Annotated in this window: 52 protein-coding genes, 1 other RNA gene and 1 pseudogene (2 of these 54 only partly in view); 41 read left to right on the plus strand and 13 right to left on the minus strand. The window is 63.3% G+C overall.

From position 1 onward, the window contains the following. Positions 1–160, minus strand: partial view of a CaiB/BaiF CoA transferase family protein gene (locus AC0L16_RS02755; RefSeq protein ID WP_473618865.1) — the 5' portion only. It extends 1,016 nt beyond the left edge of the window; only the first 160 of its 1,176 coding nucleotides appear in the window; the start codon lies at positions 158–160; its stop codon lies off the left edge, out of view. 82 nt (positions 161–242) lie between these two features. Then, positions 243–1,178: an alpha/beta fold hydrolase gene (locus AC0L16_RS02760; protein WP_473618866.1), complete on the minus strand. Its 936-nt coding sequence runs from the start codon at positions 1,176–1,178 to the stop codon at positions 243–245. A 195-nt stretch (positions 1,179–1,373) separates the two neighbouring features. Between AC0L16_RS02760 and AC0L16_RS02765 the strand changes: the two genes are divergently transcribed. From AC0L16_RS02765 to AC0L16_RS02795, 7 genes and pseudogenes are all read left to right on the plus strand, one after another. Beyond that, positions 1,374–2,390, plus strand: coding sequence for a ribonuclease T2 family protein (locus AC0L16_RS02765; RefSeq protein ID WP_473618868.1), 1,017 nt, complete (start codon positions 1,374–1,376; stop codon positions 2,388–2,390). 217 nt (positions 2,391–2,607) lie between these two features. Then, on the plus strand, positions 2,608–4,257 hold the full coding sequence (gene ettA / locus AC0L16_RS02770; protein ID WP_473618869.1) for an energy-dependent translational throttle protein EttA: 1,650 nt from the start codon (positions 2,608–2,610) through the stop codon (positions 4,255–4,257). Positions 4,258–4,315: 58 nt separating this feature from the next. After that, complete coding sequence (gene relB, locus AC0L16_RS02775; protein ID WP_473618870.1) at positions 4,316–4,552, plus strand: type II toxin-antitoxin system RelB family antitoxin; 237 nt, start codon at positions 4,316–4,318, stop codon at positions 4,550–4,552. Positions 4,553–4,554: 2 nt separating this feature from the next. After that, positions 4,555–4,818 (plus strand): type II toxin-antitoxin system RelE family toxin, encoded by a 264-nt coding sequence (locus AC0L16_RS02780; RefSeq protein WP_473619135.1) that lies wholly within the window; start codon positions 4,555–4,557, stop codon positions 4,816–4,818. Continuing rightward, the gene (gene tam / locus AC0L16_RS02785; RefSeq protein ID WP_473618872.1) at positions 4,815–5,606 is read left to right on the plus strand and encodes a trans-aconitate 2-methyltransferase; all 792 of its coding nucleotides are present in this window, start codon (positions 4,815–4,817) and stop codon (positions 5,604–5,606) included. The genes AC0L16_RS02780 and tam overlap by 4 nt, the downstream gene beginning before the upstream one ends. Positions 5,607–5,814: 208 nt before the next feature. Next, positions 5,815–6,936, plus strand: coding sequence for a beta-ketoacyl-ACP synthase III (locus AC0L16_RS02790; protein ID WP_473618873.1), 1,122 nt, complete (start codon positions 5,815–5,817; stop codon positions 6,934–6,936). 133 nt (positions 6,937–7,069) lie between these two features. Then, a pseudogene (locus AC0L16_RS02795) lies at positions 7,070–7,701 on the plus strand (MOSC domain-containing protein). Positions 7,702–7,713: 12 nt separating this feature from the next. Here the strand turns inward: AC0L16_RS02795 and AC0L16_RS02800 are convergent. The 3 genes from AC0L16_RS02800 to tsaA form a co-directional block, all read right to left on the minus strand. Continuing rightward, positions 7,714–8,673: an aminotransferase class IV gene (locus AC0L16_RS02800; protein WP_473618874.1), complete on the minus strand. Its 960-nt coding sequence runs from the start codon at positions 8,671–8,673 to the stop codon at positions 7,714–7,716. Between the two features lie 102 nt (positions 8,674–8,775). Further along, entirely contained in the window at positions 8,776–9,087 is a 312-nt protein-coding gene (locus AC0L16_RS02805; protein WP_095492245.1) for a DUF2293 domain-containing protein, read from the minus strand. After that, positions 9,084–9,605 (minus strand): tRNA (N6-threonylcarbamoyladenosine(37)-N6)-methyltransferase TrmO, encoded by a 522-nt coding sequence (tsaA, locus tag AC0L16_RS02810; protein WP_473618875.1) that lies wholly within the window; start codon positions 9,603–9,605, stop codon positions 9,084–9,086. Before tsaA ends, AC0L16_RS02805 begins: the two co-directional genes overlap by 4 nt. Before the next feature lie 144 nt (positions 9,606–9,749). Between tsaA and AC0L16_RS02815 the strand changes: the two genes are divergently transcribed. Continuing rightward, on the plus strand, positions 9,750–10,772 hold the full coding sequence (locus AC0L16_RS02815; RefSeq protein WP_473618876.1) for an ArsR/SmtB family transcription factor: 1,023 nt from the start codon (positions 9,750–9,752) through the stop codon (positions 10,770–10,772). Continuing rightward, positions 10,772–11,689 carry a methylenetetrahydrofolate reductase [NAD(P)H] gene (metF, locus tag AC0L16_RS02820; protein ID WP_473618877.1) on the plus strand — a complete coding sequence of 306 codons (918 nt, stop codon included), beginning with the start codon at positions 10,772–10,774 and terminating at the stop codon, positions 11,687–11,689. Before AC0L16_RS02815 ends, metF begins: the two co-directional genes overlap by 1 nt. Before the next feature lie 485 nt (positions 11,690–12,174). On the opposite strand, the gene AC0L16_RS02825 is transcribed toward metF, so the two are convergent. After that, the gene (locus AC0L16_RS02825) at positions 12,175–13,092 is read right to left on the minus strand and encodes a DMT family transporter (protein WP_473618878.1); all 918 of its coding nucleotides are present in this window, start codon (positions 13,090–13,092) and stop codon (positions 12,175–12,177) included. A gap of 218 nt (positions 13,093–13,310) precedes the next feature. On the opposite strand from AC0L16_RS02825, the gene AC0L16_RS02830 reads away from it, so the two are divergent. Then, a complete protein-coding gene (locus tag AC0L16_RS02830; protein ID WP_473618880.1) occupies positions 13,311–14,531 on the plus strand; it encodes an alanine racemase in 1,221 nt (406 codons plus the stop codon). Between the two features lie 116 nt (positions 14,532–14,647). Here the strand turns inward: AC0L16_RS02830 and AC0L16_RS02835 are convergent, their stop codons facing one another. After that, entirely contained in the window at positions 14,648–15,379 is a 732-nt protein-coding gene (locus tag AC0L16_RS02835) for an SDR family oxidoreductase (RefSeq protein WP_473618881.1), read from the minus strand. Positions 15,380–15,510: 131 nt separating this feature from the next. Between AC0L16_RS02835 and AC0L16_RS02840 the strand changes: the two genes are divergently transcribed. Beyond that, a complete protein-coding gene (locus AC0L16_RS02840; RefSeq protein ID WP_473618882.1) occupies positions 15,511–16,404 on the plus strand; it encodes a LysR family transcriptional regulator in 894 nt (297 codons plus the stop codon). 115 nt (positions 16,405–16,519) lie between these two features. On the opposite strand, the gene AC0L16_RS02845 is transcribed toward AC0L16_RS02840, so the two are convergent. Continuing rightward, positions 16,520–17,725 (minus strand): lytic murein transglycosylase, encoded by a 1,206-nt coding sequence (locus tag AC0L16_RS02845; protein WP_473618884.1) that lies wholly within the window; start codon positions 17,723–17,725, stop codon positions 16,520–16,522. An 80-nt stretch (positions 17,726–17,805) separates the two neighbouring features. After that, positions 17,806–18,597 carry a glycoside hydrolase family 25 protein gene (locus AC0L16_RS02850; protein WP_473618885.1) on the minus strand — a complete coding sequence of 264 codons (792 nt, stop codon included), beginning with the start codon at positions 18,595–18,597 and terminating at the stop codon, positions 17,806–17,808. A gap of 306 nt (positions 18,598–18,903) precedes the next feature. Here AC0L16_RS02850 and AC0L16_RS02855 point away from each other — a divergent pair, with 306 nt between their 5' ends. Continuing rightward, a complete protein-coding gene (locus AC0L16_RS02855; RefSeq protein ID WP_473618886.1) occupies positions 18,904–20,283 on the plus strand; it encodes a serine hydrolase domain-containing protein in 1,380 nt (459 codons plus the stop codon). Between the two features lie 542 nt (positions 20,284–20,825). Here AC0L16_RS02855 and AC0L16_RS02860 read toward each other — a convergent pair. The 3 genes from AC0L16_RS02860 to AC0L16_RS02870 form a co-directional block, all read right to left on the minus strand. After that, positions 20,826–21,512, minus strand: coding sequence for a class I SAM-dependent methyltransferase (locus tag AC0L16_RS02860; RefSeq protein WP_473618888.1), 687 nt, complete (start codon positions 21,510–21,512; stop codon positions 20,826–20,828). Further along, complete coding sequence (locus tag AC0L16_RS02865; protein ID WP_473618889.1) at positions 21,509–22,756, minus strand: BtaA family protein; 1,248 nt, start codon at positions 22,754–22,756, stop codon at positions 21,509–21,511. The genes AC0L16_RS02860 and AC0L16_RS02865 overlap by 4 nt, the downstream gene beginning before the upstream one ends. Before the next feature lie 311 nt (positions 22,757–23,067). Beyond that, the gene (locus AC0L16_RS02870) at positions 23,068–27,054 is read right to left on the minus strand and encodes a hydantoinase B/oxoprolinase family protein (RefSeq protein ID WP_473618890.1); all 3,987 of its coding nucleotides are present in this window, start codon (positions 27,052–27,054) and stop codon (positions 23,068–23,070) included. 200 nt (positions 27,055–27,254) lie between these two features. On the opposite strand from AC0L16_RS02870, the gene AC0L16_RS02875 reads away from it, so the two are divergent. The 9 genes from AC0L16_RS02875 (at position 27,255) to AC0L16_RS02915 (ending at position 32,027) form a co-directional block, all read left to right on the plus strand. Continuing rightward, positions 27,255–27,452, plus strand: a complete 198-nt coding sequence (locus AC0L16_RS02875; RefSeq protein WP_202366999.1) for a hypothetical protein — start codon at positions 27,255–27,257, stop codon at positions 27,450–27,452. A gap of 308 nt (positions 27,453–27,760) precedes the next feature. Beyond that, positions 27,761–28,480 carry a TerB family tellurite resistance protein gene (locus AC0L16_RS02880; protein WP_473618891.1) on the plus strand — a complete coding sequence of 240 codons (720 nt, stop codon included), beginning with the start codon at positions 27,761–27,763 and terminating at the stop codon, positions 28,478–28,480. Next, entirely contained in the window at positions 28,477–29,238 is a 762-nt protein-coding gene (locus tag AC0L16_RS02885) for an N-acetylmuramoyl-L-alanine amidase (RefSeq protein ID WP_473618892.1), read from the plus strand. The genes AC0L16_RS02880 and AC0L16_RS02885 overlap by 4 nt, the downstream gene beginning before the upstream one ends. A 183-nt stretch (positions 29,239–29,421) precedes the next feature. Continuing rightward, positions 29,422–30,213, plus strand: coding sequence for a lytic transglycosylase domain-containing protein (locus AC0L16_RS02890; RefSeq protein ID WP_473618894.1), 792 nt, complete (start codon positions 29,422–29,424; stop codon positions 30,211–30,213). A 59-nt stretch (positions 30,214–30,272) separates the two neighbouring features. After that, positions 30,273–30,670, plus strand: an RNA gene (gene rnpB / locus AC0L16_RS02895) — RNase P RNA component class A. 184 nt (positions 30,671–30,854) lie between these two features. Beyond that, complete coding sequence (locus tag AC0L16_RS02900; protein ID WP_473618895.1) at positions 30,855–31,130, plus strand: type II toxin-antitoxin system ParD family antitoxin; 276 nt, start codon at positions 30,855–30,857, stop codon at positions 31,128–31,130. After that, entirely contained in the window at positions 31,127–31,270 is a 144-nt protein-coding gene (locus AC0L16_RS02905) for a type II toxin-antitoxin system RelE/ParE family toxin (protein WP_473618897.1), read from the plus strand. Before AC0L16_RS02900 ends, AC0L16_RS02905 begins: the two co-directional genes overlap by 4 nt. Positions 31,271–31,452: 182 nt before the next feature. Beyond that, the gene (locus AC0L16_RS02910; protein WP_027153799.1) at positions 31,453–31,737 is read left to right on the plus strand and encodes a type II toxin-antitoxin system ParD family antitoxin; all 285 of its coding nucleotides are present in this window, start codon (positions 31,453–31,455) and stop codon (positions 31,735–31,737) included. Next, positions 31,734–32,027, plus strand: coding sequence for a type II toxin-antitoxin system RelE/ParE family toxin (locus tag AC0L16_RS02915; protein ID WP_473618898.1), 294 nt, complete (start codon positions 31,734–31,736; stop codon positions 32,025–32,027). Before AC0L16_RS02910 ends, AC0L16_RS02915 begins: the two co-directional genes overlap by 4 nt. A 9-nt stretch (positions 32,028–32,036) precedes the next feature. On the opposite strand, the gene AC0L16_RS02920 is transcribed toward AC0L16_RS02915, so the two are convergent. Then, positions 32,037–33,152 (minus strand): cystathionine gamma-lyase, encoded by a 1,116-nt coding sequence (locus tag AC0L16_RS02920; protein WP_473618899.1) that lies wholly within the window; start codon positions 33,150–33,152, stop codon positions 32,037–32,039. 427 nt (positions 33,153–33,579) lie between these two features. Between AC0L16_RS02920 and mraZ the strand changes: the two genes are divergently transcribed. The 20 genes from mraZ to ligA all read left to right on the plus strand — a co-directional run. Then, the gene (gene mraZ, locus AC0L16_RS02925) at positions 33,580–34,038 is read left to right on the plus strand and encodes a division/cell wall cluster transcriptional repressor MraZ (RefSeq protein ID WP_023798730.1); all 459 of its coding nucleotides are present in this window, start codon (positions 33,580–33,582) and stop codon (positions 34,036–34,038) included. Beyond that, positions 34,035–35,066, plus strand: a complete 1,032-nt coding sequence (rsmH, locus tag AC0L16_RS02930) for a 16S rRNA (cytosine(1402)-N(4))-methyltransferase RsmH (protein WP_473618900.1) — start codon at positions 34,035–34,037, stop codon at positions 35,064–35,066. The genes mraZ and rsmH overlap by 4 nt, the downstream gene beginning before the upstream one ends. 4 nt (positions 35,067–35,070) lie before the next feature. Next, on the plus strand, positions 35,071–35,463 hold the full coding sequence (gene ftsL / locus AC0L16_RS02935) for a cell division protein FtsL (RefSeq protein ID WP_473618901.1): 393 nt from the start codon (positions 35,071–35,073) through the stop codon (positions 35,461–35,463). Beyond that, on the plus strand, positions 35,460–37,223 hold the full coding sequence (locus AC0L16_RS02940; RefSeq protein WP_473618903.1) for a peptidoglycan D,D-transpeptidase FtsI family protein: 1,764 nt from the start codon (positions 35,460–35,462) through the stop codon (positions 37,221–37,223). Before ftsL ends, AC0L16_RS02940 begins: the two co-directional genes overlap by 4 nt. A 54-nt stretch (positions 37,224–37,277) precedes the next feature. Beyond that, positions 37,278–38,732, plus strand: a complete 1,455-nt coding sequence (locus AC0L16_RS02945; protein WP_473618904.1) for a UDP-N-acetylmuramoyl-L-alanyl-D-glutamate--2,6-diaminopimelate ligase — start codon at positions 37,278–37,280, stop codon at positions 38,730–38,732. Further along, entirely contained in the window at positions 38,729–40,162 is a 1,434-nt protein-coding gene (locus AC0L16_RS02950) for a UDP-N-acetylmuramoylalanyl-D-glutamyl-2,6-diaminopimelate--D-alanyl-D-alanine ligase (RefSeq protein WP_473618906.1), read from the plus strand. The genes AC0L16_RS02945 and AC0L16_RS02950 overlap by 4 nt, the downstream gene beginning before the upstream one ends. A gap of 24 nt (positions 40,163–40,186) precedes the next feature. Next, on the plus strand, positions 40,187–41,269 hold the full coding sequence (gene mraY, locus AC0L16_RS02955) for a phospho-N-acetylmuramoyl-pentapeptide-transferase (RefSeq protein WP_023798736.1): 1,083 nt from the start codon (positions 40,187–40,189) through the stop codon (positions 41,267–41,269). Positions 41,270–41,277: 8 nt separating this feature from the next. Beyond that, the gene (gene murD / locus AC0L16_RS02960; RefSeq protein WP_287121361.1) at positions 41,278–42,681 is read left to right on the plus strand and encodes a UDP-N-acetylmuramoyl-L-alanine--D-glutamate ligase; all 1,404 of its coding nucleotides are present in this window, start codon (positions 41,278–41,280) and stop codon (positions 42,679–42,681) included. Beyond that, entirely contained in the window at positions 42,681–43,832 is a 1,152-nt protein-coding gene (gene ftsW / locus AC0L16_RS02965; protein ID WP_473618907.1) for a putative lipid II flippase FtsW, read from the plus strand. Before murD ends, ftsW begins: the two co-directional genes overlap by 1 nt. Position 43,833: 1 nt before the next feature. Then, positions 43,834–44,961 (plus strand): undecaprenyldiphospho-muramoylpentapeptide beta-N-acetylglucosaminyltransferase, encoded by a 1,128-nt coding sequence (gene murG, locus AC0L16_RS02970; RefSeq protein WP_473618908.1) that lies wholly within the window; start codon positions 43,834–43,836, stop codon positions 44,959–44,961. Continuing rightward, positions 44,958–46,364, plus strand: a complete 1,407-nt coding sequence (gene murC / locus AC0L16_RS02975) for a UDP-N-acetylmuramate--L-alanine ligase (protein WP_473618910.1) — start codon at positions 44,958–44,960, stop codon at positions 46,362–46,364. The genes murG and murC overlap by 4 nt, the downstream gene beginning before the upstream one ends. Then, the gene (gene murB, locus AC0L16_RS02980) at positions 46,361–47,326 is read left to right on the plus strand and encodes a UDP-N-acetylmuramate dehydrogenase (RefSeq protein WP_473618911.1); all 966 of its coding nucleotides are present in this window, start codon (positions 46,361–46,363) and stop codon (positions 47,324–47,326) included. Before murC ends, murB begins: the two co-directional genes overlap by 4 nt. 303 nt (positions 47,327–47,629) lie before the next feature. Next, positions 47,630–48,556: a D-alanine--D-alanine ligase gene (locus AC0L16_RS02985; RefSeq protein ID WP_473618912.1), complete on the plus strand. Its 927-nt coding sequence runs from the start codon at positions 47,630–47,632 to the stop codon at positions 48,554–48,556. Continuing rightward, the gene (locus AC0L16_RS02990; protein ID WP_473618913.1) at positions 48,544–49,485 is read left to right on the plus strand and encodes a cell division protein FtsQ/DivIB; all 942 of its coding nucleotides are present in this window, start codon (positions 48,544–48,546) and stop codon (positions 49,483–49,485) included. Before AC0L16_RS02985 ends, AC0L16_RS02990 begins: the two co-directional genes overlap by 13 nt. Further along, positions 49,482–50,789, plus strand: a complete 1,308-nt coding sequence (gene ftsA, locus AC0L16_RS02995) for a cell division protein FtsA (RefSeq protein ID WP_473618915.1) — start codon at positions 49,482–49,484, stop codon at positions 50,787–50,789. The genes AC0L16_RS02990 and ftsA overlap by 4 nt, the downstream gene beginning before the upstream one ends. Positions 50,790–50,856: 67 nt before the next feature. Next, the gene (gene ftsZ, locus AC0L16_RS03000; RefSeq protein WP_473618916.1) at positions 50,857–52,515 is read left to right on the plus strand and encodes a cell division protein FtsZ; all 1,659 of its coding nucleotides are present in this window, start codon (positions 50,857–50,859) and stop codon (positions 52,513–52,515) included. A gap of 270 nt (positions 52,516–52,785) precedes the next feature. Then, on the plus strand, positions 52,786–53,733 hold the full coding sequence (lpxC, locus tag AC0L16_RS03005) for a UDP-3-O-acyl-N-acetylglucosamine deacetylase (protein WP_077383199.1): 948 nt from the start codon (positions 52,786–52,788) through the stop codon (positions 53,731–53,733). Positions 53,734–53,947: 214 nt separating this feature from the next. Continuing rightward, on the plus strand, positions 53,948–54,817 hold the full coding sequence (locus AC0L16_RS03010) for an outer membrane protein assembly factor BamD (RefSeq protein WP_077383532.1): 870 nt from the start codon (positions 53,948–53,950) through the stop codon (positions 54,815–54,817). A gap of 13 nt (positions 54,818–54,830) precedes the next feature. After that, positions 54,831–56,501, plus strand: a complete 1,671-nt coding sequence (gene recN, locus AC0L16_RS03015) for a DNA repair protein RecN (RefSeq protein ID WP_473618917.1) — start codon at positions 54,831–54,833, stop codon at positions 56,499–56,501. A 118-nt stretch (positions 56,502–56,619) separates the two neighbouring features. Beyond that, positions 56,620–57,240, plus strand: partial view of an NAD-dependent DNA ligase LigA gene (gene ligA / locus AC0L16_RS03020; protein ID WP_473618919.1) — the beginning only. It continues 1,584 nt past the right edge of the window; only the first 621 of its 2,205 coding nucleotides appear in the window; it begins with the start codon at positions 56,620–56,622; the stop codon falls past the right edge of the window.

A 57,240-nucleotide genomic window follows, 5' to 3' on the forward strand; every position in this document is an offset into this window, starting at 1 on the left:
CGAAGGGCGGACCCCATTTGCGGGTGTCGTCGCCGCCATCAGGGCTCTCGACCTTGATCACGTCGGCGCCGAGATCGGCAAGCAACTGCCCGGCCCACGGTCCGGCCAGGATGCGGGCGAGCTCGATTACGCGGATGCCTTTCAGCGGAGGCTCGGTCATGGATCACCGTGATTGATCGGAAACCCAGCCTGTATCAATCCCGCGTGCCGAAGTCACGGCTCTTGCAATGGGCCAATCTCGATCAGGCTTGTTTCAGCACGCTGTCGGCCCATGCGGCGAAATCGTCCATGATGATATTTCGATTCACCTCGTTCAGGCTTTCGTGGCGGGTCTCGGCGTAAACCTTTGAAACGAGATTCGAGAAGCCCATCCTGTGCAGGCGGCCAGCGAGCTGGCTGACCGCCTTGCCGCCGCCGGTGGCGGGGTCATTTTCTCCGCCGACCAGGCATATCGGCAGGGTCGTGCGGACGCCGGAAAAATTGGCGTCGTCGGCGCCGTCGAAGACAAAGCCGAACAGGTCGCGCCACATCGACACCGAGGCATCCCAGCCGCACAGCGGATCGGCGATGTATTTGTCGACTTCGGCCGCGTCGCGTGACAGCCAGTCGAACGGCGTGCGGTGATCGGGGACGGCTTTGCCCCAGGCCTGGAAGGTCAGTCTCGGCAGCATGCGCGACGGCATGTCGGAGCCGAGCCGGAATTTTTCCCAGGCCAGGATGATCTGCGCCGCACGGCCGGCCAGCCCGGCGGAAAAATTGGCGTTCCAGATGCCGGCGGCGTGCAGCCGGTTCGAATGATGAAGCATGAAATTCAGCGCGACGAGGCCGCCCATGGAATGGCCGAAGACGATGACCGGCAGGCCGGGATGGTCGCCGGCGATCAGGTCATGCACGGCGGCGACATCGGCGATGACCTTGGCGCCGCCATCCGCTTTGGCGAATGTGCCGAGCGGAGCGTCTGGCGCCTTGGTTGCGCCATGGCCGCGATGGTCATGGGCATAGACATGGAAGCCGCACTCACCCAGAAAGGTGGCGAAGCGGACATAGCGCGCCGCGTGTTCGGCCAGTCCGTGATTGATCTGGACGACCGCGCGCGGGCGGCCCTCGGCGCGTTTCACGTAAAGGTTGAGCGCCGCACCGGTCGGCGATCGCAGCACGCGCTGCTGGCTGAATGACATTGTCGCTTCGTCTCCAACGCGTCTTTAGCACCTGCGAACGTTTGTGTGCGCCGACGCCGGTTTTGCGTCAATCCGTGTTTGCGCAGCGCAGTTCTTGCCCGCAACGCGGAGCATCGCAATTCTGACATGGAGAATTTGCTACCGAGAGAGGGGCGGCAGTCTGTTGCCGCAGCATTCTTCAACCGGAGAGTACCCATGCGTACGCTGACAGGTGTTGTTTTCGGATCGGCGCTTGCCGCCGTGCTGACGGGTGCTGCGCGGGCCGAGGTCAAGATGAGCGGCTCTTTCGTCGCCGACGCCACCTGTCAAGCGACCCAGGCCATCAAGAGCGGCAAGAACCCCGGCAATATCGCGACCGATGCGGGACAGAGCTATCAGCTTCTGGCTGGCAACAAGGATGCTCCCACGCACTACCTGATCCGCGTGCCGGGGGCCGATCCGGAGCGCCGCTGGGTGAAGGTCGATTGCGGCCATGTTTCGGGCGCGTCAACGATGCCGACAGCACCCGTGCCGGCCGACCGAGAGAAGCCTGCTGCGCCGGCTTCGGGAAAGCCCGAATATGTCCTCGCGCTGAGCTGGCAGCCGGCGTTTTGCGAAACCAGGCCCGGCAAGACCGAATGCAAGGCGCAGACCGCGGCCGGTTTTGAGGCGACGCATTTCACCTTGCACGGGCTGTGGCCGCAGCCGAACGGAAATTTCTATTGCCAGGTGGCGGCGGCCGACAAGGCGAACGACAATCCGGCGCAATGGCAGGACCTGCCGCCGGTCGAGCTCGAGCCGAACACGCGCTCGGAGCTCGACCGGGTGATGCCGGGCACCGCATCCGCTCTCGACAGGCATGAGTGGATCAAGCATGGAACCTGTTACGGCAAGAGCCAGCAGGCATATTTTTCCGATGCGCTGAATTTAACACGCGCCGTGAACGCTTCACCAGTGCGCAATGTTTTCACGCAGAGCATTGGTCAGGAGCTGACGTCGGACCAGATCCGCAGCGCCTTCGACCGAGCCTTCGGTCCCGGCGCCGGCGAGCGGGTTCGCGTCTCCTGCGTGAAGGATCCTTCGAGCGGTCGGCGGCTGATCGGCGAGCTGACGCTCGGCTTGGCCGGCCCGATCGGCCCGAACTCCTCACTCGGTGAGCTGTTGCTGGCCTCAGTGCCGACGAACAATGCCGGCTGCCCGAAAGGCATCATCGATCCGATCGCATTCCAGTGACACGCCGAGCCCTGCGGGAGCTTATGCGCCAGCGTACCCGAAAGTACGCTCCGTTCCGGTTCTCGCGATCCACCATTCTCGACGCGATCGCGCCCGTCTCGGCCCGAAGGCCGCTTTGAAATGCCAAAACAGTTTGCCGTTCGGCGCGGCATCGCCTACATAGCGCGCAACTTCCATTCAATCCGACATTCCAGTCGACTTTTCAGGGAAAGCGCGCGTGGCACGCCAGTTCATCTATCACATGGCCGGCCTCAACAAGGCCTATGGCACCAAGAAGGTGCTCGAGAATATCCACCTCTCCTTCTACCCGGACGCCAAGATCGGCATCCTCGGGCCGAACGGCGCCGGCAAGTCGACCATCCTCAAGATCATGGCCGGCATCGACAAGGAGTGGAGCGGCGAGGCGTGGCTGGCCGAAGGCGCCACCGTCGGTTACCTGGCGCAGGAGCCGGCGCTCGATGCGAGCAAGACCGTGTTCGAGAACGTCATGGAAGGCGTCGCCGCCAAGACCGCGATCATCGAACGCTACAACGAATTGATGATGAACTATTCCGACGAGACGGCCGACGAGTCGGCCAAGCTCCAGGACGAGATGGACCGGCTCAACCTGTGGGATCTCGAACAGCAGGTCGAGATGGCAATGGAAGCGCTGGGCTGTCCGCCCAAGGAAGCCGACGTCACCAAGCTGTCGGGCGGCGAGCGCCGCCGCGTGGCACTGTGCCAGCTGCTGCTGCGCCAGCCGGACCTCCTGCTGCTCGACGAGCCGACCAACCATCTCGACGCCGAGACGACGGCGTGGCTGGAAAAGCATCTGCGCGCCTATCCCGGCGCGGTGATGATCATCACCCACGATCGCTACTTCCTCGACAATGTCACCGGCTGGATCCTCGAGCTCGACCGCGGCCGCGGCATTCCCTATGAGGGCAACTACACCAAATATCTCGAAGCCAAGGCCAAGCGGCTCAAGCAGGAAGGCCGCGAGGACGACGCGCGCCAGCGGGCGATCGGCCGCGAGCGCGAGTGGATCCAGTCCAGCCCCAAGGCACGGCAGACCAAGTCGAAAGCGCGCATCCAGGCGTTCCAGGATCTGCTGGATGCAGCCGACAAGCGGCGTCCGAGCGACACCCAGATCGTCATTCCGCATGGCGAGCGGCTCGGCAATGTGGTGATCGAGGTCGACAGCCTGTCGAAGGGTTTTGGCGACACGCTGCTGATCGACGATCTCGAATTCAAGCTGCCGCCCGGCGGCATCGTCGGCGTCATCGGCCCGAACGGCGCCGGCAAGACGACGCTGTTTCGCATGATCACCGGCCAGGAAAAGCCGGATGCCGGCACGATCCGCGTCGGCGAGACGGTCAAGCTCGGCTACGTCGACCAGAGCCGCGATGCACTCGACCCGACCAAGACCGTGTGGGAAGAAATCTCGGGCGGCGCCGAAGTGGTCAAGCTCGGCAAGTTCGAGGCCAACACCCGCGCCTATTGCGCGTCGTTCAATTTCCGCGGCGGCGATCAGCAGCAGAAGGTCGGCAACCTGTCCGGCGGCCAGCGCAACCGCGTCCATCTGGCCAAGATGCTGAAGATCGGCGGCAATGTGCTGCTGCTCGACGAACCGACCAACGATCTCGACACCGAAACGCTGGCGGCGCTCGAAGACGCGCTGGAAAACTTCGCCGGCTGCGCCGTCATCATCTCGCACGACCGCATGTTCCTTGACCGTCTGGCGACGCACATCCTTGCCTTCGAAGGCGACAGCCATGTCGAGTGGTTCGAGGGCAATTTCGAGGATTACGAGCAGGACAAGATCCGCCGTCTCGGCCCCGACGCCGTCAATCCGCACCGCATGACGTATAAGCGGCTGACGCGGTAGCAACGGATTGGTTGCAAGCCTCCCAGGCTGCTCGTAGAATTACCGGAAGGAGACAGACATGCTTAATGTGGAGCTTCCTACCGCGCTGGAAAAGCGCCTTGAGATCGTGGCAAGGAAAACTGGCCGGACAAAACACGACGTGGTCGTTGCCGCCATTATCGAGCAAATTCAGGATTTGGAGGACGGACTGATCGCCCTCGAACGCCTTAACGACGATAAAGGTGACTGGCTTTCTCTGGCCGAAGTCAAGGAACGACTGGGATTGGACGATGCAAGCGCCGGCAGTGACGGTTGAACGTGTGGATAATTCGTGTCGAGAAGCGTGCGCTGAAGGATATCTCCCGATTGCAAAGGTCCGATCAGCGTCGGATTGTCGACTTCCTGGAAAACAGGCTCGCCCGGCGCGACAATCCACGCGAACTTGGCGAAGCGCTAACAGGACCGCTTGCAGGTCTCTGGAAATATCGTGTGGGTTCATTCCGAATACTGACAAGGATCGACGATAGCGCGCTCGCAATTTGGGTGGTTCAAGTCGGCGACCGTCGCGAGGTCTATCGGTGAATACAGTCGCAAAAGCCAAAACCGACTGGTCCGCCGCCCAATATCTCAAATTCGAGCACGAGCGCACGCGGCCGGCGCGCGATCTCGTCGCGCAGGTGCCGGTGGCGGCGCCGCGCCGGGTGGTCGACATCGGCTGCGGGCCGGGCAATTCGACGCAATTGCTGGTCGAGCGCTGGCCGAGCGCGCAGGTCAGCGGTTTGGACACCTCGCCTGACATGATCGAGAAGGCGAGGGCGCGTCTGCCGGAAGTGGCCTTCGAACTGGCGGATGCGGCGGCGTGGCAGCCCGAAGAGCCGGTCGACGTGATCTTCGCCAATGCGGTGTTCCAGTGGCTGCCGGAGCATCCGGCGATCTTCCAGCGGCTGATGGGATTTTTGGCGCCCGGCGGCGCGCTTGCCGTGCAGATGCCCGACAATATGGGCGAGCCGTCGCACCGGCTGATGCGCGACACGGCGGCCGAAATGCCGTTTGCCGAAAAGCTCGAGGGTGCTGTACGCGGGCCGCTGCCGCCGGTGGCGTTCTATTACGATCTTTTGTCGCCGTTCTCCGACCGGCTCGACATCTGGCACACCGCCTACAATCATCCGCTGGCCGATGCCGGGGCAATCGTCGAATGGCTGAAGTCGACCGGGCTGAAGCCGTTCCTCGATCCGCTCGACGAGGACGAGCGGCGGCTTTTCCTCAAACGCTACACTGCCAGAATAACCGAAGCCTATTCGAAGACGGCAAACGGCAAGGTGCTGCTGCGTTTCCCGCGCCTGTTCATCGTCGCGCGGCGCGCTGCCTAGAAACGATTGGCCACACCGAGACGCACTGCCTGGCTGCGCTTGATTCGGTTTCGTCACAATGCGCATTTCAGCCACGCAAGCTTGTGGTCTTTTGCCTCAGGCCCTTGATTTAAGCCGGCATAAACTAGCTTGATGCGAATAATGTTGCGCCGAACTCTCGCCGCGCCCACATCAAGCCGCAGCGCCTGCGCATGGGGACGAACTGAAAATGCATCGCGTCATCATCAGCGGCATCGGCGTTGAAATCCCCGAGCCTTCGATCACCAACGAGGAATTGGTCGACAGCTTCAATGCCTGGGTCGAGATGGAGAATGTCCGCCGCCAGGCTTCGGGCGAGACGCTGCTGCAGAAATCCGACAGCGCCTTCATCGTTCATGCTTCGGGCGTGCAGACGCGCCATGTGATCGAGCGGGAAGGCATTCTCGACCCGACCCGCATGGCGCCGCGCATTCCGGCGCGGCCGGACGACGCGCTGTCGCTGGAAGCCGAGTTCGGCATCGCATCGGCCAGGAAAGCGCTCGACCATGCCGGCCTGGAGCCGTCAGACATCGACCTGGTGATCTGCTCGGCCTCGCATCACCAGCGGCCCTATCCGGCGATCGCCATAGAGATGCAGCAGGCGATGGGCACGAAGGGCGCCGGTTTCGACATGGGCCTTGGCTGCTCGTCGGCGGCGGCGGCATTGCATATCGCGGTCAATCTGGTGCGGGCGGGCGCACACAGGCGCGTGCTGGTGACGACGCCCGAGATCATCACCGGCCATCTCAACTTCCGCGACCGGCAGACGCATTTCATCTTCGGCGATGCTTCGGTCTCGATGATCGTCGAGGGGCTCGCCCAGGGCGACAAACGGCCGGGACGTTTCGAGGTGCTCGACACCCGGACCTGGACGCAGATGTCCAACAACATCCGCACCAATCTCGGCTATTACACGCGCACCGCCCAGGACGATCCGTATATGATCAACCTGGAGGGCAACCTGATCAAGCAGGTCGGCAACAAGGTGTTCAAGGAAGTCACCGTCGCCGGGCATAAATTCATCGTCGAGTTCCTGGCCGAGCATGGGCTGACGCCGCAAGCGATCCGGCGCTTCTGGCTGCATCAGGCCAATGCCCGTATGAACGCCATGATCCTGAAACTGTCGTTTGGCCACGAGGTCGACCATGACCGCGCGCCGATGGTGCTGGAGCGCCTCGGCAACACCGCCGGCGCCGGTGCGGTCGTCGCCTTGGCGGAAAACCACGCCGACATGAACGCCGGCGACTATGGCCTGCTCTGCGCCTTCGGCGCCGGCTATTCGATCGGCGGGGCGCTGTTGCGCATGCTCTGATCGATCTTGGCGCGAACGGCCCTGCATTGGAGGGCGCCGGTGTAATCGCATCAGTCTGCTTGATTGGAGCATCAGTGCTTTCGACTGGACCTGATGAGCAGACTGCGGCTAATTGCGGCTAATTGCGCGCATCATGCAAGGAATGAAGCCCACGCCGGATCTCTTCCCCGAGGTCGAAAACCCGGTCGAAATCATCTCGGCGCGGAAGCTTGCCGCGCGGGTGGCCGCGCTTTACGTCGCGCCATCAGATCATTTCGAGACACGCGCGGATGAATTGCGGCTTGGCTTCGACGGCATCGACGGCGATTTCCACGCCGGCGCGACGCGGCGCTCCGGCGGGCGCGAGCCCTGGTATCCACGCAGTACCGAGATACGCAGCGAGCGGCAATTGTCTGTTGTGGCCGCGGACGAACGGGCGATCGTGGCAGGGCGGATGGCCATCGCCGAGATCAAGCCGGAATGGATCGGCGCCAATCTGTTGATCGAAGGCCTGCCGCATCTCTCGATGCTGCCGTCCGGCACGCTGCTGTTCTTCAAAGGCGGCGTCACCGTCAAGGTCGACGCGCAGAACGGACCTTGCCGCATCGCCGGGCGATCGGTCGCCGAAAATGCCGGAATGGCCGACCACGAAGCCGGCGCGCTGTTGTTTCCGAAGGCGGCAAAGCGGCTGCGGGGCCTTGTCGCCTGGGTGGAAAAACCAGGCCGCATCACGACCGGTGAGGAGATTCGGTGCGTGTCCCCGAGCAGTGGATTTGCCGGGCCTGAGGCCAGGAATGGTCAGGGATAGCGCACCGGGCTCGACCAGCCCGGGTCTTCGTGCTTTTGCCAATAGATCGCCATCAGGCGCCTGGTAATCGCGCCGACCTTGCCGTCCGCGACCGGAATACCGTCGATCATCGTCACCGGCATGATGCCGCCGGCGGTCGAGGTGATGAAGACCTCGTCGGACTGACGCAGCGCAGCGACGCTGACATCGGCCGCTGCAACGGCAAGCCCTGCCTCCGCGCAGAGATCGAAGACGGTGCGACGGGTGATGCCGGGCAGCACGCCGGCAGCCGGCGTCGACAGTTTACCGTCATCCACGCAAAAGACGTTGAAGCCGGGGCCTTCCGCGACATTGCCGTTGAAATCGAGGAGCAGCGCGGTCTCGGCGCCGCGGTCATAGGCGTCGTAGAGGCCTCGCACCAGGTCGAGCCAGTGGTAGTTCTTGATTGTTGGGTCGATCGAGGCCGGTGGGATGCGCACCTTGTCGCTGATCGCCACATGCAGGCCGCGCTGCAATTGCTCGGCATTGGCGACCGAGCCGAATGGAACGGCGAACGCAATGAAGCGGTTGACCGCGTCGCGCGGGTCGCGGCTGAAGGTCGGCGAAGCGCCGCGCGTGCACAGCATCTCGACATAAGCGGCGCGATGACCCGACAGCGCCACGCAATTTTCGAGGATCCCGGCGACGCCATCGCGGTCGAACGGCATCGTCATGCGCAGCTTTTCCAGCCCGCCGAAGAAGCGATCGAGATGCAAGTCGAGGCGGAAGAAGCGACCGCCCCAGACATGCACCGTGTCGTAGGTGGCGTCGGAATGCAGGAAGCCCCAATCCAGCACCGAGATCTTGGCTTGCGACATCGGCAGATATTGACCGTCCAGGAAGGCAACGCCGTCCGGATAGGAGTGCGGGTCTATGTGATGGACGGAGAGCGAGGGCAGTGGTTTGGCATGCGGATCGATCGAGTTGCTCATCACGTCCTCCGTCAGGTCGTCTCCGTCCAGACGCGATAGAGCGCTACGGCGGGTGGCACAAGACACAGGCCGGGGTTGCGGATGAGCCATCGAGAGACGTTGTCATTCCTCATCGTTATCCTCGAGCAGACGTGTGGCGCGCCAGCGGGTCAGCACGATGTTGGTCTGTTCCATGACGAAGAAGCGCGCCGAGTCGCGGTCGTAGCCTTCGGCCAGCAGCTTTTCGTAGTCGGTGTGCACGTGACGGATATGGGCGATAGTCGCCAGCCACACCGCGATCGTCGGCGGCAAGCTCTTCATATGCACCGCGCCGGCGTCGGCGCGGATCTTTTCCATGTCGGCATAGGGCGCCAGCGGCAAAAGCGCTGTCAGCGCCTTGGCGATGGCGCGGCGGCGGCCGGTCGGCGCGCTCATTGCCCATCCCGTCCGGGCTCGTCCCGTCCGGCAATGGTCGCGTCGGCAAAGGCATCGGTCGAAGCGAAATAAGGCTTGATGTCGATGAACGACGTGCCGTCGAGCACGTCGATGGCATCGATATCGATACGGCCCGTTTCGATATCGAGGGCGACGAGTTTTGCGATGTGCAATCCGACCGGGTTCGGCCGGGCCGGGGAGCGCAGCGAAAAAACGCCTTTCGGTTCAGCCGCATGGCGGGGTTTCTGGACAATCAGGGTCCGCGGTGCGTGGTGCAACCAGGACAGGACGATGACGTGGCTGGCGCGTTCAAGCCCGAGCAGGCCCTCGCGATAGGGCAGGTCGATCGTGAGAACTGCCGGCTGTCCGGTTTCCCGCGCGGCTTTCATGTTCTTGGGGCAAGTTTCTCGCGTGGTCCAGGGCGAGGCGATGCGGCCGATGAAGACGACATGGCCGTCCGGCGGCATATTGGCGGGATCAGTTTCCAGAAGCTTTTCGCCGCTGCGCGTTTCGAACATGGTTTTCCACCCCGATCATGCATCCGGCTGTTGGCGATCCGCCACGCATGCGTCATTTTCTTGTCCGGGAGCGACATTGCGCTTGCAAGCCAACCAAAATCGACATAAACATATGTTTATATCTTTTTCAAAGAGAATGCTCGCATGCATGTCGCGCTCGACACCATGGTAGATACATTGAAGGCGGCGGCCGAATCCAGCCGGTTGCGCATCCTGGCGTTGCTGTCGCGCGGCGACCTCACCGTTTCCGATCTCACCGAAATTCTCGGCCAGTCGCAGCCGCGCGTCTCGCGCCACCTGAAGCTTTTGCTGGAGGCGGGGCTGATCGGCCGCTACCAGGAGGGCTCATGGGCTTTCTTCCGGCTGTCGGATACGGATGCGGCGCGGGATTTCGTGCTCAGGCTGGTCTCCGGTATCCGGGGTGCCGATCCGCAGGTCGAGCGTGACCTCGAGCGGTTGGCGGCGGTCAAGCGCAAGCGGCAGGATCGCGCCGCCGAATATTTCTCCGTAAATGCCGCAAGCTGGGACCACATCCGCTCGTTGCATGTGCCGGACCGCGCCGTGGAGGCAGCGCTGCTCAAGCTCGTCGGCAAGCGGCCGTTCCAGTCGATGCTCGACCTTGGCACCGGCACCGGGCGGCTGCTCGAGATCTTTTCGCCGCTCTACCGGCGCGGCATCGGCATCGACATGTCGCGCGAGATGCTGACGGTGGCGCGCGCCAATCTCGACAAGGCCGGCATTTCGAACGCGCAGGTGCGCCAGGGCGACATTTTTGCGCCGCCGGTCGAGCGCGACGCCTTCGATCTCGTCACCATCCACCAGGTGCTGCACTATCTCGACGATCCTGCTCGCGCCATCCGCGAGGCAGCAAGGCTGCTGCGTCCGGCAGGCCGGCTGGTGATCGTGGATTTCGCTCCGCATTCGCTGGAATTCCTGCGCGACGTCCACGCGCATGTGCGGCTCGGCTTTTCCGACCGGCAGATCACCGAGTGGTTTTCGGAGGCCGGGCTCGACCTCGAGGAGAGCCAGGAATTCGAGCCGCGCGCCGGCAACGAGCCCAGTCTCACCGTAAAACTGTGGCTCGGCCGTGACCAGCGCATGCTGATCGCCGATCCGTCCAACCACGCACAACCGGCCAATGCCTTTCCGATAGGGGAAACCGCCTGATGAACCAGTTCCGCTTTTCCCGCCGCCCTGACATTGGCGACAAGATCAGGGTTTCGTTCGAGTTCTTCCCGCCGAAGAGCGACGAGATGGAAGCAAGGCTGTGGGACACAGTTACCCGGCTGCAGCCGCTCAAGCCGAAATTCGTCTCCGTCACCTATGGCGCTGGCGGCTCGACCCGCGAGCGCACGGCGCGCACGGTCAAACGCATCCTCAACGAAACGGCGCTGACGCCGGCGGCGCACATGACGTGCGTCAATGCGGCGCGTCATGAGGTCGATGAAGTCATTCAGGAATTCGCCGACATGGGTGTCACCCGCTTCGTCGCCCTGCGCGGCGATCCGGCCGAGGGCGTCGGCGCCGCCTACCGTCCGCATCCGGACGGCTATGCCAATGGCGCCGAACTGGTGGGGGCGCTGAAAGGTGTCGGCGATTTCGACATCTCGGTCTCCGCCTATCCGGAAAAGCATCCGGAGAGCCCGGACTTCGCCACCGATATCGACATGCTGAAGCGCAAGGTCGACAATGGCGCGACGCGGGCGATCACCCAGTTCTTCTTCGACAATGACCTCTACGAGCGCTATGTCGAGCGGGCGCGGCGGGCCGGCATCTACATACCGATCGTCCCGGGCATATTGCCGGTCCACAATTTTACCCAGGTCGCCAATTTCTCGGCGCGTTGCGGCGCGCTGGTGCCGGCGTGGATGGCCGAGCGCTTCGAGGGGCTGCAGACGGACCCGCAGACGCATGCGCTGGTGGCGTCCGCGGTGGCGGCCGAGCAGGTGCTGGACCTTGTCGAGCGCGGCGTCGGCGATTTTCATTTCTACACCATGAACCGCGCCGATCTGGTCTTCGCCGTCTGCCACATGATCGGCATCCGCTCGCATGAGGCTGAAGCCGCGGGGTCCGCCGCGGCGTAAGTCCCTGTCAGATCTGGGATGCAAAAAAGGCCGGGTAAAAACCCGGCCTTTTTCAATGACTTGGACTATTTTGTGCTGATCTTCCGTTGCTTGGCGGGTCTATGGAAGAAAGCCCATAATCAGCGCCCCGATGAAAGCAAATGCAGCACAAATCATCAATGCGTTGATTGGCCTCGTGAGTCCCATGTCATAGCCTCCTCTTAAAGAGCTATGGCCAGAGTCTAGGGGCATTTCTGCCACAGGCAAGCGGAAACTATGCTGCAATGCGACGACATTGTGGAATTTACGACAGACCATTTGCCGTTAGGCATTGAAACTCTTCGGCAAAATCCCGCTTCCGCCCTGTGTAAAAAATGTGACGAAGCTGGGGCAAGGATAGATATGGCAGCGCTACCGTTGCCAAGAGTCGGAATCGATTTTCGGGTCGATGCCAAGATTCCACGAATTGGCGCGTCGTTTGCGCCTTTGATTGGATGCGCGCCACTTTACCGTCGGCCGAACAGGCGGCCGTCGATGGTGACGAGGCCGAGCGCGATCAGCGCCATGCCGCCGAGCTCGAACAATTCGAGCCGTTCGCCCAGGAACAGAAAGCCGAGCAGGATGGCGCTGGCCGGCACGATGAGCGTGACCAGCGAGGCGTTGGTGGCGCCGGCCGAGGCGACGAGGTTGAAGTAGAGGATGTAGGCGAAGGCGGTGGACAAAAGGGCCAGCGCCAACACCGCGGCCCAGACCGGCGGCGAGGCCGAAAACAGATTGGCAGTGCCGTGGCCAAGCAGCACGATCGGGATCATGATGATGGTCGAGGCGGTCAATTGTCCAGTGGCGATGACCGGTGACGGCACACCCTTGAAGCGGCGGGCGACCATCAGGGCCACCGCATAGGACAGCGAGGCGCCGACCAGCGCGAATTTCGCCCAGACCGGCCCGCCCAGCCCGGCAAGCAGGCCCGGACCGATCATCACCGCCGTGCCGATGATGCCGAGCGCGATCCCGGCAAGCTTGTTCCAGGAGAGTTTTTCGTCTGATGTCAGCGCGTTGGCGAGGATCAACGTCCAGAACGGCGTCGTCGAATTGAGCACCGAGGCGACACCGGCGCCAAGCTCGGTCTGGCCGGCGAAGATCAGCGAGAACGGAATGACGTTGTTGACGAGCGCCAGCAGAAAGAACAGGCCGGCTTGCGGCAAGGCGAGGCGGAAGGACAGACCGCACAGGCCGAGATAGAGATGCAGCGCCAGCGCCGCGATGGCGACGCGAAACAGCACCAGCACCAGCGGCGCAATCTCGGCAACCGCAATGCGGGCAAAGAAGAACGAGCCACCCCAGATCGCACCGAGCAGCAGAAGCTGTGCCCAGTCTTTCAGGGCCATGGGTCCGCGCATTGCCGTCGTCGTTGTGATCGCCATAGATGGTCCTCCCAAGCTGGCTCTGAATGCCAAGTCGATCAGGCGTCTGTTCAGGCCATATTCCGTTTTATGGCAAGGGCCACCCGAAACCAGATCAGTGGACTAGCATTCCATCGTCTGCCGTAGCGCCGCAGCGCCAGGGGTGCGAGACACAGAATTGTTTTCATTCCCGCATAGGTTGGATTAATTGTGCGCAGTCTAAGCCGAGGGATTCGTCCATGCAGCAATTCGAAAATGCGCGCGAAGCGGCGCTGGCGCTTCGCCCGGACGATCCGATCTATTGCTTCCGCCCGCAGGTGCTGAAGGCGGACGCCAGGCAGTTCATGGGCATGTTTCCCGGCAAGACCGCCTATGCGGTCAAGACCAACGGCGAGCAGATCGTGCTGAAGGCGCTGGTCGAGGCCGGCGTCGGCGCTTTCGACGTGGCCTCGCCCGGTGAGTTCGCCGCCGTGCGCGCGGTCGCGCCCGACGCCGAGATGCTCTACATGCATCCGGTCAAGGCACAGTCGGACATCAAGTTGGCGCTGGAGAAATATGGCATCCGGGTCATCTCGCTCGACCACGAGGACGAGATCACCAAGCTGACCCGCGTGGTGCGGGCGCACGATATCGATCCGGGTGCGATCACCGTGTTCGTGCGCATCCAGACGAAAGGATCGGCCGCCTACGAACTGTCGAAGAAGTTTGGTGCCGGGCCGGCCAACGCAGTCGATCTGGCCGAACGGCTGAACCGGACGGGCTACAAGGTCGGGCTGTGCTTTCATGTCGGCAGCCAGATCGAGGATCCCGACACCTATGAGCGGGCGCTGGCCTCGGCCGACTGGGTGCGCAACCGCGTCAGCTTCGACATTGCCGGGCTCGACGTCGGCGGCGGTTTTCCCGCCGAATACGGCCATGATCCCAACCGCAAGCAGATCGAGATGCCGTCGCTCGGCCAGATCATGTCGCGGCTGTCGGGCGATCTGAAGGAATACCAGTTCGACCAGATGCCGCTGGTGGCGGAGCCGGGCCGGGTGATCGTGGCGCGCTGCCTGTCGCTGATTGTGCGCGTGCTGCTGCGCAAGGGCAAGCGGCTCTACATCAATGACGGCATCTGGGCGTCGCTGTCGGATTCATGGACCGGCAAGATCACGCTGCCGGCGCGCTTCATTCCAGACCCGGCGATCCGCTCGCGCAATGGCGAGGAGAAGACCATCGTGCCGTTCAAGGTGTGCGGCGCAACCTGCGATTCCGTCGACATCCTGTCGCGGCCCTTTTGGCTGCCGGAAACGGTCGATACCGGCGACTGGATCGAGATCGGCCATATCGGCGCCTATTCGCTGTCGCTGAGGACACGGTTCAACGGCTTCTACCCCGACACCTTCGTCGAGGTAACGACGCCGTTCGACGAAGGCGACGCGCCGCAGGGGTTCGCCAGCCTGGAGACGATGGCGGATTGAATGGTGAGTAGTGAGTAGTCAGTAATAAACAGTGACTACCTAATTCCACTGCCACTACAACCATTCACTACTCACTACTCACTACTCACTACTCACTACTCACTACTCACTACTCACTAAGCCACGCCGCCGCCGGCCTGAATGTTTTCGCCAGTCAGCCAGCGGGCCTCGTTGGAGGCGAGGAAAACCGCGACATCGGCGACGTCGCGCGGCGCTCCGATCCTGCCGAAGGGCGACATGCCGGCGGCCACGGCCCTGTCTCGCTCTGGGAGCAGTTCGGTGTCGGTAAAGCCCGGCGAAAGCGCATTCACGGTGACGCCGCGCGGTCCGAGCTCGCGCGAGAGGACGCGGACGAACTGCTCGACGGCTCCTTTGCTGCCGAGATAAAGGGCGGTCTGGGTAAAGAACATCTTGGTTCCACCGGTGGAGACGGCGATGATGCGGCCACTGTCGCGCACGCGGCGCGCCGCTTCCTGAAGCGTGATGAAGGTGCCTTTGGCATTGGCGCCGAAGACGTGGTCGAAGTCGGCTTCGGTGGCCTCGACGAACGGCTTTATGACGGCGATGCCGACATTGGCGACAACGATGTCAATCGCCCCCATCTGCTTCTCGGTTTCTTCGAACAGCCGGCGAATGTCGGAAACGCTGGAGATATCAGCCTGAATGGCGAAGGCCTTGCCGCCATTCTCGCGGATGGCAGCCACGGCTTCCTGGGCGGCTTTCTCGTTGCCGACATAGTTGACGACCACGGCCGCCCCGTTTGTCGCGAGCCCCTCGGCGATGGCGCGGCCGATGCCGCGCGAACTGCCGGTCACGAGCGCGATTTTGCCTTTAAGCGAATGATACATAGCTGCTGTCCCTTTTTCGTCCGGCTACGGCCGTTCCAAATCGAGCGTCGGTTCCATGTCGAAGTTAAGGGCATGCTATTGCTCAAATAATAGCCTATTATCGAACAGGCTTGTTAAGTCTGGGGTACATAATGCGAGGGACCGAATTTTCCGAGCTAAAGGCGTTCGCGACGATCGTCGAGGAAGGCAGCTTTGTTCGCGCCGCGGCCAGGCTCAGGATTTCGCCGCCGGCGCTTAGCCAGACGATACGCGGGCTGGAGGAGCGTGTCGGTGTCCGGCTGCTCAACCGCACGACCCGCAGCGTGTCGCCGACCGCTGCAGGCGAAACGCTGTTTGCCCGCCTCGCTCCGACATTCAGCGAACTCGAAGGGGCCGTCGCCGACGCGCATGCATCACGCGATCGACCGGCAGGCTCGCTGCGCATCAATGTTCCACGCATCGCCGCCATGCGTTTCATCGTGCCCATGCTCGGCGATTTCCGCCGCGCCTATCCCGATATTGACCTCACCATCATCGTCGACGACATGCTGACCGATATTGTCGAGGGACGATTCGATGCCGGAATCAGGCTTGGTGAGCGGCTGCATAAGGACATGGTGGCGGTGAAACTCAGCGGGGAGCTGGAGATGGCCGCAGTGGCGGCGCCCAGCTACCTCAAGGATCACCCCATGCCCCGACATCCCGCCGACCTGCACCATCACCAATGCATCAATTTCCAGTGGCCCGGCGCCGGCAACATCTATCGATGGGAGTTCGCGCGAGGCCAGCGCGCTTTCGAAATAGCCGTGAACGGCGGTCTTACTGTCAACGACACGGAACTGATGATCAGGGCGGCCCTGGATGGGATCGGCGTGGCTTATATGCTGGATTACCAGGTTCGCCGGTGGATCGAAACCGGCAAGCTCATCCGTTTTCTCGAAGCCTGGTCGCCCAGATTTCCAGGCTTTTACCTATACCATACAAGCTCCCGGCAGGTTCCGCCGGCGTTGCGTGTGTTCATCGACTTCCTGCTTGCTGGGCGGTGAAGTGGGAATAGTGAATAGTGAATAGTGAATAGTGAATAGTCAGTAGTCAGTATTCAATAGTCAGTATCTAGTTCCATTCACCATCCATCATTCACCATTCACCATTCACTACTCACTACTCACTACTCACTACTCCACTAACCTCCAGTTTCGCCAAAAGCTCCGGCGTCGGCCAGCCGTCGACCGGCAGCCCTAGCCGCATCTGCTCCTTGCGTATCGCCTCGCGGGTGTTGGTGCCCAGGATGCCGTCGACCGATCCCACGTCATAGCCTCTGGCCTCGAGCTTTGTCTGCAATGCCCTCATCTGGTCGCCGTTGAGGCCGGGTTCGGGATTGCGTGGATCGAATCGCGGCGCACCCGTCAGCCGCGCGGCGAGATTTGCCGCGGTCAGCGCATAGGTGAAGGACTGGTTCCATTCGAGGTAGACGTCGAAATTGTCGTAGACCAGGAAGGCCGGCCCGTTGCGGCCCATAGGCAGTGCGAGGCCTGCCTTCAGGCCGTTGTCGACAAGCGGCGTGCCGTTCGGGTTGGTGACACCCCACTGAGCCCATTGCGTCAGCGGCAGCTTGTTGGTGCGGCCGGTCTGGTCCCATGGCAAGTCGTCGGGAACGCGGACTTCCTCGATCCAGGGCTGGTCGCGTTTCCAGCCGCGCGACATGATCTTGTTGGCCGTGGTCATGATCACATCAGGCGCGTTGCCGCGCAGGTCGATCACTTCGTCGCCGTCGCCGTCGACGCCGCGGCCGAGATAATCGGAAGGCAGCATCTGCGTCTGGCCGATTTCGCCCGCCCAGGCGCCGGTGACATCGGCCGGGATCACGCCGCGGTCGATCAGCGTCAACAATGGCACGATCTGGGGCCGGAAGAGCTGCGGGCGACGACAGTCGTGTGAGAGCGTGACCAATGCGTTTAGCGTCTGGAAATCGCCCTGCACGACGCCGAAATCGGTTTCCAGCGCCCAGAAGGCGGCAATGACCGAGGCCTGAACGCCGAATTCGCGATCGGCGCGGGCAAAGACGTCGGCATATTTCTTCAAGATGACCGCGCCCTGCTTCAGCCGATAGGCCGATATCATGCGGTTCGAAAACTCGATGAAGGTCTGGGTAAAGACGCCTTGGGCGCGATCGCGCGCCAGCACCTTTCCATCGAGAGCGGCGGTTTCCAGCGCCTCAAGTCCGGCAGTGCCGACGCCGGCATTCTTCGCCTCGGCCGCAACGCCCTGCTTCCATGCCTCGAAATCGCCGCCGCATTGCTGTGCCACCACCGGCGCCGCCGTGCCGGCCAGAAACAGCGCCGCGAGAATTTCCAAGCGCAATCGCATCGCCATCCTCCCGAGAAGATTACCGGCGGTTGCAGGCGTCCTTCATTGGCTGTGTCGAAAAGCAGGCTGCAGGCCCGCTGTCAACGGGTGTTCTGCCGCAGCCATTTGTTCCAGGCGGCTTCCGAGCCGTTGAACAGGTTGATATCGGCCTTTCCGGAGATGCCCGGCACAATACCGGTTCCGGTGTACTGCCAGAAGGTGAACGGGTGGCTGCCGTATCTCTTGCGCGGGTGGCCGGCCACCGAACGCAGCCAGTAGGGATAGCCGCGGAAGGCCGACAGGCCGTTGTCGTCGAAGAAATCGATCGAGGTGTAGATGATCGGCTTCTTGCCATAGTGCTTTTCGACGATTTCGAGGAAAGTGCTCATCTCGCTGCGCACCGTGGCCGCATTGGGGCGCAGCTTGCAGGTCGGCGATTGCGGGTTCCATTCCATGTCGAGAACCGGCGGCATTGCCGAGCGGTCTCTGGGCACGTTCTGGATGAACCAGCGCGCCTGCGTCGCGGCCGGTGTGCAAAAATAGTAGAAATGATATGCGGCGCGCGGGATTCCGGCGGCTTTCGTGCGGCTCCAATGCTCGTTGAAATACGCGTCGAAGCGATCGCCACCTTCCGTCGCCTTGATGAAAACGAAGGAAATGCCGCTGGCCCTGGCCGCCGGCCAATCGACCGAGGTCTGGTATTTGGAGACGTCGGTGCCATGAACGGCATAGCTCCACGGTGCGCCGCTGTCCCACTCATGCGGGTCGGAGTCGTCAAAACGGGGCGCACGCACCGCAACGGTCGGCGCGCTCGATGAGGGAGGCGCAAGATCGTCGACGGTCGAGCAGGCGCCCAGCAGCGTCAGCAAGATGAAAGCCGCGAAACGGCGCATCGCTACTCCTGAACCGGTTTCAGCCGGCCGCTGATGGGTTGTTGCTGCAGGTGGTCCCTCGACCGTGCCCCCAAGCGATCGCCCCACAGGACCGCTCTCCTATCCCCAAAGCGCGCCGCTTCGGCGCGCCTTAGTCTTTGCTTTTATGCATGTCGTTATCCCAAAACCGCTGCGCACTTTTGGGCGACATGCATCAGTACATCGCTGATCATGGTTGATATTCCGTTGACAGCGCTCGACCAGAACCGCGATTTTGCCGAAGCAATGACGGCAAATCGATGGCATGCGTCCGGGGGGAGTCGGAAAATGCAGGTTGCTCTGAGGCTGATGAAGTGGCTGCTCGGGCTGGCCGTACTGGCCCTCGCCGCACTCGCCGCCTGGCTTTCCATCGCGCCGCCGGAACTGATCCGCGTCGGCTCGGGCTATACGGCCAAGATCGTCTGCTCGAATGTCTTTATCGCCGGACGCGATGCCGATCAGGTGCTCGCCGTCGACGTGCAGGCGCCGGGCCACCCGCTGCTGCGGCTGATGCGGGTGTCGGTCGACTGGGAGCAGAGGACGGTTTCGGCCGGGCTGTTCGGTGTGTTCGGCAAGAGCGTCGCGGTCGTTCGGGACGGGCTTGGCTGTGCTTCGGTTCCGGATTTCGACATCGCCAGGGCCAAAGCAGTCGCCAGGCCGGCGCTGACACCGGCGCCGCCGCTCGCCGCACTCTGGCCGGAGGGCGACAAGGTCGATGCCTCGCAAAACCCCGAAATCGCGAAAATCCTCGACGATCCTGCAATGACCGGCGCCGGTATGCGGGCGGTGGTGGTGGTCAAAAACGGCCGCATCGTCGCCGAGCGTTATGGCGCAGGCTTTACCGAAAAGACGCCGCTGCTTGGCTGGTCGATGACCAAAACGGTCAATGCCGCGATCGTCGGCACGGTGGTGAAGGACGGCAAGATGGTGATGACGAACCAGGGCCTGTTCGGACCCTGGAAAGCGGACGGCCGCGCCGCCATCAGCCTCGCCGACATGATGGCGATGTCGAGCGGGCTCGAGTTCAACGAGGATTATGGCGACGTCACCGACGTGACGCGGATGCTCTATCTCGAGCCCGATATGGCGGGCTTTGCCGGATCCAAGCCGCTGACCGGCCAGGTGGGCAAGGTATTTTCCTATTCAAGCGGCACGGCAGCGATGCTGTCGCGGCTTTGGCAGGATGCGATCGGCGACAAGAACAAGGCGCTGGCGTGGCCAAGGATTGCACTGTTCGACCCGCTCGGCATGCGGAGCGCGGTGCTGGAGACCGACGAGCACGGCACTTTCGTCGGCTCGTCCTATCTCTACGCCACCGCCCGCGACTGGGCGCGCTTCGGCCAGTTCCTGCTGCAGGATGGTGTCTGGAACGGCCAGGAGGTCCTGCCCGCCGGCTTCGTCGCCTGGATGCGGGAAGCCGCACCCGCTTCGAAAGTCTACGGCAGGGGCCAGGTGTGGATCGAGGGGCCGGGCGACGAGGAGAGCCCCGGCGCCGGCATCGCAGCGGGCCTGCCAAGCGATAGCTATTGGATGGAAGGCCATGATGGGCAGACGGTCGCCATCATCCCCTCGGAGCAGTTGGTGGTGGTGCGGCTCGGCCTGACGCCGGCCAAACTCGGCTACCGGCCGCAGATCATGCTGGCAGCGCTGGTGAAGGCGCTGCATTAGAGGAATGCGGCGGTCGCTCGCCGCAGGCTCTATGCAGCCGTCGCCAAAGGCCTTGCACGATCAACACGCGCCCGCTCGTCGGGCGAGGAGCGAAGCGATGCGGCGCAGACCCTCGGATTCCGTGACCTTGGAGCGCTGCTGCGGTGCAGAACCTTGACGGCGGTGCGAGGCGCCCCCCTCTGTCCTGCCGGACATCTCCCCCACAGGGAGGGAGATTGGCAGCTCGCGCGCCTCACCCTTCTTTCAACGTTGATGATTGGCGAAACCGGACGCGACATCTGATCTCCTCCCAAGTGGGGGAGATGTCCGGCAGGACAGAGGGGGGCGCGAAGGATCACTGCTGTTTTCATTCTGAGCCGCTGCATCCTTCGGCTGATGTCACGGAATGGATCCCAGTCGCTTCGCTCCTTGCTCGCTCTGGGATGACGAAGGCGTGGTGGGATTTGGCTAATCGCAGACGTTGGAGATTGGCAGCTGCAGGCCGGTCGCCAGCGACCGTCCACAGGGCTCAGCCAAAGAACCAAATCCTCTGTGCCGAGGAGCTAGACGGCGGTCTTGATCACGGCCAGCCAAGTGTAACCGCGATAAAGCGTTCTAAACCGAAGGGTTGCGCCGGTACGTGCAGATTCCGTTTCCAGGACGTCCCGCAGGGCCCCACGCGGCTCGACGTGGAATTTTCTCAGCCAGCCGCGAAGCAACGTGCGGAACCAGCGGGGCAGGGCCTCCTGCTGGCCAAAATCGACGACGTGCAGCGAGCCGCCGGGTGACAGAGCCGCAAGTGCCGCGGAAATCGTCTTCTCCCAGCCGGGGATCATCGACAGCGAATAGGAGACAAAAATGCGGTCGAAACGTTCGACGGAAAATAGCGCCTTCGCGTCGAAATCGGTGGCGTCGCCGCGCGCCAGCTTGACGCGGCCGGACAGGCCTTCGCGGGCCATGGCAGCAGTGGCCGTTTCCAGCATTTCGGCTGAAATATCGAGACCGAAGAAGCGGGCGTCGGGATACAGGCGGGCGGCGAGGACGATGTTGCGGCCGGTGCCGCAGCCAAGCTCGAGCACGGTGCCGCGCGCCGGCACTTCCAGCCCTGATATCAGCCGGTCGCGGCCGAGCAGGTAATATTTGCGGGTCAGGTCGTAGATGTGGCGCTGCCAGCGGTAGACGCCGTCCATCAGTTCGCCGTGGTCGGCCGGCGCTTCGGCGTGCCTGGCCGGCAGTTCGGTCGCGCTCATGCGGGCTGCTTCACATAGAGGTGGAAGCCGCCATAGATGGCCGAACGGTCGCGGGCCGAGAATTCGCGCGAGGCCTCGTCCGCATAGCTCCACTGGTCGAGCAGCGAATTCGAGACACGGCCGGGCAACAGGCTGGGTTCGGCGGCGGTGCGGAAGATGACGCGGGCATGAGTGGACGCGGTGCGGGTGATCTCGGCCCACAGCGCATTGAGCTGGTCGTCGGTCATCCAGTCCTGTGCGTCGAGCAGGACGAAGCGGTCGACGGAACCGGCATCCTTGCCGGCAAGCAATTCGACCAGATTGGCATGGTGGATGGCGACGCGGCCGACATTGTTGCGGATCGCCTGATAGTTGCGTTTTTCGAGATAGGCAGGCAGCGCCGCCTCGCCGGGATTGGGGTAGCGGCGGGCAAAAGCCTGCCAGGCGAAATAGTTGTTCTCTAGCGGAAAATCGCAGGCGAGCTTTTCCAGCCGGGCCTTCAGCACGCTGGCCATGGTGCCGTCGCCCGAGGTGATCAGCGAATCGTACTGTGCCGGGGGAATGCCGAGGCCGAACAGCGAGGCTTTTCGCGATGTTGCCCATTTCAGCAGCGGCTTTTCGAAGACCGGCGCCAGCTCGTCGTCGAAGAAGCGGCGCTGGTCGGCGAGGCTTTTGGCTTCCATGATGCGGGCCGGATCGACGCCGAATAATTTGGCGGTGCGATGGCCCATGGCAATGAACAGGCCGAGCAGGCCGGTCTGGTAGAAATTGCCGTCGAAGACGGCGATGCGGCGACGCCGGCGCCAGTTGCGATGTTCCCAGTAATGGCGGCTGACCGGGTCGAGATGCGGCGCGATGAAGCGGTCGTAGGCTTGCGAATTGTGACGGGTCTCGGCAGCGCCGAAGAAACGGAACAGGTCGCCCTGCGACGGCAGATGGCGCACCGCTTCGAGCTTCATGCGGTTCAGCGCGATATGGGCGGCGTTGAGATCGACGGCGTCGATCCGTTCGGGTGACCGGGTGAGATAGGCAAGGATGTTGCAGCCGCCCGAGGCGATGGTGACGACGCGGTGGCCCTGGCCAAGCTGCATTGCCTCCATGTCGACGTCGGGGTCTTCCCAGATTTGCGGATAGACGAGGCCGGAAAACAGCAAGGCGAAGAGCCGCTCGGAGAGGCCAGCCTTGGACAGCGGGCGATTCTGGTAGACGGCCTTGCCAACTTGCTTGCCGCGGCGAAAAACCAGTTCTCCGGAAACATCCGTCATGACAAGGCGATTCCCCGTTTGCTCTGGCGCAAGCGGGTAGCGCAGGTGGATGACAGGCCGGTGACAGTCGGAGGCATCGATAATTCTACTCCGGCGGTCATCTGATGCGGTTTTCTGTGCTACTACAGCGCCGCGCGTCCCCAAGGACGCGCAAAGGACGCTGTAGCATTTTGATTTTGCGCATGATCCTTTCCGAAAATCGTTCCGATTTTCGGGGTCATGCGCGATGCTCACGGACCCAAATGTCCGCTCCGCTTCGGTTCTCGAAAACCACCCCACCTGACTCGCCGGAGCGAATTCTGGATGCCTCCTTAGCGGCGGCCGAATCCGCCCGGCGTCGGCGTCGTCACGATGACGGCTTCGCCGGCCTCGAGCAGCGTCTGGTCGCAAGCCTTCAGGACTTCGATGCGGCCATCCTTGCGGCGGACCTTGGTCGAGCCGACCTCGCCATCGCCGCCGCCGTCCAGGCCTTGCGGCGGGCGGTTGCGATGTGAGGACAGGATCGCGCATTCCATCTTTTCGAGGAAACGGATGGTGCGCTCGGTGCCGTCGCCGGCACTCCATTTGCCTTTGCCGCCGGAGCCTTCGCGGATGTGGAAATCCTCGAGCAGGACGGGGAACCGCAACTCCAGCACTTCCGGGTCGGTCAGGCGCGAATTGGTCATGTGGGTGTGGACGCCGGAGGTGCCGGCAAAGCCGCGACCGTTGTTCATCCGGCCTGCCGGCGAGCCGGAACAGATCGTCTCGTAATACTGGTACTTTTTGTTGCCGAAGGTGAGGTTGTTCATCGTGCCTTGCGCATTGGCCATCGCGCCCATGGCGCCGAACAGCGCATTGGTGACATGCTGCGAGGTTTCGACATTGCCGGCGACGACCGCGGCAGGGTAGGTCGGCTTCAGCATGCAACCCTCGGGAATGATGATGTGGATCGGTCTCAGACAGCCGGCATTCATCGGGATCATGTCCTCGACCATGACGCGAAAGGCATAGAGCACGGCTGCGCGGGCGACCGGCTCGGGGGCGTTGAAGTTGTTCTTCATGACCGGCGACGTGCCGGTGAAGTCGACGGTCGCCTCACGCTTTTGCCGGTCGATCGATATCTTCACCTTGATGATTTGGCCGGTGTCGGTCGGATACTCGTATGCGGAGCTGTCGGGCAACCGCTCCAGCACGCGGCGCACGCTTTCGGCGGCATTGTCCTGGACATGGCCCATATAGGCCTCGACGACGCCAAGGCCGAAATGCGCGACCATCTGGCGCAGCTCGGCAACACCCTTTTCATTGGCGGCAATCTGCGCCTTGAGGTCGGCGATGTTCTGGTGCGGATTGCGTGCCGGATAGGGGTGGTCGGTGAGCAGCGTCTCCAGCTCCTTCTCGCGGAACCGGCCGCGATCGACGATGCGGAAATTGTCGAACAGCACGCCTTCCTCGTCGACGGTGGTGGCGAGCGGCGTCATCGAGCCGGGCGCCGTGCCGCCGATATCGGCATGATGGCCGCGCGAGGCGACGTAGAAGAGGATCTCCTCCCCCCTTGAGGGGGAGGTGCCGCCGAAGGCGGCGGTGGGGGTCTCCCCAGAAGGCACCGCCAGAGCGTCGAACCCAGTCGAGCCGACCCCACCCGGCCGCGGAGCCTGTCCTCGGGCTTGCCGGAGGCAAGACCCGTGGGCGGCCACCCTCCCCTCAAGGGGGAGGGAAAAGACAGGCGTCACCACCGTAATGTCAGGCAGATGCGTGCCGCCATTATAAGGCGCATTCAGAGCAAAGACGTCGCCGGGGTGAATGTCTCCGGAATTGAGCCGGATGATGGTTTCCACCGAACGGTCCATGGAACCGAGATGCACCGGCATGTGCGGCGCATTGGCGACCAGCGCGCCATTGCGGTCGAAGACGGCGCAGGAGAAATCCAGCCGTTCCTTGATGTTGACCGAATAGGCGGTGTTTTGCAGCGTCACGCCCATCTGTTCGGCGATCGACATGAACAGGTTGTTGAACACCTCCAGCATGACCGGATCGGCCTCGGTGCCGAGTGCCGCCAGCCGGCGCTTTTTCTCGATGCGGCGCAGGAGCACGTGGTTCTTGGCGGTGATTTCGGCCTGCCAGCCCGGCTCGACGACGATGGTCTGGTTCGGTTCGATGACCAGGGCAGGGCCGCCAAGCTTGTGCCCGGGTTTGAGCGGCTCGCGGCGGAAGATGCCGGCGTCTCGCCATGTGCCGTCGACGAAGATTTTTCGATTTTCCGAAGGGCTTGCGGCGATGTCCTCAAGGATTGAATCACTTTCCTCGCGGACGGCGCCGCCGCTGTCGATGCCTTCGACGCCGACCGATTCCACGATCATCGGCTTGTCGTCATAGACGAAGCCGAACTGCGCCTTGTGGGCGGCTTCGAAATCCGCCTTGGCGCGTGCGATCAAGCCGTGCTCGAAATTCACCGGCAGCGCGGTGTCGGTGCCGTCGTAGCGGATCTGCAGCACCGGTTTGGAGGCGACGGCGTCCTCGGCAATGCCTTGCGCGGCAAGCTCGTCGATGACGGCTTTGCGCAACGTTGCGATGAGCTCGTCGATCGCCGGCCTGGACACTTCCGCCAGCGGTTTCAGCAGCGCCTGCTGGCGCGAGGAAAAAATCGAGGACAACCCAATGCCATAAGCCGACAGCAGGCCGGAGAACGGATGGATCAGCACCGCCTCCATGCCGAGTGCATCGGCAACGAGGCAGGCGTGCTGGCCGCCGGCACCGCCAAAACAATTCAGGAGATATTCGGTGACGTCGTAGCCGCGCTGCACGGAAATCTTCTTGATGGCGTTGGCCATGTTTTCGACGGCGATGGTGACGAACCCTTCGGCGACCGCCTCCGGCGTCCGGCCGTCGCCGATTTCGGCGGCGAGCGCTGCGAATTTCTCGCGCACGGTTTGCACGTCGAGCGGCTCGTTCTGGCCGGGCCCAAAAATGGCCGGAAAGAAATCGGGCTGCAGCTTGCCCAGCATGACATTGGCGTCGGTGACGGCCAGCGGGCCGCCGCGCCGGTACGCGGCCGGGCCGGGATTGGCGCCGGCCGAATCCGGCCCGGCGCGAAAACGGCCGGCCTCGTAGTGCAGGATCGAGCCGCCGCCGGCGGCGACGGTGTGGATGCGCATCATCGGCGCGCGGATGCGCACGCCGGCAACCTCGGTGTCGAAGGCGCGCTCATAGCCGCCGTCATAATGGGCGACGTCGGTCGAGGTGCCGCCCATGTCGAAGCCGATGACCTTGTCGAAACCGGCGAGCTTTGCAGTCTCGACCATGCCGACGACGCCGCCGGCCGGACCGGACAGCAACGCGTCCTTGCCCTGGAACATATCGGCGGCGGTAAGGCCGCCGGACGACATCATGAACATCAGGCGGGGAGATTCCCTCCCCCTTGAGGGGAGGGTGGCGGCGAAGCCGCCGGGTGGGGGCGCCTCGACTGGGTTCGACGCTCTGGCGGTGCCTTCTGAGATGACCCCCTCTGGCTGCTGCGCAGCCCGCCCTTCGCTATGGCTCCGGGCGTTCGTCGCTGAAAAAGCCAAATCGTTGGCTTTTTCTCGGCCTTTGGCCGATCGCTCCTCACCCCCCTCGAGGGGGGAGAGGACGCCCAGCTCTTCCGCCACCTTCTGCACATACCTTGTCAGAATCGGCGACAAATAAGCGTCGACCACGGTCGTGTCGCCGCGGCCGACCAGCTTGATGAGCGGCGACACCTCATGACTGACCGAGATCTGCGAAAACCCCAGTTTGCTGCAGACTTTTGCAACCGCCTTTTCGTGGTCGGGATATTTCCAGGCATGCATGAACACGATCGCCACCGCGTCGATGCCGTCGGCCCTGGCTTGTTCGATGGCCGGGCGCATGGCGGCGATGTCGAGCAGCCTTTCGACGCTGCCGTCGGCGCGCACGCGCTCATCGACCTCGATGACGCGCTCATTGAGCTGTTCGGGAAGGATAATCTGCTTGGCGAAGATATCGGGCCGCGCCTGATAGGCGATCCTCAGCGCGTCGCGAAACCCCCTGGTGATGAGCAGCAGTACACGGTCGCCCTTGCGCTCCAGAAGCGCGTTGGTGGCAACGGTGGTGCCCATCTTGATGTCGCCGATCAGGCCGGATGGGATCGGCGCGCCGGATTTTAGTCCGAGCAGATCGCGAATGCCCTGGATCGCGGCGTCGGCATAGGCCTCGGGATTCTCGGACAGCAGCTTGCGCGGGTGCAGCCCGCCTTGCGGGTCCCGGCCGATGACATCGGTGAAGGTGCCGCCGCGGTCGATCCAGAAATCCCATTTGGCGGTCACGGCAGCTCTCCCGGGCATTTTATTGATTCAAATGTGCTAATTCGCCGTGGATTGGTGTTAATTCGCCATGGCTTCGCCGGCAACGCAAGAGCAGATGATGTTACATATGGAAACGCAATGTTATGAAACCCATGGGGCACTTGGTGCATTCTGTCCTCGATCGTCACCGGTAGCGGGGGCGTGATTAGAGGAGAGATGTCATGAAGAAACTCATTCTTGCGTCGGTTTCGGCGCTTGCCCTGCTTGGCGTTGCGGCTTGCAGCGACAGCGGCACGGGCGGGGACGCCACCACCACGCAGAGCACCAATCCGCCGGCCAACGAACAGCCGATGCAGCCGGCTCCTGACGCGACCAAGCCGGCCGAGCCGGCTCCGGCACAGCCTGCGCCGGCGCAGTAATTCTTATGTGATGAACAGAAGGCCGGCATCGTGCCGGCCTTCTGACTTCAGGACAGTCTTCTTGCGGCCGCCGCCGCAAGCTTGGTGGCCTGTCACTTTTTGCCCAGCAGACGGGGCCGAAATGGCAAGGTGACGAAGGCTTGCAGTTTCGCGCGCTATGGCGGCTCCTGCCTGCTGATTTCCATGATCGACGGTTGCGCAAGCTGCTCAGGCGGCCGCGAAACCGGCTGGGCCGGCCCTGCGGCATCGTCTTCAGCTTGATAGCGGTGGGCTTGATAGCGGTGGCCAGTTAGCCCTAATAGGTGCCCATGTCGATTTGGGACCGCCTCGGCGACTTCATCACCCGCGTTTCGTCCTCAACCTCGTCCGGCGTCGCCGACGTGGTCGAGGCTGTGCGCACGGTTTTCTCCGGCGACCCCGACCTGCGCCGGCGCGTCGCCTTCTCGGTGGCGATGATCGCGCTGTCGGCCAAGATGGCCAAGGCCGACGGCATCGTCACCCAGGACGAGGTGCGCGCCTTCCAGCAGATCTTCGAAGTGCCGAAGGACCAGACGCGCAATGTGGCGCGGCTCTACGATCTGGCCAAGCGCGACATCGCCGGCTTCGAGACCTATGCCGCGCGCATGGCGCAGCTTTGTGGCTCCGGCCATTCGAACTGCGCGATGCTGGAGGACATTCTCGACGGGCTGTTCCATATCGCCAAGGCCGACGGGCTGGTCCACGAGCGCGAAGGCCAGTTCCTGCATCGCATCGCCGAGATCTTCCGGATCGAGGAGGCGCACTACCAGAGCATTCTGGCCCGGCACGTCGATATGGGTGCGGCCGATCCCTATGTCGTGCTCGGCATCGAGCGGGGAAAAACCTTCGAGGAGGTCAGGAAGCGTTATCGCAAGCTGGTTTCGGACAACCATCCCGACCGGCTGATCGCACGCGGCCTGCCGCAGGAATTCATCAAGATCGCAACCAGCAGGATAGCGGCGATCAACGCGGCCTACGAGATGATCGAACGGGGCCTGCGGCACGCATGAGCGGCTTCCTGCCCGACGAGCCGAGCGCCGAGGTAAGGGTATCGCCGAATTTCGGTCCACGACGCGAGAAGCCCGACATGATCGTGCTGCACTACACCGGCATGGAGACCGGCGCCGGCGCCGAAGCATGGCTGTGCGATCCGGCCAGCGAGGTTTCGTCGCACTATCTCGTCCATGAGGACGGCCGCATCGTCCAGATGGTCAGGGAAAGCGACCGTGCCTGGCATGCCGGCAAGAGTTCCTGGTTCGGACGCAGCGACATCAACTCCTGTTCGGTCGGCATCGAGATCGTCAATCCGGGACATTCGCTCGGCTACCGGAATTTTCCGAAACGGCAGATCGATGCCCTGATCGGCCTGTGCAAGGGGATTGTTCAGCGCCATTCCATCCCGGCTCAACGGGTGCTCGCCCATTCCGACGTGGCGCCGGGACGCAAGATCGACCCGGGCGAGAGATTCCCCTGGAAGGCCCTGTTCGAGGCCGGTGTCGGCCATCTTGTCGAAGCGGCATCCGTCAGGCGCGGCGCGGTGCTGAAGGCCGGCGACGCGTCTGCCGAGGTCGAGGCGTTGCAGTCGATGCTGGCGCTCTACGGTTATGGCGTGGAGATATCAGGCGCTTTCGATCGGCAAACCGAAATCGTGGTCGAGGCTTTCCAGAGGCATTTCCGGCAACGCAAAGTGGATGGCGTGGCCGACGGATCGACAATTCGCACGCTGGAACGGCTGCTTGGCTCGGTGAGGGCAGTTCCGTCCAAGTAGTCTTTTCCTGGCTGTAAGTTACAGCCTGTCATTTAAAGTGACTTGCCCCGCCTTTTTTGCCGCCAATTCGACCGTCAAAGGCGATCCGTGCAAGTTGTCGGACCTACAGCCTCCCAAATGTTCCGACGTTGATTGGCGTAGCTGCGTGAAGTTCTTCGCGCGGTTCAAACAGAACAGGATCCCATGCAGAAATTGACCGTTTTAACGGCAGCTGTTGCTGCCGGCGTAATGACTTTTGCCATCGGTGCGGCCAATGGCGCGCCTTTGAGCCAGCGGGCCGACCAGGGTTTCATGACCGCGTCCGATAAGACTGCCACGCCGAAAGCCGGGCAAGATGCCGGAGAAAAAAGGACAGCCTCCGCAAAGGCGAAAAAAGTTGCTGCGGTGAAAGCGAAAAAGCCAGCATCCGCAAAGGCGGAAAAGGTCTCTGCAAAGAAGGCAGTCGTTGCAAAGAAGCCAGTCCTTGCAAAGAAGGCAGTCTCCAAGCGGCATGTGAAGCGCAACAGGACCCGCATCGACCAGGCGACGACGGCGTCGATCGGCCGGCAAAGCCGGGCGGCGGCGCCGAAGCCGGCGGCCGCTGGCGATAGCGGCCAGTATTCGACGGTCATCGAGCGTCATGCGGCCAGCAATGGTGTGCCGGTCTCGCTCGCCAAGGCCGTCATCATGATCGAGAGCAGGTTTCAGCCGAACCAGGTCGGCCGCGCCGGTGAGATCGGCCTGATGCAGATCAAGCCGTCGACGGCGCGGATGATGGGTTACAGCGGCTCGATCAAGGGTCTCCACGATCCCGAGACCAACATCAAATACGGCATGAAATACCTCGCCATGGCGCGCAACCTCGGCGACGGCACGACCTGCGGCACGATCCTGAAGTACAATGCCGGCCATGGCGCCAAGCGGATGAACCCGATTTCCGCGGCCTATTGCGGCAAGGTCAAAGTGCAGCTGGCCGCGCTTGGAGCGCCGGCGTAATAGACCGGGACCTGCTTTTTTGTTTGCGTTTTCGAATGTGAATCCCTTTATACGCCTTGCCAGCTGGCCGGGCGGCCGCACCCGCGAAGCCGAAAGGCTGCGGGTGAGGAAAGTCCGGGCTCCATGGAGACACGGTGCCGGTTAATGGCCGGCGGGGGCGACCCTAGGGAAAGTGCCACAGAAAGCAAACCGCCACGATCCGTCGTGGTAAGGGTGAAAGGGTGGGGTAAGAGCCCACCGCGCGACTGGCAACAGGAGCGGCACGGTAAACCCCACCGGGAGCAAGACCGAATAGGGGCGGTGCGAGGGGAAACCCTCGAGGGCTGTTTCCGGCTCACCGCCCGGGTAGGTTGCATGAGGCGCATGGCAACATGCGTCCAAGATGAATGGCCGCCACGTTCTCGCGCCGCAAGGGGCGAGGGCCATACAGAACCCGGCTTACAGGCCAGCTGGCAATTTTCGTCCAGATTCTACAAGGAAATCCCCTGATATCAGCAGGTTGCGTCTTCGGGCGCGCTTGCTGGTTCAGGCGCTTCATTGACTGAATCAGCTTTCACTGGGCTGTGCATGGAGCAAGCGTTTCTTGAAACTGGTGCGATTAAATCGTACCTTCCTGGTGCGGACGGTATCAGGAGCGCACCATGGGTCAGGTCGACAAACGCAGCATCACGCTCTCGCCGGAACTGGCGGCGGCGGTCGACGATGTGGTCGCCGCCGGCGAATATGCTTCGGCGAGTGAGGTGATCCGCGACGCGCTCAGGCAATGGAAGGACCGCCGGGACTTGCACGGCTACACGGTCGTGGAGTTGCGCAAGCTGGTGCAGGAGGGGATCGACAGCGGACCGGGACGATTTGCGTCGATCGATGAAATCAAGGCCGAAGCGCGTAGACGATTGAAACCCGATAACGCGGCATGAATTTGCTGCCCATCATCCGAACTGCAAATGCAGAAGAGGATTTGATCGCGATCTGGCTTCATATTGCTCGAGGCGACGAGGCTGCAGCGGACCGGCTGCTCGACCGGATCGAAGCGCGCTGGCAGCAACTGACGACTTAATCCTTTCTCGGGCGCACCGCGCGAAGACATTGCGCCCGGCATCCGCCATCTGGTCGTCGGCGAATACCTCACCTTGTACCGTGTCGATCAGCTTTTGCCGGAAGTCGCCGGACTTAGCGACATTCCTTGAATGTGGTGCGATTAGATCGTACCTTCCAGTGCGTCGATATTAGGAGCGCACCATGGGTCAGGTCGACAAACGCAGCATCACGCTTTCACCGGAATTGGCGGCGGCGGTCGACGATGTAGTCGCCGCCGGCGAATATGCTTCCGCGAGTGAGGTGATCCGCGACGCACTCAGGCAATGGAAGGACCGCCGTGATTTGCACGGCTACACGGTCGAGGAGTTGCGCAAGCTGGTGCAGGAGGGGATCGACAGCGGACCGGCGCTGGACGGGCCGCCAATCATGGAACGACTGCGCGCCAAATATCTGAAAATGGCCGAGGCCAAAGGCCTTGAGGAGTGAAATACCGCCTGCTTCCCCAGGCATTAATCGACCTCGAACTTATTGGCGACTACATTGCCGAACACAATCCTGATGCGGCGATCCGCCTGGTGAATGTCTTGGAGAGGCGTTGGGATTTGTTGACCCTGCATCCTTTCTCGGGCGCGCCGCGCGAAGACATTGCGCCCGGCATCCGCCATCTGGTCGTCGGCGAATACCTCACCTTGTATCGTGTCGGCGAGGATGCAGTCGAGATCCTGCGTGTGCTGCATGGCCGGCGCAATATCGAAGCCGACGATCTGGCTTGGTGATCGGTTCGTTCAACCGTCGACGCCGTCCAGCGACGCCTCGATCGCCTGCCAAAGCGCTTCCACCGGCTCGCAGCCGACCGACAGGCGAACAAAGCCCGGCGGCACCGCATCACCCCAGCGGGCGCGCCGCTCGGCCGAAGAGTGGACGCCGCCGAAGGAGGTCGCCGGCTGGATCAGGGCGCAGGCGCCAATGAACGTTTCGGCCCTGGCTTCACTCCCCAGGTCGAGGCCGACAAGGAAGCCGAAACGTTCCATTTGGGTGGTCGCCAGATTGTGCGAAGGGTCATCCTCCAGTCCAGGAAAGCGGACGGATTTCACGGCCCGATGATTTGTCAGGCGTCGGGCGATCAGTTCGGCCGATTTGCACATGCGGTCGAAGCGGACTTCCAGCGTCTCAAGGCCCCGATGGACCAGCCAGGCTTCGAATGGTCCGGGGATGGAGCCCGACAGTTTGCGCCACTCGCGGATGGCGGTGATGATGCCGGCGTCACGGCTGGCGACATGGCCGAACAGCGCGTCGGAATGGCCATTGGGCGCCTTTGTGTCAGCAGCAACGACGATGTCGGCGCCGAGATCGAGCGGGCGCTGACCATAAGGCGTCATCGTGGTGTTGTCGGCGACGACCAGCGCGCCGGCCTCGTGCGCAAGGCGCGCCACGCCAGCCAGGTCGCAAATGTCCAGCCCGGGATTGGATGGTGTCTCGACGAACACCAACCGGTAGCCGGAAAAACCGCCGTCCACAAAGGACTTGGTCGGTCGTGTGTCGAACGGGAGGTCGAAAGGTTTGAGGAAGCGCTCGGCAAGCAGGCGCGGCGTGTAGTAACCATCGGACGGCAACAGGATGCGATCGCCCGCCTTGAGCAGCGCGAAGAAGACCGCCGCGATCGCGGCCATGCCCGACGGGAACGCTACGGACGGCGCGTCCTCGAGGTGGCCGAGCAGGTCTTCCACTGCTTCCCACGTCGGATTGTCGTAGCGCCCGTACTGGCTGACGCCGGCCGGATTGCCGGGCAGATGGAAAGTGGTCGTCATTGTCAGCGGCAGCGAGACCGGATCGCCCCTGGCGAGCTTGACGCCACGCAAATGCGCGAGGGTGGCGGCGCGCGACTTCGCTGTTTCGGACATCGTTTTTTCGAACCCTGACTTTGAGGAGAAGGATGCGCAGACGCTATGCCGGGTGACACCGGCAGGCAAGCGCCGAACCGCGCCGGAAAACCGCTCTAAACGGTTCGTTAGGCTTAATGGAGCATAAGCACGGGAGTGCCGTCAAAGCTGCCCTCATCGGTTGTGGCGCGCGTTTGTGAAGCCTATTCCCGTTGACGCCCATAGTACCCCATGATATCCCATTTAGACATTCAAGCCTTCGTTCCGCGTCAGGGTGAAGCGTACGCCAATCGGGCAGCCGCGGCGGCTGCGCGTTCGCCCGTTTTCGGCTTTCGCAAAGAAGTGAGTTTTGGGCGGAACGAAGTGAGTTTTGGGCTGGGACCGCGCTGCGGCGGCGCGGGCGGGAAGATGCAGAGGGGTGCGGCGGCGCAAGCGGCCGTAACGCGTAATGGACCGGTTTCTGTCGAGCGCGGTGAACAGGATCGATGCGAAGGGGCGGGTGTCCGTTCCAGCGCATTTCCGTGCGGTTGTGCAGAAGCGCGGTTATTCGGAACTCTATGCGCTGCGCTGCCTGGACCGTCCGGCGATGGATGTCGGCGGGCTCGACCTGCTCGACCGCTACGAGCAGCGCATCGCGCAGGAAGACCCCTTCCTGCAGACCTCGGACGACATGTCGTTCTTCTGCCATGGCGATGGAACCTTTCTCAAGCTCGATCAGGACGGCCGCATCTCGATGACCGATTTCATCCGCGAGCACACCGGCATTTCCGCGGAAGTGGCTTTCGTCGGCCGCGGCAATTTCTTTCAGATCTGGGAACCTGGACGGCTCACCGCCTATGGGGCGGAAGCACGCGCCCGGCTTTTGCAGCTTCGGCAGGGGACGAAGCCTGGGGAGCGGCCGGAATGATGGCGGGCTACGGCGATGACCCTCACGCCGTTGGCGGACCGGCCCGTCACATTCCGGTCCTCCTTGCCGAAGTGCTGGAAGCGCTTTCGCCCAAAACGGGCGAGGTGTTCGTCGATGGCACATTCGGCGCCGGCGGCTACTCCAAAGCCATTCTGGCGAGCGGCGCCTCGGTTGTCGCAATCGACCGCGATCCGGATGCGATTGCTGCCGGTCGTGTTCTCGAGCAACAATCGGGCGGCAGGCTCCGGCTCGTCCAGGCGCCGTTCTCGACATTGGACGAGCATGTCGAAAGCGCCGGCGGCGTCGTGCTCGACATCGGCATCTCCTCCATGCAGATCGATCAGGCGGAGCGCGGTTTTTCGTTCCGTGCCGACGGACCGCTCGATATGCGCATGGCGCAAGTGGGCTTGAGCGCCGCCGATGTCGTCAACTCTTTCAAGGTGGGCGATCTTGCCCGCATCTTCGGGTTTCTTGGCGAAGAGCGCCATGCCGGCCGCATCGCCCGCATGATTGAAAGCCGTCGCGAAAAACATCCGTTCGAGCGCACGCTCGAGCTTGCAGACGCCATTGAGACGCATATCGGCCGTGCGCCGAAGGACAAGATCCATCCGGCGACCCGCGTCTTTCAGGCGCTGCGCATTTTCGTCAACGACGAACTCGGCGAACTGGCCAAAGCGCTGTTTGCGGCTGAACGCGTGCTGAAACCGGGCGGGCGGCTGGCCGTGGTGACGTTCCACTCCCTGGAAGACCGCATCGTCAAGCGCTTCATTGCCGATCGCGCCGATGCGGCGAGCGGATCGCGGCACCTGCCCGAGGCGCAGGCGCGCAGCGCCACCTTCAAAAAGATGGGCGGCGGCGTGACGCCTGGTGAGGCCGAGATATCAGCCAATCCGCGGGCGCGCTCGGCAAGGCTGCGCGCTGCGATCCGCACCGACGCGCCGCCGCGCGCCGGCGATTTTTCGATTTTCGGTCTGCCAAAACTTCCTGACCCAAAACTTCCCGGCGTCGAGCGGCCGGGAGAGAGGTGAGCACGTGTTTCGTACCAGCGACATAGTCCTTATCGCCGTCATGGTTTCGGCCGCGGCCTTGACCTTCAAGACCAAGCGCGAGGCCGAGGAACAATTGGCGGCGGTGCACAAGATCCAGGCGCAGATCCGCTACGAGGAGGATACGATCGATCTCCTGAAGGCGGACTGGAGCCTGCTTACCCAGCCGTCGCGCCTGCAAAAGCTGGCCGATATCTACAAATCGCAACTCGCGCTCGAGCCGGTCAGCGCCCGCCAGATCATCGGGCTGGACGATCTGCCGGCAAAACCCCTCACCATCGAGGACCTTTCGTCCGAGCGGCTGGGCGGCATGGCCGACAGTTCCGGCAAGGAACCGATGGGCAACGACCCCGTGGTCACCGGAGGCATCGTCCAATGACCGCCAAACTTCCAGGGATCGCCAAACTTCCGGGGATCGCAAGAGTTCCGTTGCTCGCCAGTCTGCTGACGCGCCGCGCCAAGTCCGGCGACGACGGATCGATTGTGGTCGAAGGCGCCCGCAAGGCGACCGGCGGCAAGGGCAGGACCCGCGTCGTGATGACGATGGCGGTGTTTTTCGGCATCTATCTGACCATCACCGGGCGGCTGGTCTATCTCGGTTTCCAGAACCCCGACCTGTCCGGCGGTCCGCAGAGCCGGGTGACGGCGTCACGGCCCGACATCGTCGACCGCAACGGCGAAGTTCTGGCGACCGACATCAAGACGGCGTCGCTGTTTGCCGAACCGCGCCGCATTGTCGACGCCGACGAGGCGATCGAAAAACTGGCGACGGTGCTTCCCGAAATCGACTACGAGCAGACCTATCACAAGCTGAAGAGCGGCGCCGGCTTCGTCTGGCTGCAGCGGCAACTGACGCCCAAGCAACAATCTGACATCCTGCAGCTCGGCATTCCCGGCGTCGGCTTCCGTACCGAAAAGCGCCGCTTCTATCCGGCCGGCGAAACCTCGTCCTACATTGTCGGCCTCACCAACATCGACAATCAGGGCATCTCCGGCATGGAGAAATACATCGACGAACAGGGGCTGAGCGATCTTCAAGCGTCCGGCTTGGCGGTGGCCAAGGATCTGAAGCCGGTGCAGCTCTCGATCGACCTGCGCGTCCAGCATATCGTGCGTGACGAGGTCGCCACCGGCATGGAAAAATACCGCGCAATCGCGGCGGGCGCCGTCGTTCTCAATGTCAAGACCGGCGAAGTGGTGGCGATGGCCTCGGTTCCCGACTTCGATCCGAACAACCCCTATAATGCGCACGACAAGGACCGCTTGAACCGCATGTCGGCCGGGCTCTACGAGATGGGCTCGACCTTGAAGAGCTTCACCACCGCCATGGCGCTCGATTCCGGCAAAGTGACGCTGGAAAGCCGTTTCGACGCTACGCGCCCGATCAGGATCGGCCGCCAGACCATCCATGATTTTCATGGCAAGTCCCGGGTGCTGTCGGTGCCCGAAGTGTTCATCTATTCGTCCAACATCGGTTCGGCCAAGGAAGCCGAAGCGGTCGGCATCGAGGGGCACCGGGAATTCCTGCATCGCCTGGGCATCCTCGAGAGAATGCAGACGGAACTGCCCGAGGTCGCCCGCCCGACCGAGCCCAAAATCTGGAAACAAGTCCATTCGATCACCATCGCCTTCGGTCACGGTGTGTCGACGACGCCGCTGCAGACGGCGGTCGGCTGTGCCGCGCTGATGAACGGCGGCTATCTGATCCAGCCGACATTCCTGAGACGGGCGCAGGAACAGGCGATGCCGGTGGCCAAGAAAGTGGTCAGCGACAAGACCTCCGAGAACATGCGCTATCTCTACGCACTCAATGCCGAGAAAGGCTCAGGCAGGAACGCCAAGGTTCCAGGTTATCGCGTCGGCGGCAAGACGGGAACGGCCGAGAAGGTTGTCAACGGCCGCTACTCAAAGGACAAGAACTTCAACGCCTTCGTCGCGGCTTTCCCGATGGACGATCCGCAATACATCGTGCTTACGATCGCCGACGAACCGAAGCCGGAAAAACCCGGCATGGGTGCGACGGCCGCCTCGAATGCTGGCGTCATGGCTGCAAACATTATCCGACGTTCGGCTTCCATGCTTGGCGTGAAGCCAGATTTCAGCCATGAAAATGGCGCAACGCTGGTTTCCTATCAGTGATTCTGAGGGCGCGCCGGCAACTGCGCGCTATTTTGTTGCTATGAACGGGGTTCGATGAAGCTGAAAGACCTAGCCGGTATCCTGCCTGTCGAGGGGACAGCGTCCTTCGATACGGAGGTTACCGGGATTTCTTCGGATTCCCGCCAGGTAGGACCAGGCGTGGTCTTTTTCGCGCTCGCCGGCACCAAGACCGATGGCGTGGCCTTCGCCGCCGATGCCGCCAAGCGCGGCGCCGCAGCGATCGTGGCCGGCAAGGGCAGCGACGTCGCCGGACTGCCGGTGCCGGTTTTCACCGTTGACGATCCGCGCCTGGCGCTGGCGCTGAGTGCGGCCCGCTACTTCGGCAGGCAGCCGCAAACCATGGTCGCGGTGACCGGCACCAGCGGCAAGACATCGGTTGCGGCTTTCACCAGGCAGATCTGGGAGCAGTCAGGCTTTGCCGCTGCTTCGATCGGCACAACCGGCGTGGTGGCGCCGCGCCGCAACGAGTATGGGTCGCTGACCACCCCCGACCCGGTCGACCTGCACAGGCTGCTGCGCGAACTGGCGGATGCCGGCGTCACCCATGCATCGATGGAGGCCTCCAGCCATGGTCTCGATCAGCGCCGGCTTGACGGCGTGAAGCTCGCAGCCGGCGGGTTCACCAATCTCGGCCGCGATCACATGGACTATCATCCGACAGTCGAGCACTACCATCGCGCCAAGCTGCGCCTGTTCGACGCGCTGCTGCCGAAGGGCGCGCCGGCCGTCATCTTTGCCGACGATCCCTGGTCGGATCCGACGATCCAGGCGGCAAGGGCGGCGGGACTGGATGTGCTGACGGTCGGCCGCCACGGCGAGTTCCTGACCCTGAAGCGGGTCGAGCATGAACGCCACCGCCAACGTGCCGAGGTGGAAGTCGATGGCGTTCTCCACGAGATCGACCTGCCGCTGGCCGGCGATTTCCAGATCGCCAATGCCCTGGTTTCGGCCGGCCTCGCAATCTCCACTGGAACACCTGCCGCCAAAGCCCTGATGGCGTTGGAGAAATTGAAGGGCGCCCCGGGCCGGCTGGACCTTGTTGGCACCACTGCCAACGGTGCGCCGGTCTATGTCGATTACGCGCACAAGCCGGACGCGCTGGAAAATGTGTTGGCTTCGGTGCGGCCGTTCACCACCGGCCGCGTCATCGTCGTGTTCGGCTGTGGCGGCGACCGCGACCGCGGCAAGCGTCAGATCATGGGCGAGATCGCCACGCGGCTCGCCGATGTCGTCATCGTCACCGACGACAATCCGCGCTCGGAAGTGCCCGAAACGATCCGTGCTGCGATTCTTGCCGCTGCACCCGGCGGCATCGAGATCGGCGATCGGCGCAAGGCGATCCACCAGGCAGTCGCCATGCTCCATGCCGGCGATACGCTGATTGTGGCCGGCAAGGGGCATGAGGAAGGCCAGACCGTCGGCGCCGAGACGCTGCATTTTTCCGACCATGAGGAAGTCCGCGCCGCGCTCCAGGAGCGCGCGGCATGAGCTTCCTGTGGACCTCAGAGGATCTCGTCGCCGCCATGGGCGGACGACCGCTCGGTCCGATGCCGGAGGGTATCAGCGGCATCTCGATCGACAGCCGCAGTCTTGCGCCGGGCGATGCCTTCTTCGCGATCAAGGGCGAGGCGATGGACGGCCATGATTTCGCGACCGCCGCCATCAAGGCCGGCGCCGGCGTGCTGGTCGTCGCCGAGGGCAAGCTGCCGTCGCTCGGGCGGCTGACGGCGCCGATGATCGTCGTGCAGGACGTCTTGGCCGCGCTGGAAAAGTTGGGGCTGGCCGCCCGCGCGCGCTCGAATGCCAAGATCATCGCGGTGACCGGTTCGGCGGGCAAGACCACCACCAAGGAAGCGCTGCGCCATGTGCTGTCCGTGGTCGGCAAGGTGCACGCATCGGCGCAGTCTTTCAACAACCACTGGGGCGTGCCGCTGACGCTGGCGCGGATGCCTGTGGATTGCGACTATGCCGTGTTCGAGATCGGCATGAACCATCCCGACGAGATCCGGCCACTGGCCAGGATGGTCCGGCCGCATGTCGCCATCGTCACGATGATCGCCGCGGCACATCTCGGCTTCTTCCGCAATCTGGACGAGATCGCCAAGGCCAAGGCCGAGATTTTCGAAGGGCTGGAACCGGACGGCGCCGTCCTTCTCAACCGCGACGACCCGCGCTGGAAGCTTCTGGACAAGATGGCAAGAGCCGCCGGCGTCGAGCACATCTACGGCTTTGGTGAGAATGCCCGTGCGACCTTCAAGCTGCTGAAATGCGCGCTGCATGCCGATCATTCCGTCATCGCTGCCAAGATCGGCGGTCAGGAGATCACCGCCAGGGTAGGCGCGCCGGGCCGACACATGGTGCAGAATGTGCTGGCGGTGCTGGGCGCCGCGCACCTGGTCGGCGCCGACATCGCCAGGGTGGCGCTGGCGCTGGCCGATCTTTCGGCCGAACGCGGACGCGGCAAGCGCCATGTGCTGCGCCACCCGAAAGGTCCGATCACGCTGATCGACGAGAGCTACAACGCCAATCCGGCGTCGATGAGCGCAGCAATGGCGCTGCTCAACGCGACGCCGGTGTCGGGCGAAGGCAGGCGCATCGCGGTGCTCGGCGACATGCTCGAGCTCGGCGACCATTCGGCGAAGCTGCATGCCGCCCTTGCCGATCTCATCGTCGGCACCGACACGCGCACGGTCTTTCTCGCCGGCCCGCAAATGCGGGCGCTGGCCGACATCCTGCCTGACGAGATCGAGACAGAGTATCGCGCCGGCGCAGAGGATCTGAAACTGGTGCTTCTGTCGGCGCTGAAGCCGGGCGACGTGGTGATGATCAAATCGTCGAAAGGCATCGGGTTTTCCAAACTGGTCGACGCACTGCTCAGCAAATTTCCGGCGGCAGCCGCAACCGCCAAACAGGCCTAGAGCCAGGTCGGGGGACCGAATCGCATGTTCACACTGCTCGTCGAATTCGCGGACAAGATCTCGGTCTTCAACGTTTTCCGCTACATAACCTTCCGCACCGGCGGCGCGCTGATCACCGCGGCGCTGATCGTCTTCATCTTCGGCCCGGCCATCATCAATTCGCTGAGGCTGCGGCAGGGCAAGGGCCAGCCGATCCGCGCCGACGGGCCGCAGACGCATTTCAAGAAAGCCGGCACGCCGACCATGGGCGGGCTGATGATCCTGTGCGGCATCATCGGCTCGTCGCTGTTGTGGGCGAACCTGTCCAGCATCTATGTCTGGGTGGTGCTGCTGGTGACCCTGGGTTTCGGCTCGATCGGGTTCTACGACGATTATCTCAAGGTGACGAAGCAATCGCATCTCGGCTTTTCCGGCAAGGCGCGGCTGGGGCTTGAATTCGTCATCGCCGGCATCGCCGCCTGGGTGATCATGCACAATGGCCAGGCGCCGTTCTCGTCGTCGCTAACCTTCCCCTTCGCCAAGGAGTTCCTCATCAATCTCGGCTGGTTCTTCATCCCGTTCTCGTGCTTCGTTATCGTCGGCGCCGGCAATGCGGTGAACCTGACCGATGGCCTCGACGGGTTGGCGATCGTGCCGATCATGATCGCGGCGGCGTCCTTCGGCGTCATCGCCTACCTGTCCGGCAATGCGGTGTTCGCCGAGTATCTGCAGATCCATTTCGTGCCCGGCACCGGTGAATTGGCGGTGGTCCTCGGCGCGGTGATCGGCGCCGGCCTCGGCTTCCTGTGGTTCAACGCACCGCCGGCGGCGATCTTTATGGGCGATACCGGCTCGCTGGCGCTGGGCGGCCTGATCGGCACGGTTGCGGTTGCCACCAAGCACGAGATCGTGCTGGTCATCGTCGGCGGCCTGTTCGTCGTCGAGATCCTGTCGGTCATCATCCAGGTCGGCTACTTCAAGATGACCGGCAAGCGGGTGTTCCTGATGGCGCCGATCCATCATCATTTCGAAAAGCTCGGCTGGACCGAAAGCCAGGTGGTGATCCGCTTCTGGATCATCGCCGTCATCCTGGCGCTGGTCGGCCTGTCGACCCTCAAGCTCCGATAGGAGGCCGCTTGATCCCCGCCGCATCCTTCGCAGGCAAGCGCGTCTCGCTCTTCGGGCTCGGCGGCTCGGGGATCGCCACTGCGCGCGCCTTGATCGAGGGCGGAGCGGAGGTGCTCGCCTGGGACGACAATCCCGGCAGTGTCGCCAATGCCGCGGCCGTCGGTATCGCGACCGGCGACCTGCGTGGCGCCGACTGGGCGAAGTTCTCGGCCTTCGTGCTGTCGCCCGGCGTGCCGCTGACGCATCCGAAGCCGCACTGGACAGTGGAACTGGCGCGCGCTTCAGGCGTCGAGATCATTGGCGACATCGAGCTGTTCTGCCGGCAGCGGACCTTGCTGGCGCCGGCAGCGCCGTTCATCGCCATTACCGGCACCAACGGCAAATCGACGACCACGGCGCTGACGGCGCATATCCTGAAATCGGCCGGACGCGACACGCAGATGGGCGGCAATATCGGCCGCGCGGTGATGACGCTCGATCCGCCGGAACCGGGGCGGCACTATGTCGTGGAATGCTCGTCCTACCAGATAGACCTGGCGCCCTCGATCAACCCGACCGCCGGCGTCCTGCTCAACCTGACGCCCGATCATCTCGACCGTCATGGCACGATGCAGCACTACGCCGCGATCAAGGAACGGCTGGCGGCCGGCAGCGAGACGGCTATCGTCGGCGTCGACGATTCCTGGTGTGCCCAGCTCGCCGACCGGCTGGAACGGGCAGGTCGGCACGTCATCCGCATTTCGAAGCGGCTGCCGCTGACCGACGGCTATTTCGCCGACGGCACCGACCTGATGGAGGCGGTGCACGGCCGTTACAGCCGGGTCGCCTTTCTCGAGGGCATCGGCTCGCTGCGCGGCCAGCACAATGCGCAGAATGCGCTGGCTGCTCTCGCCGCCTGTCTCAAGGTCGGGCTCGAGCTGGGCGAGATCCAGTCGGGGCTGGAGAGCTTTCCCGGGCTGGCGCACCGCATGGAGCAGGTCGGCCGCAAGGGCCATGTGCTGTTCATCAACGATTCCAAGGCGACCAATGCCGATGCGGCAGCGCCCGCATTGTCCAGCTTTCCGCGCATCTACTGGATCGCCGGCGGGTTGCCGAAAGAGGGTGGCATCGAGCCGTTGCGCGGCCTCTTTCCGCGCATCGCCAAGGCCTATCTGATCGGCGAGGCCGCACCAGCCTTCTCGGCGACGCTCGGCGAGGCGGTGCCCTACGAGATCTCCGGCACGCTGGCCGCAGCAGTCGAGCATGCCGCAAGCGACGCGGCCAGGGACGATGGCAATGGCGAGGTGGTGGTGCTGCTTTCGCCGGCCTGCGCCAGTTTCGACCAGTTCAAGAATTTCGAAGTGCGCGGCGAAGCCTTCAGGCAAGCTGCGAGCACTATTGATGGCGTGAAGCTCATCGGAGGGGCACGATAATGCAAAGCCGTCTCGACAAAAGCCCGGTTGCCACCTGGTGGTGGACGATCGACCGATGGTTCCTGGCTGCGTTCCTGTCGCTGATGGGGCTCGGCATCGTGCTGTCCTTCGCGGCAAGCCCGGCGGTGGCCCAGCGCATCGGCCTGGACAGTTTCCACTTCGCCACAAGGCAGATCATCTTCACCATTCCCGCACTTGGCGTGATGCTGGCCGTCTCCTTCCTGGAATCGCGGCAGATCAGGCGCATGGCCCTGGCGATGCTGTGCATCACGCTGGTGCTGATGGTGGCGGTGCTCTACATCGGCGTCGAGGTGAAGGGCGCGCGTCGCTGGGTGTCGGTCGCCGGCGTGTCGCTGCAGCCGTCGGAATTCCTGAAGCCTGCCTTCGTCGTCATCTGCGCCTGGCTGTTTGCCGAACACAAGCGCCAGCCCGACATTCCAGGCAATCTGTTCGCCATGCTGCTGCTGGCCCTTGTCATCTCGCTGCTGGTGGCGCAGCCCGATTTCGGTCAGACCATGCTGGTGCTCGGCACCTGGGGGGTGATGTTCTTCATGGCCGGACTGCCATGGCTGTGGATCATCGCGCTGGGCGCTGCCGGCGTCGGCGGCGTGTTTGCCGCCTATACGGTGTTCCCGCATGTCGCCGGCCGCATCGATCGCTTCATGACCGGCGAGGGCGACACGTTCCAGGTCGACATGGGCCGCGATGCGCTGATCAATGGCGGCTGGTTCGGCGTCGGGCCGGGCGAGGGCACCGTCAAGCGGGTCATACCCGACAGCCATGCCGATTTCGTCTACTCGGTGGCCGGCGAGGAGTTCGGACTGATCATGTGCTTCTTCATCATGACCATCTTCGCCTTCATCGTGCTGCGCGGCCTCGGCACCGCGCTCAAGGAGCAGGACGATTTCACACGCTATGCGGTCGGCGGCCTGGTCACGGTCTTCGGTCTGCAGTCGGTCATCAACATGGCCGTCAATCTGCAGCTGATGCCGGCCAAGGGCATGACCTTGCCGTTCATCTCCTATGGCGGCTCCTCGCAGATCGCCATCGCAATCTCGATGGGCATGGTGCTGGCGCTGACGCGCAAGCGGCCGGAAAAGCGCAAGCAATTGGGCTTCGCACCGTCCAGCCGCGCCATGCCGGCGGAGTGAAATGTCGAGGGGCGCGATCCTTCTGGCGGCCGGGGGCACGGGTGGGCATCTCTTCCCAGCCGAGGCGCTGGCGCACGAGCTGATCAGGCGCGGCTGGACGGTGCATCTCGCCGCCGATGATCGCGCCGAGCGTTTTGCCGGCCAGTTCCCGGCCGCTTGCATCCATCCGATCCAGTCGGCGACCATCGGCTCGAAAAATCCTTTCGCCGTGCTCGCCGCCTTCTGGAAGATTTGGGGCGGCGTGCGGCAGGCATCGGCCGTGATCGGCCGGGTCAAGCCAGCCGTCGTGGTCGGTTTCGGCGGCTATCCGACGCTGCCGCCGCTCTATGCGGCGACGCGGCGCAAGGTGCCGACGCTGATCCACGAGCAGAACGCAGTGATGGGGCGCGCCAATCGGGCGCTCGCCGGCCGTGTCGATGCCATCGCCGGCGGGTTTTTGCCGGAAGATTCAAGCGCTGCAGGCGCCAAGACGGTGACGACCGGCAATCCGGTCAGGCCGCAAGTGCTGGACGCGGCAAAGACGCCCTATACGGCGTCGACTGGGAACCAGCCGTTCCGCCTTCTGGTGTTCGGCGGCAGCCAGGGCGCACAATTCTTTTCCGATGCGGTGCCGGCGGCGGTTCGACAGCTTTCCGACGCACAACGCAAGCGGCTTGATATCACCCAGCAGGCGCGTGCCGACGACGTCGAGCGGGTGAAGGCGGCCTATGCCGCCCTTGGCGTCGAGGCTGAGGTGTCGCCGTTCTTCACCGACATGGCGGCGCGCATGGCAGCGGCGCATCTGGTGATGTCGCGGTCCGGCGCATCGACCGTATCGGAAATCGCGGTGATCGGCCGGCCGGCGCTGCTGGTGCCCTATCCGCATGCGCTCGACCACGACCAGGCGGCCAATGCCGCGGCATTGGCCGCGGCAGGCGGCGCCGAAGTGCATCCGCAATCGACGCTTTCGTCCGAGCGCATCGCCGCGCTCGTCGGAGCCCTGATGGACGATCCAGAGCGGCTGACGACAATGGCAGCGGCGGCCAAATCGGCCGGAAAACCGGACGCGGCACGGTTGCTCGCCGATCTGACAGAGGCTATTGCGTCGAAGAAAAGCGTATCGGAGTTCAGGAAGGAGACGCACGCATGAAGATGCCGCAGACGATCGGCCTCGTGCATTTCATCGGCATCGGCGGTATCGGCATGAGCGGCATCGCCGAGGTGCTGCATAATCTCGGCTACCAGGTGCAAGGGTCCGACCAGGCCGACAGCGCCAATGTGCAGCGGCTGCGCGACAAGGGCATCGAGTGCTTTGTCGGTCATCATGCCGACAATATCGGCGATGCCGAAGTGGTCGTCGTCTCGACGGCGATCAAGAAATCCAATCCGGAGCTGAAGGCGGCACGCGAGAAACTGCTTCCCATCGTCCGTCGCGCCGAGATGCTGGCGGAACTGATGCGCTTCCGGCAGGCGGTGGCCATCGGCGGCACGCATGGCAAGACGACGACGACCTCGATGGTGGCGACGCTGCTCGAAGCCGGCGGGCTCGATCCGACCGTGATCAATGGCGGCATCATCAATGCCTACGGCACCAACGCCCGCATGGGCGATGGCGAATGGATGGTGGTGGAGGCCGATGAGAGCGACGGCACGTTCCTGAAGCTGCCGGCCGAGATTGCCGTCGTCACCAACATCGATCCCGAACATCTCGACCATTACGGCTCCTTCGACAAGGTGCGCGAGGCCTTTCGCCAGTTCGTCGAGAACGTGCCGTTCTACGGCTTCGGCGTCATGTGCACCGACCATCCCGAGGTGCAGGCGCTGGTCAGCCGCATCGAGGACCGGCGCGTCATCACCTACGGCGGGAACGCACAGGCCGACGTGCGTTTCATCAATCACCGCATGGATGGCCCGACCTCGGAATTCGACGTGGTGATCCGCGACCGCAAGACCGGCGGCCAGTCGACGATATCAGGCCTGCGCCTGCCGATGCCCGGCCGTCACAACGTCGCCAATGCGACCGCGGCGATCACCGTCGCGCATGAGCTCGGCCTTTCGGCCGAGGCGATCAGGAAGGGCCTGTCGTCGTTCGCCGGCGTCAAGCGGCGCTTTACGCGCACCGGTTCGTGGAACGGCATCGATGTGTTCGACGACTACGGCCACCATCCGGTCGAGATCACAGCGGTTCTGAAGGCGGCGCGCGATGCCACCCAGGGCCGCGTCTTCGCCATTGCCCAGCCGCACCGCTTCACCCGGCTGCATGATCTGTTCGACGAGTTCTCGGTCTGCTTCAACGATGCCGACACGGTGATGGTGGCTCCGGTCTATGCGGCAGGCGAAGAGCCGATCGACGGAGTGACGTCCGAGGCATTGGTGTCGCGAATCCGCTCCGGCGGCCATCGCGACGCGCGCTACATCGAAGGCCCCGCGGCGATTGCGCCTGTTATCCGCGACCTGGCCAAACCAGGCGATTTCATCGTCTTCCTCGGCGCCGGCAACATCACCCAATGGGCCTACGCGCTGCCCAGGGAACTCGGCGGGACGGCCTCATGACGCGCGGCCAGGCGTTGATCGACAAGCTTGGCGGCCGGCTTGCCGGCCTGCGCGGTCGCATCACGCCGAATGCCGAGATGGACAAGATCACTTGGTTCCGCGCCGGCGGGCTGGCCGACGCGCTGTTCCAGCCGGCCGACGAAGACGATCTCGCTGCGTTCCTGAGAGCAGTGCCCGAAGAAATATCGCTGACCACCGTCGGTATCGGCTCGAACCTGCTTGTCCGTGACGGCGGGATTGCGGGCTTCGTCATCCGGCTTTCGGCCAAGGGCTTTGGCGAAGCCGAAGTGATTGCGCCGACCACAATCAAGGCGGGCGCGGCCACGCCCGACAAACGCCTTGCCGCTATCGCCTATCAGGCTGGTATAGGCGGGTTTGAGTTTTACCACGGCATTCCGGGCGCCATCGGCGGTGCGCTGAGGATGAATGCCGGCGCCAATGGCGTCGAGACGCGCGAGCGCGTTGTCGAGGTGCGGGCGCTCGACCGCAAGGGCAATGTGCATACGCTGAGCAACGCCGATATGGGCTACGCCTATCGCCATTCGGCAGCGCCTGCCGGGCTGATCTTCACATCGGCCGTGTTCGAAGGCGTTTTGGCAGACAAGGCCGCGATCAAGGCGGCAATGGACGCCGTCCAGCACCATCGCGAGACCGTGCAGCCGATCCGCGAAAAGACCGGCGGCTCGACCTTCAAGAATCCGGAGGGCACCTCGGCCTGGAAGGAGATTGACAGAGCGGGCTGTCGGGGGCTGATGATCGGCGGCGCGCAGATGTCGCCGATGCATTGCAACTTCATGATCAACACGGGAACAGCGACCGGCTACGACCTTGAATATCTTGGCGAGACGGTGCGCACGCGCGTGCTCGAAAGGTCGGGCATCCGGCTGCATTGGGAAATCAAGCGCATCGGCAAATTCCGGCCGGGGCACGAGGTCCAGGAATTCCTCGGACAGTTGCTATAAGGACTCAACAACACAGTTTTCGCGGCCGTTTTTGCGGAAAGTGAATCTCGCGGAATCGTAAGCACTTGCCAGCGATTCAACTCTCTGATTCTCTGCCCTGAAGCGTTTCCTGATTTGAGTCGTTTCGACGCGTCACCAGCGTTTTTCCGTCAGGGGCAGCCTGCCGGGAGACCAGGGGGACTCGGATGTTGCAGAAATCATCAGAGCAGGACTGCTCCGAGCGTTTGAGTGTATGGCCCTTTCCGGGCGAGTGAGATGCAGACCCGCCGTGAAAGGGCCCGCCGTGAGAGGGAATGACGGGAAATGAAAAGCAAGCACGTGGCCGTCCTTCTGGGTGGATTCTCGTCCGAGCGGCCCGTGTCCTTGTCTTCGGGGAAAGCCTGTGCTGATGCGCTCGAGACGGAAGGCTACCAGGTCACTCGCGTCGACGTCTCACGCGATGTTGGATCGGTGCTGGCTGAGCTCAAGCCGGATGTTGTCTTCAATGCGCTGCATGGTCCTTTCGGCGAGGACGGCACCATCCAGGGCATCCTCGAATATCTTGCCGTCCCCTACACCCATTCCGGCGTGCTCGCCTCGGCGCTTGCCATGAACAAGGAACAAGCCAAGAAGATCGCCAAGTCCGTCGGCATTCCGGTTGCCGAATCGAAGGTGGTCAATCGCTTCGCCATCCAGAACAAGCACCCGATGAAGCCGCCCTACGTCGTCAAGCCGGTCAATGAGGGGTCGAGCTTCGGCGTCGTCATCGTCCACGAAGGGCAGTCGCATCCGCCGCAGGTCATCGGTTCGTCAGATTGGAAGTATGGCGATACCGTCATGGTGGAGCGCTACGTGCACGGGCGGGAGTTGACCTGCGCGGTGATGGGCGATGTGGCGCTCGGCGTCTGCGAGATCATCCCGACCGGCCATTCCTTCTACGACTACGATTCAAAATACGTCGCGGGCGGATCAAAACACGAATGCCCTGCAAAAATTTCACCGAATATTTACCAAAAAATACAGACACTGACGCTCAGGGCTCACCAAGCTATCGGCTGCCGGGGCGTTTCCCGGTCGGACTTCCGTTATGATGATCGACACTCCGAGAACGGCGAAATTGTCTGGCTCGAGGTCAACACTCAGCCGGGCATGACGCCGACATCCTTGGTGCCTGAGATCGCCGCGCAGGCGGGACACTCGTTCGGCGATTTGTTGAGTTGGATGGTGGAGGACGCTTCGTGTCTGCGTTGAGGTGGGGACAGGGCAAGGGGAAGGGTGCGGCCGGGCCGACGCTGTTCGGTGTGTCGTTGTCGTTCGACCATTTCGTGCTGCCGCGCCTGCTTCGCCGGCCGGCGCGCATGCTCGCGCGTCTTGGCGATGACGACTTCGAGGTGCCGCCGTTTTCCGCAGCCGTGCTGTCGGCGGCGCTGCTCGTATCGGGCAGTGCCTATGGCGCCTATCTCGGCGGGCATGTCGACGGTATCGTACAGGGCATCACCGCCCGCACCGGCTTTGCCGTCGACCAGATCAAGGTCGTCGGCAACCGCGCAACCTCCGAGATCGATATTCTCGACAGGATGCAGCTCGATGGCTGGACGTCGCTGATCGGCTTCGATGCCGAAGCCGCGCGGGAACGCATCGCCACGCTGCCCTGGGTCGAGGTTGCGGCGGTGCGCAAGGTCTATCCGCACACGCTGGAGGTGCGCATCGAGGAGCGTGAGCCCTTCGCGCTCTGGCAGCAGGGCAGCGAGCTTTCCGTCATCGAGCGCTCCGGCGCCGTGATCGCGCCATTCTCCGGCGGCAAGCAGTCGCTGCTGCCGCTGATCGTCGGCACCGGCGCCCCGGCCAAGGCGCCGGATTTCCTGGCCAGGATCAAGAAATATCCAGAGCTTGCCGCACGGATCAAAGGCTACATCCGCATCGGTGAACGGCGTTGGGACCTGAAGCTGGAAAACGGCATCACGGTCAAGCTCCCCGAGGATGGCGAGGACCAAGCGATCGCCGATCTGGTCAGGATGGACCGAGAGAACGGGCTGCTGACGCGCGATATCGCCGCCGTCGACATGCGCCTTTCCGATCGCCTCGTCGTCCAGTTGACGCCGGAGGCGGCGACGCAGCGTCAGGCCGCGCTCAATGAAAAGCCGAAAATGCCGAAGCGCAAGCCGGAGACGAAGATATGAGCTGGCTTGGCGGCAACAGCGATGCCTCGTCGCGCCGGTCCGGCATCATGACGGTGCTGGATGTCGGCTCGAGCAAGGTCTGCTGCGTGGTGGCCAAGCTCAAGCCGCGCGAGGACGGCATGCTGCTGCGCGGGCGCTCGCATCGCATACAGGTGATCGGCATCGGCCACCAGAAATCGCAAGGCGTGAAATCGGGCGTCATCATCGATCTCGACAGGGCCGAGCACGCCATCCGCCTTGCCGTCGATGCCGCGGAGCGCATGGCCGGGCTGACCGTCGATTCGCTGATCGTCAACATGACGGCCGGCCGGCTGAAGAGCGAAAGCTTCTCGGCAACCATCAACCTTGGCGGCCACGAGGCCGACGAGGCCGACATCAAGCGCGTGCTTGCCGCCGGCGCCAAGCAGGCGCTGCGGGCCGAACGCGAAGTGATCCATTCGCTTCCCGTCGGCTTTTCGCTGGACGCCGAGCGCGGCGTGCGTGATCCGCGCGGCATGGTCGGCGACCAGCTCGGCGTCGACATGCACGTGCTGACGGGTGACGCGGCACCGTTGCGCAACCTGGAGCTTTGCATCAACCGTTCGCACCTGTCGGTCGAGCGAATGGTGGCGACGCCCTATGCCAGCGGGCTTGCCGCACTGGTCGACGACGAACTCGAAATGGGCGCAGCCTGCATCGACATGGGCGGCGGCACCACGACGATCTCGATGTTTTCGGAAGGCAAGTTCGTTCATGGCGACGCCATCGCCATCGGCGGCAACCACGTCACGCTGGACATGGCCAAGGGCCTGTCAACCTCGCTCGACGCCGCCGAGAGGCTGAAAGTGATGCATGGCTCGGCGCTGCCCGGCAGTGCCGACGACCGCGACCTGGTCTCGATACAGCCGATCGGCGAGGATGGCGAGGTGCCGCTTCAGATTCCGCGTTCGGTGATGACGCGTATCATCCGGGCGCGCATCGACGAGACGCTCGAACTGTTGCGCGACCGGCTGAACAGGTCCGGCTACGGCAACGCCGTCGGCAAGCGCGTCGTGCTGACCGGCGGCGCCAGCCAGCTTTCCGGCCTGCCCGAGGCAGCGCGCCGCATTCTCGGACGCAATGTGCGCATCGGGCGCCCGCTCGGTGTAGCGGGCCTGCCGGAGGCGGCCAAGGGGCCGGCTTTCTCGACGCCGGTCGGGCTTCTGATCTACCCGCAGATGGCGAATTTCGAGAGCCATCCGGCGAAAGGAATTTCTGGTCTCAGGATGACCGGAACAGGCGGAAAACTGCATCGAATGAGTCAGTGGTTGAGAGACAGTTTTTAAATTGGCGGGGACAGCCCCATAGGCGGCCGCAGCGGCGAAGCGGCGGGAAAGGCAAAGGACGGAGACAATGACCATCAATCTGCAAAAGCCGGACATCACCGAGCTGAAGCCGCGTATCACCGTGTTCGGTGTCGGCGGCGGCGGCGGCAATGCCGTCAACAACATGATCACCGCCGGCTTGCGCGGCGTCGAATTCGTGGTCGCCAATACCGATGCGCAGGCGCTGACCATGTCCAAGGCGGACCGCCTGATCCAGCTCGGCGCGCATGTCACCGAGGGCCTGGGTGCGGGGTCGCAGCCGGAAGTCGGACGCGCCGCGGCGGAGGAATGCATCGACGAGATCGTCGATCATCTCTCCAACACCCATATGTGCTTCGTCACTGCCGGCATGGGCGGCGGCACCGGCACGGGGGCCGCGCCGGTCGTTGCACGTGCCGCGCGCGAGAAGGGGATTCTCACCGTCGGCGTCGTCACCAAGCCGTTCCATTTCGAAGGCCAGCGCCGCATGAAGACGGCGGATCTGGGCATCGAGGAATTGCAGAAATGCGTCGATACCCTCATCGTCATCCCCAACCAGAACCTGTTCCGGCTGGCCAATGACAAGACGACCTTTGCCGACGCTTTCGCCATGGCCGACCAGGTGCTCTATTCCGGCGTCGCCTGCATCACCGACCTGATGGTCAAGGAAGGGCTAATCAACCTCGACTTCGCCGACGTCCGCTCGGTCATGCGCGAGATGGGCAAGGCGATGATGGGGACGGGCGAAGCTTCCGGCGAGGGTCGCGCCATGGCCGCCGCCGAAGCCGCGATCGCCAATCCGCTGCTCGACGAGACCTCGATGAAGGGCGCCAAGGGGCTGTTGATCTCGATCACCGGCGGACGCGACCTGACCCTGTTCGAAGTCGACGAGGCGGCGACCCGAATTCGCGAGGAGGTCGACCAGGAAGCCAACATCATCCTGGGTGCGACGTTCGACGAGGATCTCGAAGGCGTCATCCGCGTCTCGGTGGTCGCTACCGGCATCGACAAATCGGCAGCAGAAATCGCTGCCGCGCCGATCGCCATCCGCACGGCTCCGCCAAAGCCGGTCAGCCGCCCGGCCGCTCCGGTCACGGAAAGCCGTCCGGCGCCTGTCCAGCAGGGCGGCTACGCGCCGCGCGCCGCCGATCCTGTCGCCGAGGCAATCCAGCTCGCCGAGGCGAATGCGGCGGCGATGGCGCGTCCCGCGCCGGCGCCCCAGGCGGAAGATTTCCGCCCGCAGAGCAAGATCTTCCAGGCGCCGCCGGCCCAGCCGCAGCCGATGCTGCAGCCAATGGTCCAGCAAACGATGCAGCCCGCGCCGCAGCGTGAAGTGCTTCAGCCGGCAGCGCCCCAGCGCATGCCGCGCGTCGAGGACTTTCCGCCGGTGGTGAAAGCCGAGGTGGAAGCCAAAAGCCGTCCGGCCGACCACGAGAACAGCGGACCGATGGGACTGCTCAAGCGCCTGACCAACGGCCTTACCCGTCGCGAAGAAGAGCCTGCACGGCTGCAGCCGGCGCAGCCGCGCGAGCCGAAACTGCGCCAGGCGGCACCCGAAGTGCGCCGCCTTGCCAGCCAGGATCCGCAGCTTTACGCGCCACGCCGCGGCCAGTTGGACGACCAGGGCCGGCTGACGCCGCAGAGCAGGGCTGTCCAAGAAGACGATCAGCTGGAGATTCCGGCATTCCTGCGCCGCCAGGCCAACTGACCTGTTAACGGTCCGTAACAATTGTTAACAGGCAGACAAGAAATTGTTTGCCTGTTAATGTTAAAAGTGCCTGTAAAACAAGCAGTTATGAGGCCGTATCCGCTTCGGATCGCGGTTACAGAGGGTAAGAAACCGTGATTTGGAGACTTCCTGCCGGACCACTATCTTCGCCGCGATCAATTTCGGTTTGCTGGGATTCGGGGAAGTGGCCCTGCCTGCCGATCAAAGAGCCGCGCCCTTGGGCTTATGAAGCGGACGTAGGCATGGGCTATGGGGTTTGTTTTGCACGACTATCAGACGACACTTAGATCGCGTGCGACGCTGACCGGCACCGGTGTTCACAGTGGCAATTCCGTTACCGTTCATTTCCTGCCGGCAGACGCTGATACGGGTGTCGTGTTCCAGCTTTCGAATGGAAGCGAAGTCCGGGAGTTCCGGGCGCTCGTTTCCGAGGTCGGCGCCACCGATCTGTGCACCATGCTCGGCGATCCGGCAGGCGAGCACATCGCCACAGTCGAACATCTGATGGCCACGGTTTTCGGGCTCGGCATCGACAATGTCGTCATCGAGATCGACGGCCGTGAGGTTCCGATCCTTGACGGCAGCGCCATGGCGTTCGTCGAGGCCATCGACCAGGCGGGCATCGATACGCTGCCGATCAAGCGCCGCTACATCCGGGTGGTCAAGCCGGTTCGCATCGAGAACGGTGCCTCCTGGGCGGAGTTCAGGCCCTATGACGGCACGCGCTTCGAAATCGAGATCGATTTCGAAAGCCCGGCGATCGGCCGTCAGCTCTTCGCATCCGACATGAATGCCGACATTTTTCGCCGCGATATCGCGCGGGCCCGCACCTTTGGTTTCATGAAGGACGTCGAGCGGCTGTGGGCAGCCGGCTATGCGCTCGGCTCCTCGCTGGAAAACTCCCTGGTGATCGGCGACGACAACCGGGTGATCAACATCGGAGGCTTGCGCTATCCCAACGAGTTCGTGCGCCACAAGACGATGGACGCCATGGGCGATCTGGCGCTGGCCGGCGCCCGGTTCATTGGCTGCTTCCGTTCCTATCGCGGCGGCCACAGGTTGAATGCGGCAGCGCTGCGCCGCCTTTTGTCGGACCGCTCGGCCTTCGAGATCGTCGAGACGACACGCCGCGAGCGCGGTCGCACCGTCGAAAAGAGCGCCGTCTATGCACCTGTCTACGCGCCCTGGATGATCTGATTCTTAACGTTTTCGGGTATTATGGCCGCCGGCCTGTGTTGCATGAATGCACCATCGGCCGGCGAAATCACGCAAGTGTGCGGGCTGCGCCAGGCTGCCACAAAAATGTGCGAATGGCCGGAGATAGCGTTGCCGGGCACGGCGATTATGGTTATGCCTGCTGCCCCAGGGCGAAATGTCGACTGAAATGACGCCGAAAGGGCGGAATCCAATCATGTTCTTCAAGCGAATTGGTCAATCGAAAGCGCCGCATCGGGCTGTTTTCCTGGCGCTTTCTGTGGTTGTTCCATCGCTGTTCCTGTCGGCCTGCATGTCGTCCGAAAAGGATGTCGACCTGTCGACCTATGTCGAGCAGACCGAGCCGGCAGACGTTCTCTACAATCAGGGCCTCGCCAATCTGAATGCCGGGCGCCTGCAGGAGGCGAGCCGCAAATTCAGTGCGGTCGACCGCCAGCATCCCTATTCCGAATACGCTCGCAAATCGATGGTGATGGGCGCCTTTGCCGACTATCGCCAGGGCAACTATACCGAGGCGATCGGTTCGGCCAAGCGCTATCTCACGCTCTATCCGTCGACCGACGACGCTGCCTATGCCCAGTACATCATCGGGCTCAGCTACTACCGGCAGATCAGGGATGTCACCCAGGACCAGAAGGAAGCGCGTCAGACCGTGCAGACGATGCAGGATCTGGTGACGCGCTGGCCCGATTCCGAATATGTCGACGACGCCCAGGAAAAGATCCGCTTCGCCAACGACCAGCTCGCCGGCAAGGAGATGCAGATCGGCCGCTACTATCTCGAGCGCCGAGAATACATCGCCGCCGTCAAGCGGTTCCGCGTCGTGGTGGAGACCTATTCCAACACGCGCCATGTCGAGGAAGCGCTCGCGCGCCTTACCGAAACCTATTACGCGATGGGGCTGACATCGGAAGCGCAGACTGCCGCTGCCGTGCTTGGCACCAACTATCCCGACAGCGTGTGGTACAAGGATTCCTACAAGCTCCTGCAGACTGGTGGGCTGGAGCCGCGCGAGAATGCGGGCTCGTGGATCGCCAAGGCCGGGAAGCTGATCACCGGCGCCTGAGCGGCGCGTCACCATGCTTTCCAGACTGTCGATCCGCGATATCGTTCTGATCGAGAAGCTGGACATCGACTTCTCGTCCGGTCTTTCGGTGCTGACCGGCGAAACCGGTGCTGGAAAATCCATCCTGCTCGACGCGCTGTCGCTAGCGCTTGGCGCCCGCGGCGACGCCTCGCTGGTGCGGCATGGCGCGGCACAGGGCCAGATCATCGCCGTGTTCGACGTGCCGCGCAACCATCCTGCCCGCATGCTGCTTGCCGACAACGCCATCGACGACGATGGCGACATCATCCTGCGCCGCGTGCAGACGGCGGATGGCCGTACCCGCGTCTTCGTCAACGACCAGCCTTCCAGTGTGACACTGATGCGCGACGTCGGTCACGCGCTGGTCGAGATCCACGGCCAGCATGACGAGCGTGCCCTGGTCGATCCCGGCGCCCACCGCGAATTGCTCGACAGTTTTGGCGGTCATCTCGGCGCTGTGCGGGCGACCGGCGAGGCATGGCGGTATTGGCGGGCCTGCGAGCAGGAGCTTTCGCGACATCGCGCCAAGGTGGAAGCGGCCGCCCGTGAGGCCGACTATCTGCGCGCCGCGGTCGCCGAATTGACGAAGCTCGACCCCCAGCCAGGCGAGGAAGCCGAGCTTGCCGAGTTGCGCGCCTCGATGATGCGGGCGGAAAAGATCGCCTCGGAAATCCACGATGCGCAAGATGTGCTCTCGGGCCCGTCTTCGCCCCTGCCGCAACTCGCCAGCCTGTTGCGGCGGCTGCAGCGCAAGGTGACGGAGGCGCCCGGCCTGCTCGACGACGTGGTCAAATCGCTCGATGAGGCGATGCTGTCGCTCGACGCAGCGCAATCGGGCGTGGAGGCGGCACTTCGCGCCACCGAATACGATCCGCGGCGGCTGGAACAGGCCGAGGAGCGGCTGTTTTCGCTGCGCGCCGCCTCACGCAAGCACAGCGTGGCGGTCGACGATCTGGCGCAATTGCGCGATACGATGGCCGCCGATCTCGCCGATCTCGACGCCGGCGAGGAGCGCCTGCACGGGCTGCAGAAGCAAGCCGCCGCCGCGCGCGAGACCTATGACATTTCCGCAGCACAGCTTTCCTCGCTTCGCCATGCGGCGGCGGTCGGATTGACCAAGGCGGTGATGGCCGAACTGCCGGCGCTGAAGCTCGAACGGGCAGCCTTCATCGTCGAGATGGCAAGCGAGGCCGAGAACCGCATGGAAGACGGCATCGATCAGGTCGAGTTCTGGGTGCGCACCAATCCCGGCACAAGACCGGGCCCGATGATGAAAGTCGCCTCCGGTGGCGAACTTTCGCGGTTCCTGCTGGCGCTGAAGGTGGCGCTGGCCGACCGCGGCTCGGCGCCGACCTTGGTCTTCGACGAAATCGACACCGGCGTTGGCGGCGCGGTGGCGGACGCCATCGGCCAAAGGCTGGCGCGGCTGTCGAAGCGCGTGCAGGTGCTTTCGGTTACGCACGCGCCGCAAGTGGCGGCACGCGCGGCGACGCATTTCCTGATCTCCAAATCCGGCGGCGCCGATCGTGTCGCCACCGGCATTGCCGAGATGGATCGGGCGGCGCGCCAGGAAGAGATCGCGCGGATGCTTGCCGGGGCAACCATCACCGACGAGGCGCGTGCGGCGGCCGAGCGGCTGCTTCGCGAAAACACCGCAGCATAGCAGAGCTTATGCTCGGCGTTGTGGATTCGAGTCAGGATGTGGCTCCATCCCGCTGTTCAGCAATGATTTTCTCAAAATCCTGATCTATTGTGTCGCGCCACCGTGAAGGAAGCCGTGCATGCCCGAAAAGTCAGTCGATTCGCTCAGCGAAAGTGAAGCAGCCAGCGAGCTGAATCGGTTGGCCGAGGAAATCGCCGCTCACGACCAGCGTTACCATGCCGAGGACGCGCCGACGATTTCGGACGCGGCATACGATGCGCTGCGGCGGCGCAACCTCGCCATCGAGCAGCGGTTTCCCGCCCTTGTGCGCGAGGATTCGCCGTCACGCAAAGTCGGCGCGCCACCGGCGGAAGGCTTTGCCAAGGTGCGCCATGCGGTGCCGATGCTCAGTCTCGCCAAGGCCTATACCGACCAGGACGTCACCGACTTCATCGAACGTGGCCGGCGATTCTTTGATCGCGACAAGGATCTCGACATCGCCTTCACGGCTGAGCCGAAGATCGACGGGCTATCGGCTTCTTTGCGTTATGAAGGTGGTGTGTTCGTGCAGGGAGCAACGCGCGGCAACGGCGCCGTTGGGGAGGACATCACCGCCAATCTCAGGACAATCGCCGACATTCCCAAGACACTGAAGGGCACAGGCTGGCCTGATATCATCGAAATACGCGGTGAGGTCTATATGACCTATGCAGAATTCAAGGCGTTGAAGGAACGGTCGGCAGCGGTCGGCGGCCAGGAC

This window comes from Mesorhizobium sp. WSM4848 (assembly GCF_055811375.1).

Bases quoted from the DNA above. Each gene is read 5' to 3' on its own strand.
- AC0L16_RS02760 (WP_473618866.1), bottom strand. From the start codon at position 1,178: ATGTCATTCAGCCAGCAGCGCGTGCTGCGATCGCCGACCGGTGCGGCG.
- AC0L16_RS02765 (WP_473618868.1), top strand. From the start codon at position 1,374: ATGCGTACGCTGACAGGTGTTGTTTTCGGATCGGCGCTTGCCGCCGTG.
- relB (WP_473618870.1), top strand. From the start codon at position 4,316: ATGCTTAATGTGGAGCTTCCTACCGCGCTGGAAAAGCGCCTTGAGATC.
- AC0L16_RS02790 (WP_473618873.1), top strand. From the start codon at position 5,815: ATGCATCGCGTCATCATCAGCGGCATCGGCGTTGAAATCCCCGAGCCT.
- AC0L16_RS02800 (WP_473618874.1), bottom strand. From the start codon at position 8,673: ATGAGCAACTCGATCGATCCGCATGCCAAACCACTGCCCTCGCTCTCC.
- AC0L16_RS02805 (WP_095492245.1), bottom strand. From the start codon at position 9,087: ATGAGCGCGCCGACCGGCCGCCGCCGCGCCATCGCCAAGGCGCTGACA.
- tsaA (WP_473618875.1), bottom strand. From the start codon at position 9,605: ATGTTCGAAACGCGCAGCGGCGAAAAGCTTCTGGAAACTGATCCCGCC.
- AC0L16_RS02815 (WP_473618876.1), top strand. From the start codon at position 9,750: ATGCATGTCGCGCTCGACACCATGGTAGATACATTGAAGGCGGCGGCC.
- metF (WP_473618877.1), top strand. From the start codon at position 10,772: ATGAACCAGTTCCGCTTTTCCCGCCGCCCTGACATTGGCGACAAGATC.
- AC0L16_RS02825 (WP_473618878.1), bottom strand. From the start codon at position 13,092: ATGGCGATCACAACGACGACGGCAATGCGCGGACCCATGGCCCTGAAA.
- AC0L16_RS02830 (WP_473618880.1), top strand. From the start codon at position 13,311: ATGCAGCAATTCGAAAATGCGCGCGAAGCGGCGCTGGCGCTTCGCCCG.
- AC0L16_RS02835 (WP_473618881.1), bottom strand. From the start codon at position 15,379: ATGTATCATTCGCTTAAAGGCAAAATCGCGCTCGTGACCGGCAGTTCG.
- AC0L16_RS02840 (WP_473618882.1), top strand. From the start codon at position 15,511: ATGCGAGGGACCGAATTTTCCGAGCTAAAGGCGTTCGCGACGATCGTC.
- AC0L16_RS02845 (WP_473618884.1), bottom strand. From the start codon at position 17,725: ATGCGATTGCGCTTGGAAATTCTCGCGGCGCTGTTTCTGGCCGGCACG.
- AC0L16_RS02850 (WP_473618885.1), bottom strand. From the start codon at position 18,597: ATGCGCCGTTTCGCGGCTTTCATCTTGCTGACGCTGCTGGGCGCCTGC.
- AC0L16_RS02855 (WP_473618886.1), top strand. From the start codon at position 18,904: ATGCAGGTTGCTCTGAGGCTGATGAAGTGGCTGCTCGGGCTGGCCGTA.
- AC0L16_RS02860 (WP_473618888.1), bottom strand. From the start codon at position 21,512: ATGAGCGCGACCGAACTGCCGGCCAGGCACGCCGAAGCGCCGGCCGAC.
- AC0L16_RS02865 (WP_473618889.1), bottom strand. From the start codon at position 22,756: ATGACGGATGTTTCCGGAGAACTGGTTTTTCGCCGCGGCAAGCAAGTT.
- AC0L16_RS02875 (WP_202366999.1), top strand. From the start codon at position 27,255: ATGAAGAAACTCATTCTTGCGTCGGTTTCGGCGCTTGCCCTGCTTGGC.
- AC0L16_RS02880 (WP_473618891.1), top strand. From the start codon at position 27,761: ATGTCGATTTGGGACCGCCTCGGCGACTTCATCACCCGCGTTTCGTCC.
- AC0L16_RS02885 (WP_473618892.1), top strand. From the start codon at position 28,477: ATGAGCGGCTTCCTGCCCGACGAGCCGAGCGCCGAGGTAAGGGTATCG.
- AC0L16_RS02890 (WP_473618894.1), top strand. From the start codon at position 29,422: ATGCAGAAATTGACCGTTTTAACGGCAGCTGTTGCTGCCGGCGTAATG.
- AC0L16_RS02900 (WP_473618895.1), top strand. From the start codon at position 30,855: ATGGGTCAGGTCGACAAACGCAGCATCACGCTCTCGCCGGAACTGGCG.
- AC0L16_RS02905 (WP_473618897.1), top strand. From the start codon at position 31,127: ATGAATTTGCTGCCCATCATCCGAACTGCAAATGCAGAAGAGGATTTG.
- AC0L16_RS02910 (WP_027153799.1), top strand. From the start codon at position 31,453: ATGGGTCAGGTCGACAAACGCAGCATCACGCTTTCACCGGAATTGGCG.
- AC0L16_RS02920 (WP_473618899.1), bottom strand. From the start codon at position 33,152: ATGTCCGAAACAGCGAAGTCGCGCGCCGCCACCCTCGCGCATTTGCGT.
- mraZ (WP_023798730.1), top strand. From the start codon at position 33,580: ATGGACCGGTTTCTGTCGAGCGCGGTGAACAGGATCGATGCGAAGGGG.
- rsmH (WP_473618900.1), top strand. From the start codon at position 34,035: ATGATGGCGGGCTACGGCGATGACCCTCACGCCGTTGGCGGACCGGCC.
- AC0L16_RS02940 (WP_473618903.1), top strand. From the start codon at position 35,460: ATGACCGCCAAACTTCCAGGGATCGCCAAACTTCCGGGGATCGCAAGA.
- AC0L16_RS02945 (WP_473618904.1), top strand. From the start codon at position 37,278: ATGAAGCTGAAAGACCTAGCCGGTATCCTGCCTGTCGAGGGGACAGCG.
- AC0L16_RS02950 (WP_473618906.1), top strand. From the start codon at position 38,729: ATGAGCTTCCTGTGGACCTCAGAGGATCTCGTCGCCGCCATGGGCGGA.
- mraY (WP_023798736.1), top strand. From the start codon at position 40,187: ATGTTCACACTGCTCGTCGAATTCGCGGACAAGATCTCGGTCTTCAAC.
- ftsW (WP_473618907.1), top strand. From the start codon at position 42,681: ATGCAAAGCCGTCTCGACAAAAGCCCGGTTGCCACCTGGTGGTGGACG.
- murG (WP_473618908.1), top strand. From the start codon at position 43,834: ATGTCGAGGGGCGCGATCCTTCTGGCGGCCGGGGGCACGGGTGGGCAT.
- murC (WP_473618910.1), top strand. From the start codon at position 44,958: ATGAAGATGCCGCAGACGATCGGCCTCGTGCATTTCATCGGCATCGGC.
- murB (WP_473618911.1), top strand. From the start codon at position 46,361: ATGACGCGCGGCCAGGCGTTGATCGACAAGCTTGGCGGCCGGCTTGCC.
- AC0L16_RS02985 (WP_473618912.1), top strand. From the start codon at position 47,630: ATGAAAAGCAAGCACGTGGCCGTCCTTCTGGGTGGATTCTCGTCCGAG.
- ftsA (WP_473618915.1), top strand. From the start codon at position 49,482: ATGAGCTGGCTTGGCGGCAACAGCGATGCCTCGTCGCGCCGGTCCGGC.
- ftsZ (WP_473618916.1), top strand. From the start codon at position 50,857: ATGACCATCAATCTGCAAAAGCCGGACATCACCGAGCTGAAGCCGCGT.
- lpxC (WP_077383199.1), top strand. From the start codon at position 52,786: ATGGGGTTTGTTTTGCACGACTATCAGACGACACTTAGATCGCGTGCG.
- AC0L16_RS03010 (WP_077383532.1), top strand. From the start codon at position 53,948: ATGTTCTTCAAGCGAATTGGTCAATCGAAAGCGCCGCATCGGGCTGTT.
- recN (WP_473618917.1), top strand. From the start codon at position 54,831: ATGCTTTCCAGACTGTCGATCCGCGATATCGTTCTGATCGAGAAGCTG.